This window comes from Pseudomonas sp. F01002 (assembly GCF_004402115.1).
Taxonomy (GTDB): Bacteria; Pseudomonadota; Gammaproteobacteria; order Pseudomonadales; family Pseudomonadaceae; genus Aquipseudomonas; species Aquipseudomonas frigoris.
The window spans coordinates 719,074-770,206 of sequence record NZ_SOPU01000018.1 but is presented as its reverse complement, the minus strand read 5'-3'; the positions used below and the strand labels follow the sequence as shown (position 1 = coordinate 770,206).

Annotated in this window: 52 protein-coding genes; 36 read left to right on the top strand and 16 right to left on the bottom strand. The window is 58.6% G+C overall.

Annotated features, from left to right (window positions below; all coding sequences use genetic code 11):
- Positions 1 to 374: 374 nt before the first annotated feature.
- Both E3W21_RS17465 and E3W21_RS17460 read right to left on the bottom strand, forming a co-directional pair.
- A complete protein-coding gene (locus E3W21_RS17465; RefSeq protein ID WP_134421226.1) occupies positions 375 to 1,595 on the bottom strand; it encodes a CaiB/BaiF CoA-transferase family protein in 1,221 nt (406 codons plus the stop codon).
- A 13-nt stretch (positions 1,596 to 1,608) separates the two neighbouring features.
- Positions 1,609 to 2,790, bottom strand: coding sequence for an acyl-CoA dehydrogenase (locus tag E3W21_RS17460; protein WP_123369330.1), 1,182 nt, complete (start codon positions 2,788 to 2,790; stop codon positions 1,609 to 1,611).
- Positions 2,791 to 2,947: 157 nt separating this feature from the next.
- Here E3W21_RS17460 and E3W21_RS17455 point away from each other — a divergent pair, with 157 nt between their 5' ends.
- The 11 genes from E3W21_RS17455 to E3W21_RS17405 all read left to right on the top strand — a co-directional run bounded on the left by E3W21_RS17455 (position 2,948) and on the right by E3W21_RS17405 (position 13,051).
- Positions 2,948 to 3,847 carry a LysR family transcriptional regulator gene (locus tag E3W21_RS17455; protein WP_129439576.1) on the top strand — a complete coding sequence of 300 codons (900 nt, stop codon included), beginning with the start codon at positions 2,948 to 2,950 and terminating at the stop codon, positions 3,845 to 3,847.
- Positions 3,848 to 4,283: 436 nt separating this feature from the next.
- Entirely contained in the window at positions 4,284 to 5,405 is a 1,122-nt protein-coding gene (locus E3W21_RS17450) for a Re/Si-specific NAD(P)(+) transhydrogenase subunit alpha (RefSeq protein ID WP_134421219.1), read from the top strand.
- A gap of 15 nt (positions 5,406 to 5,420) precedes the next feature.
- The gene (locus E3W21_RS17445; protein ID WP_017335806.1) at positions 5,421 to 5,744 is read left to right on the top strand and encodes an NAD(P) transhydrogenase subunit alpha; all 324 of its coding nucleotides are present in this window, start codon (positions 5,421 to 5,423) and stop codon (positions 5,742 to 5,744) included.
- On the top strand, positions 5,744 to 7,180 hold the full coding sequence (locus tag E3W21_RS17440) for an NAD(P)(+) transhydrogenase (Re/Si-specific) subunit beta (protein ID WP_134421217.1): 1,437 nt from the start codon (positions 5,744 to 5,746) through the stop codon (positions 7,178 to 7,180). Before E3W21_RS17445 ends, E3W21_RS17440 begins: the two co-directional genes overlap by 1 nt.
- Before the next feature lie 180 nt (positions 7,181 to 7,360).
- Positions 7,361 to 8,854, top strand: a complete 1,494-nt coding sequence (locus E3W21_RS17435; protein ID WP_134421215.1) for an acetyl-CoA hydrolase/transferase family protein — start codon at positions 7,361 to 7,363, stop codon at positions 8,852 to 8,854.
- Between the two features lie 319 nt (positions 8,855 to 9,173).
- The gene (locus E3W21_RS17430) at positions 9,174 to 9,389 is read left to right on the top strand and encodes a DUF1127 domain-containing protein (protein WP_008154465.1); all 216 of its coding nucleotides are present in this window, start codon (positions 9,174 to 9,176) and stop codon (positions 9,387 to 9,389) included.
- Between the two features lie 258 nt (positions 9,390 to 9,647).
- A complete protein-coding gene (locus E3W21_RS17425) occupies positions 9,648 to 9,857 on the top strand; it encodes a DUF1127 domain-containing protein (protein WP_134421213.1) in 210 nt (69 codons plus the stop codon).
- 145 nt (positions 9,858 to 10,002) lie between these two features.
- The gene (locus E3W21_RS17420) at positions 10,003 to 10,320 is read left to right on the top strand and encodes a DUF2388 domain-containing protein (RefSeq protein ID WP_134421211.1); all 318 of its coding nucleotides are present in this window, start codon (positions 10,003 to 10,005) and stop codon (positions 10,318 to 10,320) included.
- Positions 10,321 to 10,427: 107 nt separating this feature from the next.
- Positions 10,428 to 10,745, top strand: a complete 318-nt coding sequence (locus E3W21_RS17415) for a DUF2388 domain-containing protein (RefSeq protein ID WP_134421209.1) — start codon at positions 10,428 to 10,430, stop codon at positions 10,743 to 10,745.
- 27 nt (positions 10,746 to 10,772) lie between these two features.
- Positions 10,773 to 11,093, top strand: a complete 321-nt coding sequence (locus tag E3W21_RS17410; protein ID WP_046044839.1) for a DUF2388 domain-containing protein — start codon at positions 10,773 to 10,775, stop codon at positions 11,091 to 11,093.
- Positions 11,090 to 13,051, top strand: coding sequence for a DUF4105 domain-containing protein (locus E3W21_RS17405; protein WP_134421207.1), 1,962 nt, complete (start codon positions 11,090 to 11,092; stop codon positions 13,049 to 13,051). Before E3W21_RS17410 ends, E3W21_RS17405 begins: the two co-directional genes overlap by 4 nt.
- Positions 13,052 to 13,353: 302 nt before the next feature.
- Here the strand turns inward: E3W21_RS17405 and trpA are convergent, their stop codons facing one another.
- Positions 13,354 to 14,166, bottom strand: a complete 813-nt coding sequence (gene trpA, locus E3W21_RS17400) for a tryptophan synthase subunit alpha (protein ID WP_008152530.1) — start codon at positions 14,164 to 14,166, stop codon at positions 13,354 to 13,356.
- A complete protein-coding gene (gene trpB, locus E3W21_RS17395) occupies positions 14,166 to 15,401 on the bottom strand; it encodes a tryptophan synthase subunit beta (protein WP_134421205.1) in 1,236 nt (411 codons plus the stop codon). Before trpB ends, trpA begins: the two co-directional genes overlap by 1 nt.
- Before the next feature lie 126 nt (positions 15,402 to 15,527).
- Between trpB and E3W21_RS17390 the strand changes: the two genes are divergently transcribed.
- Entirely contained in the window at positions 15,528 to 16,421 is an 894-nt protein-coding gene (locus tag E3W21_RS17390) for a LysR family transcriptional regulator (protein WP_134421203.1), read from the top strand.
- Here the strand turns inward: E3W21_RS17390 and E3W21_RS17385 are convergent.
- Positions 16,418 to 16,744 (bottom strand): YqjD family protein, encoded by a 327-nt coding sequence (locus E3W21_RS17385; protein ID WP_008152522.1) that lies wholly within the window; start codon positions 16,742 to 16,744, stop codon positions 16,418 to 16,420. The genes E3W21_RS17390 and E3W21_RS17385 overlap by 4 nt on opposite strands.
- A gap of 155 nt (positions 16,745 to 16,899) precedes the next feature.
- Between E3W21_RS17385 and E3W21_RS17380 the strand changes: the two genes are divergently transcribed.
- Positions 16,900 to 17,115 carry a dodecin gene (locus E3W21_RS17380; RefSeq protein WP_008027736.1) on the top strand — a complete coding sequence of 72 codons (216 nt, stop codon included), beginning with the start codon at positions 16,900 to 16,902 and terminating at the stop codon, positions 17,113 to 17,115.
- A 121-nt stretch (positions 17,116 to 17,236) separates the two neighbouring features.
- The gene (locus tag E3W21_RS17375; RefSeq protein ID WP_129439601.1) at positions 17,237 to 17,461 is read left to right on the top strand and encodes a DUF1161 domain-containing protein; all 225 of its coding nucleotides are present in this window, start codon (positions 17,237 to 17,239) and stop codon (positions 17,459 to 17,461) included.
- 64 nt (positions 17,462 to 17,525) lie between these two features.
- Here the strand turns inward: E3W21_RS17375 and E3W21_RS17370 are convergent, their stop codons facing one another.
- On the bottom strand, positions 17,526 to 18,527 hold the full coding sequence (locus tag E3W21_RS17370; protein WP_134421201.1) for an LLM class flavin-dependent oxidoreductase: 1,002 nt from the start codon (positions 18,525 to 18,527) through the stop codon (positions 17,526 to 17,528).
- A 241-nt stretch (positions 18,528 to 18,768) separates the two neighbouring features.
- Between E3W21_RS17370 and E3W21_RS17365 the strand changes: the two genes are divergently transcribed.
- On the top strand, positions 18,769 to 19,200 hold the full coding sequence (locus E3W21_RS17365; protein ID WP_008152515.1) for an OsmC family protein: 432 nt from the start codon (positions 18,769 to 18,771) through the stop codon (positions 19,198 to 19,200).
- A gap of 156 nt (positions 19,201 to 19,356) precedes the next feature.
- The gene (locus E3W21_RS17360) at positions 19,357 to 19,590 is read left to right on the top strand and encodes a DUF1161 domain-containing protein (RefSeq protein WP_046044848.1); all 234 of its coding nucleotides are present in this window, start codon (positions 19,357 to 19,359) and stop codon (positions 19,588 to 19,590) included.
- A 6-nt stretch (positions 19,591 to 19,596) separates the two neighbouring features.
- On the opposite strand, the gene E3W21_RS17355 is transcribed toward E3W21_RS17360, so the two are convergent.
- Both E3W21_RS17355 and E3W21_RS17350 read right to left on the bottom strand, forming a co-directional pair.
- Positions 19,597 to 20,019, bottom strand: coding sequence for a hypothetical protein (locus E3W21_RS17355; protein WP_134421199.1), 423 nt, complete (start codon positions 20,017 to 20,019; stop codon positions 19,597 to 19,599).
- A gap of 40 nt (positions 20,020 to 20,059) precedes the next feature.
- Positions 20,060 to 20,482, bottom strand: a complete 423-nt coding sequence (locus E3W21_RS17350; RefSeq protein ID WP_134421197.1) for a hypothetical protein — start codon at positions 20,480 to 20,482, stop codon at positions 20,060 to 20,062.
- A gap of 59 nt (positions 20,483 to 20,541) precedes the next feature.
- Between E3W21_RS17350 and E3W21_RS17345 the strand changes: the two genes are divergently transcribed.
- On the top strand, positions 20,542 to 21,633 hold the full coding sequence (locus E3W21_RS17345; protein ID WP_134421195.1) for an aminopeptidase: 1,092 nt from the start codon (positions 20,542 to 20,544) through the stop codon (positions 21,631 to 21,633).
- A 115-nt stretch (positions 21,634 to 21,748) separates the two neighbouring features.
- On the opposite strand, the gene E3W21_RS17340 is transcribed toward E3W21_RS17345, so the two are convergent.
- Positions 21,749 to 22,399 carry an HAD family hydrolase gene (locus tag E3W21_RS17340; RefSeq protein ID WP_129439610.1) on the bottom strand — a complete coding sequence of 217 codons (651 nt, stop codon included), beginning with the start codon at positions 22,397 to 22,399 and terminating at the stop codon, positions 21,749 to 21,751.
- Positions 22,400 to 22,425: 26 nt separating this feature from the next.
- Positions 22,426 to 22,971, bottom strand: a complete 546-nt coding sequence (locus tag E3W21_RS17335; protein WP_129439611.1) for a gamma carbonic anhydrase family protein — start codon at positions 22,969 to 22,971, stop codon at positions 22,426 to 22,428.
- A gap of 89 nt (positions 22,972 to 23,060) precedes the next feature.
- Here E3W21_RS17335 and prlC point away from each other — a divergent pair, with 89 nt between their 5' ends.
- From prlC to E3W21_RS17320, 3 genes are all read left to right on the top strand, one after another.
- The gene (gene prlC, locus E3W21_RS17330) at positions 23,061 to 25,112 is read left to right on the top strand and encodes an oligopeptidase A (protein ID WP_134421193.1); all 2,052 of its coding nucleotides are present in this window, start codon (positions 23,061 to 23,063) and stop codon (positions 25,110 to 25,112) included.
- On the top strand, positions 25,109 to 25,396 hold the full coding sequence (locus E3W21_RS17325) for a YheV family putative zinc ribbon protein (protein WP_059403677.1): 288 nt from the start codon (positions 25,109 to 25,111) through the stop codon (positions 25,394 to 25,396). Before prlC ends, E3W21_RS17325 begins: the two co-directional genes overlap by 4 nt.
- Before the next feature lie 111 nt (positions 25,397 to 25,507).
- A complete protein-coding gene (locus E3W21_RS17320; RefSeq protein WP_134421191.1) occupies positions 25,508 to 27,550 on the top strand; it encodes a M3 family metallopeptidase in 2,043 nt (680 codons plus the stop codon).
- A 9-nt stretch (positions 27,551 to 27,559) separates the two neighbouring features.
- On the opposite strand, the gene E3W21_RS17315 is transcribed toward E3W21_RS17320, so the two are convergent.
- Positions 27,560 to 28,204, bottom strand: coding sequence for a tyrosine-protein phosphatase (locus tag E3W21_RS17315; protein WP_129439616.1), 645 nt, complete (start codon positions 28,202 to 28,204; stop codon positions 27,560 to 27,562).
- Positions 28,205 to 28,502: 298 nt separating this feature from the next.
- Between E3W21_RS17315 and E3W21_RS17310 the strand changes: the two genes are divergently transcribed.
- From E3W21_RS17310 to E3W21_RS17285, 6 genes are all read left to right on the top strand, one after another.
- Entirely contained in the window at positions 28,503 to 29,243 is a 741-nt protein-coding gene (locus E3W21_RS17310) for a gluconate 2-dehydrogenase subunit 3 family protein (RefSeq protein ID WP_134421189.1), read from the top strand.
- Between the two features lie 2 nt (positions 29,244 to 29,245).
- Positions 29,246 to 31,030, top strand: coding sequence for a GMC family oxidoreductase (locus tag E3W21_RS17305; protein WP_134421187.1), 1,785 nt, complete (start codon positions 29,246 to 29,248; stop codon positions 31,028 to 31,030).
- A gap of 12 nt (positions 31,031 to 31,042) precedes the next feature.
- Positions 31,043 to 32,347, top strand: a complete 1,305-nt coding sequence (locus E3W21_RS17300) for a cytochrome c (RefSeq protein ID WP_134421185.1) — start codon at positions 31,043 to 31,045, stop codon at positions 32,345 to 32,347.
- Between the two features lie 70 nt (positions 32,348 to 32,417).
- Positions 32,418 to 33,476 (top strand): PA0069 family radical SAM protein, encoded by a 1,059-nt coding sequence (locus E3W21_RS17295; RefSeq protein ID WP_134421183.1) that lies wholly within the window; start codon positions 32,418 to 32,420, stop codon positions 33,474 to 33,476.
- Positions 33,477 to 33,719: 243 nt separating this feature from the next.
- Positions 33,720 to 34,451, top strand: coding sequence for a carbonic anhydrase (locus E3W21_RS17290; RefSeq protein WP_129439625.1), 732 nt, complete (start codon positions 33,720 to 33,722; stop codon positions 34,449 to 34,451).
- Positions 34,452 to 34,697: 246 nt separating this feature from the next.
- The gene (locus E3W21_RS17285; protein ID WP_134421181.1) at positions 34,698 to 36,224 is read left to right on the top strand and encodes a SulP family inorganic anion transporter; all 1,527 of its coding nucleotides are present in this window, start codon (positions 34,698 to 34,700) and stop codon (positions 36,222 to 36,224) included.
- A gap of 153 nt (positions 36,225 to 36,377) precedes the next feature.
- On the opposite strand, the gene E3W21_RS17280 is transcribed toward E3W21_RS17285, so the two are convergent.
- Positions 36,378 to 37,028 (bottom strand): hypothetical protein, encoded by a 651-nt coding sequence (locus tag E3W21_RS17280; protein ID WP_134421179.1) that lies wholly within the window; start codon positions 37,026 to 37,028, stop codon positions 36,378 to 36,380.
- Positions 37,029 to 37,399: 371 nt separating this feature from the next.
- Here E3W21_RS17280 and coxB point away from each other — a divergent pair, with 371 nt between their 5' ends.
- The 4 genes from coxB (at position 37,400) to E3W21_RS17260 (ending at position 41,793) form a co-directional block, all read left to right on the top strand.
- The gene (gene coxB, locus E3W21_RS17275; protein ID WP_129439629.1) at positions 37,400 to 38,527 is read left to right on the top strand and encodes a cytochrome c oxidase subunit II; all 1,128 of its coding nucleotides are present in this window, start codon (positions 37,400 to 37,402) and stop codon (positions 38,525 to 38,527) included.
- A gap of 82 nt (positions 38,528 to 38,609) precedes the next feature.
- Positions 38,610 to 40,202: a cytochrome c oxidase subunit I gene (ctaD, locus tag E3W21_RS17270; protein ID WP_008152477.1), complete on the top strand. Its 1,593-nt coding sequence runs from the start codon at positions 38,610 to 38,612 to the stop codon at positions 40,200 to 40,202.
- Positions 40,203 to 40,328: 126 nt separating this feature from the next.
- Entirely contained in the window at positions 40,329 to 40,880 is a 552-nt protein-coding gene (locus E3W21_RS17265) for a cytochrome c oxidase assembly protein (protein WP_129439633.1), read from the top strand.
- Positions 40,881 to 40,905: 25 nt separating this feature from the next.
- On the top strand, positions 40,906 to 41,793 hold the full coding sequence (locus E3W21_RS17260) for a cytochrome c oxidase subunit 3 (RefSeq protein WP_129439635.1): 888 nt from the start codon (positions 40,906 to 40,908) through the stop codon (positions 41,791 to 41,793).
- Positions 41,794 to 41,797: 4 nt separating this feature from the next.
- Here E3W21_RS17260 and E3W21_RS17255 read toward each other — a convergent pair whose 3' ends face one another.
- Entirely contained in the window at positions 41,798 to 42,001 is a 204-nt protein-coding gene (locus E3W21_RS17255; RefSeq protein WP_094469789.1) for a twin transmembrane helix small protein, read from the bottom strand.
- A 70-nt stretch (positions 42,002 to 42,071) separates the two neighbouring features.
- On the opposite strand from E3W21_RS17255, the gene E3W21_RS17250 reads away from it, so the two are divergent.
- The 5 genes from E3W21_RS17250 to E3W21_RS17230 are packed head-to-tail and all read left to right on the top strand — an operon-like array spanning position 42,072 to position 45,995.
- On the top strand, positions 42,072 to 42,812 hold the full coding sequence (locus tag E3W21_RS17250; RefSeq protein WP_129439637.1) for an SURF1 family protein: 741 nt from the start codon (positions 42,072 to 42,074) through the stop codon (positions 42,810 to 42,812).
- Entirely contained in the window at positions 42,778 to 43,386 is a 609-nt protein-coding gene (locus E3W21_RS17245; RefSeq protein ID WP_134421177.1) for a hypothetical protein, read from the top strand. The genes E3W21_RS17250 and E3W21_RS17245 overlap by 35 nt, the downstream gene beginning before the upstream one ends.
- 10 nt (positions 43,387 to 43,396) lie before the next feature.
- Positions 43,397 to 44,476 carry a heme A synthase gene (locus E3W21_RS17240; protein WP_134421175.1) on the top strand — a complete coding sequence of 360 codons (1,080 nt, stop codon included), beginning with the start codon at positions 43,397 to 43,399 and terminating at the stop codon, positions 44,474 to 44,476.
- Positions 44,464 to 45,363 (top strand): heme o synthase, encoded by a 900-nt coding sequence (cyoE, locus tag E3W21_RS17235; RefSeq protein WP_134421173.1) that lies wholly within the window; start codon positions 44,464 to 44,466, stop codon positions 45,361 to 45,363. Before E3W21_RS17240 ends, cyoE begins: the two co-directional genes overlap by 13 nt.
- The gene (locus E3W21_RS17230) at positions 45,360 to 45,995 is read left to right on the top strand and encodes an SCO family protein (protein WP_134421171.1); all 636 of its coding nucleotides are present in this window, start codon (positions 45,360 to 45,362) and stop codon (positions 45,993 to 45,995) included. The genes cyoE and E3W21_RS17230 overlap by 4 nt, the downstream gene beginning before the upstream one ends.
- 210 nt (positions 45,996 to 46,205) lie before the next feature.
- Here the strand turns inward: E3W21_RS17230 and E3W21_RS17225 are convergent, their stop codons facing one another.
- From E3W21_RS17225 to E3W21_RS17215, 3 genes are all read right to left on the bottom strand, one after another.
- A complete protein-coding gene (locus tag E3W21_RS17225) occupies positions 46,206 to 46,979 on the bottom strand; it encodes a MetQ/NlpA family ABC transporter substrate-binding protein (protein ID WP_129439647.1) in 774 nt (257 codons plus the stop codon).
- Between the two features lie 90 nt (positions 46,980 to 47,069).
- The gene (locus E3W21_RS17220; protein ID WP_134421169.1) at positions 47,070 to 47,744 is read right to left on the bottom strand and encodes a methionine ABC transporter permease; all 675 of its coding nucleotides are present in this window, start codon (positions 47,742 to 47,744) and stop codon (positions 47,070 to 47,072) included.
- Complete coding sequence (locus tag E3W21_RS17215; protein WP_129439651.1) at positions 47,744 to 48,751, bottom strand: methionine ABC transporter ATP-binding protein; 1,008 nt, start codon at positions 48,749 to 48,751, stop codon at positions 47,744 to 47,746. Before E3W21_RS17215 ends, E3W21_RS17220 begins: the two co-directional genes overlap by 1 nt.
- Before the next feature lie 263 nt (positions 48,752 to 49,014).
- Between E3W21_RS17215 and katE the strand changes: the two genes are divergently transcribed.
- Positions 49,015 to 51,133 (top strand): catalase HPII (katE, locus tag E3W21_RS17210; protein ID WP_134421253.1); only part of this gene is annotated, 2,119 nt, incomplete at its 3' end.

Below are 51,133 nucleotides of genomic sequence, written 5' to 3'. Positions count from 1 at the left end.
ACCACTTGCGCTTCCGATCTCTCGTTAGCGGGAGGCGAATTCTACAGCGTTACTCGCTGCTGTCAACACCTCTTTTACACCGCTGTCGACCGAGAAGATCGAACCGTTAAAAGAGCCAAACCACCCTGCTCTTTCAACTCCTTCTGGGCTTCGATGACCTGAAGCAACTCGCTGTCGAAAACTGCGTAACTCATTGTTTACCAAGGAGTTTCCCGTTTCGACTGCGCCGGAAGTGGGGCGAATTATAGACTTCCAGAATCTGCCGTCAACCCTTAATTGAGCTTTTCTATCAAACACTTGAAGAACGCCGGAAGACAGCCAGTTTCCTCTCTATATAGGAGAGTAAAAACACTCCCCCTATATAGAAGAAATCCTCAGAGCACCCCGGCTTCTTTGAATGCCGACACAGCACCAGCATCCAGACCCAACACCCGCTGCAGAACCTCCAGCGTATGCTCCCCTAATAGAGGAGGCGCATTGCGATACTCCACAGGCGTTTCGGACAGACGAATCGGACTCGCCACTTGCGGCACCATCCCGGCCAGTACATGGGGCAGCTCGATCGCCAACCCGCGCGCCTTAACCTGAGGATCCGCAAACATCTCAGCCAGATCATTGATCGGCCCGCACGGCACACCTGCTTGCTCCAGCTGCAGCACCCACTCAGCAGTCGTCTTGAACACAGTCGCCTGGCGAATAAGCGGAATCAACACCGCACGATTCGCCACCCGCAACTTGTTGGTCGCAAAGCGTGGATCATCTGCCCACTGCGGCTGACCAGCCACTTCAGCAAACTTGCGAAACTGCCCGTCATTACCCACGGTGAGGATGAAGTCTCCATCTGCCGTAGGAAAGTCCTGATAGGGCACGATATTCGGATGAGCATTACCCAGGCGCTTCGGTGCATTGCCCGTGGTCAGGTAATTCATTGCCTGGTTAGCCAGACAAGCCACCTGAACATCCAACAGCGCCATATCAATATGCTGACCGCCGCCGTCATGATCCCGATGAGCCAGTGCCGCCAGAATCGCCACCGTCGAGTAGAGCCCGGTCAAGATGTCCGTCAGCGCCACGCCGACTTTCACCGGCCCGGCACCCTCATCCCCTTCGGGTCGCCCCGTCAGACTCATCAGACCGCCCAGTCCCTGGATCATGAAGTCATAACCCGCGCGCTTGGCATAAGGGCCTGTCTGGCCAAACCCGGTAATCGAGCAATAGATCAGATTAGGATTGATCGCCTTTAGAGACTCATAGTCCAAACCATATGCCGCCAGCCCACCGACCTTGAAATTCTCGATCAGGATGTCCGACTTCGCCGCCAGATCACGCACCAGCTTCTGCCCTTCAGGCCGAGTGAAGTCGATGGTCACCGATTGCTTGTTACGATTGGCCGACAAGTAATAGGCGGCCTCGCTGGTGTTCTCGCCATAAGCATCTTTAAGAAAAGGAGGCCCCCAGGCGCGCGTGTCATCGCCATTGCCCGGACGCTCAACCTTGATCACCTCAGCGCCGAGGTCAGCAAGGATCTGTCCGGCCCACGGCCCGGCCAGAACCCGCGATAAATCCAGTACCCGTAGATGCGAAAGCGCGCCCATGGCCGTTCTCCTATTAATAGAACGCCTGGATGCCAGTCTGAGCACGACCGAGGATCAGCGCGTGGACGTCATGCGTACCTTCGTAGGTATTCACCACTTCCAGGTTGACCAGATGGCGAGCAACACCGAACTCATCGGAAATACCGTTACCACCCAGCATGTCGCGCGCCATGCGAGCAATGTCCAGGGACTTGCCGCAGGAGTTGCGCTTCATCATCGAAGTGATCTCGACCGCCGCAGTACCTTCATCTTTCATACGACCCAGACGCAGACAGCCTTGCAGCGCCAGAGTGATTTCGGTCTGCATGTCGGCCAGCTTCTTCTGGATCAACTGAGTTGCAGCCAAAGGACGACCAAACTGCTGACGATCCAGGGTGTATTGGCGAGCGGTGTGCCAGCAGAACTCGGCAGCGCCCAGTGCGCCCCAGGAAATACCGTAACGTGCCGAGTTAAGGCAAGTAAAAGGGCCTTTCAAGCCACGGACATCCGGGAAGATGTTCTCTTCAGGGACAAACACGTTGTCCATGACGATTTCGCCGGTGATGGATGCACGCAGGCCAACCTTGCCGTGAATCGCAGGAGCACTCAGGCCTTTCCAGCCCTTCTCCAGAACGAAGCCACGGATGTCGCCGGCATCGTCCTTGCCCCAGACCACGAACACATCGGCGATCGGGCTGTTGGTGATCCACATTTTGTTGCCGGTCAGGCTGTAGCCGCCTTCCACTTTGCGCGCACGAGTAATCATCGCGCCTGGGTCGGAACCGTGGTTAGGTTCGGTCAGACCGAAGCAACCAATCCATTCACCTGAAGCCAGTTTCGGCAGGTACTTCTGTTTCTGGGCTTCGGTACCAAATTCATTGATCGGCACCATGACCAGCGAGGACTGCACACTCATCATCGAGCGGTAGCCGGAGTCGACGCGCTCGACTTCACGGGCAATCAGACCGTAGCTGACGTAGTTCAGGCCGCTGCCACCATACTGCTCAGGGATAGTCGCGCCCAACAGACCTATTTCGCCCATCTCGCGGAAGATTGCCGGGTCGGTCTTTTCATGGCGGAAAGCTTCGAGAACACGCGGCGCGAGCTTCTGCTGAGCGAATTGCTCAGCGGTGTCGCGAATCATGCGTTCTTCTTCGGTGAGCTGTTGATCCAGCAGCAGGGGATCGATCCAGTTGAAGCTAGCTTTACCGCCCATGAGTGTGTCCTCTCGAATCGGGTCAAATAACGTGGGCTGATCCTAGGCCGGGTTCGGCGTTACGGCAAACGAGGATTTTGCATACTGTTGTGCTACTTTCTCACTCCGAAACATCGCAAAGTAGCTTTTATGCAATGTATTAGTGAGGTTGACGTACATGCGCAGGAAAATCCCCAGCACAACGGCCCTGATCAGCTTTGAAGCCGCGGCTCGCCACGAAAGTTTTACCAAGGCGGCTCAGGAGCTTTCGCTCACTCAGGGCGCCATTTGCCGACAGATCGCCAGCCTTGAGGAGTTCCTCAGCGTAGAACTGTTCCGACGCTCGCGACGCGGGGTCAAGCTGACAGAGGCCGGTCTTTCCTACAGCCGCCGGGTGGCCACCCAACTCGATGCCGTTGAACGGGACACCTTGTCAGTAATGGGCCAGCAAGGTGCCAACGTGATCGAGCTGGCGGTGGTTCCAACCTTCGGCACTCAATGGCTGCTGCCACGACTCAAGGATTTCCAGCAAAAACACCCGGAAGTGACGGTCAACCTCACCAACCGAACGCGCCCCTTCCTGTTTGCCGACACCGACTTCGATGCCGCGATCTATTTTGGCGACGCGGACTGGTCGGGTACCGAATCCCACAGACTGATGGGCGAAAATCCGATGCCGGTGTGCAGCCCCAACCTCCTGGGAAAAAAGACAAACCTGTCTCCCGGCGACATCGCTGAATTGCCCCTGCTGCAGCAGACCACTCGCCCTTATGCCTGGCGTCAATGGTTCAACTCCCAAAACCTAAATGTCCCTCGAGACATGACAGGGCCGCGCTACGAGCTATTCTCCATGCTTGCTCAAGCCGCCATGCACGATATGGGAATAGCGCTGATTCCACCGTTCCTGATTCAACGCGAACTGGCCGAGAAGCGCCTGGTCATTGCCAACGCCCAAGCGCTATCAAGCATCAAGGCGTATTACTTGATGATTCCCGAGCGAAAGGTCGAATCGGCCTCTTTAAGGGCATTTCGCGATTGGCTGGTCAATCAGGCACAGAGCTACAGCCTAGAAGGATAAAGGCTTTGCGCCATTAGTTGACCTCGTAGTCAGCAAAATCAAAGCACTACAGATGTAAGTATTTGTCGCATATTCGAAGACTGTACCGACAAGCAGTACAAACGTCCCACAAGGGCCTTAAAACGTGGCCTTGAGCCTCTATTGCGGAGCAATAACGACTCATTCACCTGACCGATGTGAAAATTCTTCAATTTTTACAAGAATCCTTACAAGTCACGGCCTGCAAGGGATTGAACCGGTCAGTTGCGACATTCGGTCACGGGGTGACTTGTAGTTAATTTTCCGTCACCCGTCATAAACCCTTGAAGGGCATTAAGTTCGCCTGCAAAATGCCGCGCCCCGCCCTGATTTGGCGGGATCGTGCTGATCGGCCGCCCCCAGCCGCACCATCCGAAGTGCCTGGGTTTACTCAATAAGATCACGCAGGAGATTTGACGTGCACATTGGTGTTCCTCTCGAAACCCAGACCGGTGAAACACGGGTTGCTGCAACCCCGGAAACCATCAAGAAGCTGATCGGCCAGGGTCATAAGGTCACTGTGCAAAGCGGCGCCGGCAATAATGCCAGCGTTGTCGACAGTGCCTATGAAGCGGCAGGCGCAATTATTGGCAGCGCCAACGATGCGTTTGGTGCCGAGCTGATTCTCAAGGTGGTCGCCCCCAGCGACAGCGAACTGACGCTGATTAAAAGCGGCACCGTTGTGGTGGGCATGCTCAACCCGTTCAGCAATGAAATCATTGCCAAGCTGGCTGAGTGCGGCATTACCGCTTTCGCACTGGAGGCCGCGCCGCGCACCTCCCGCGCTCAGAGCCTGGATGTGCTGTCCTCCCAAGCCAATATCGCCGGCTATAAATCCGTGTTGCTGGCCGCTCACCACTACCCTCGCTTCATGCCGATGCTGATGACTGCTGCCGGTACCGTGAAAGCGGCGCGCGTGCTGATTCTCGGCGCTGGCGTGGCTGGTTTGCAGGCGATCGCTACGGCGAAACGTCTGGGTGCAGTGATCGAAGCGTCTGACGTACGTCCTGCGGTAAAAGAGCAGATCGAATCCCTCGGCGCCAAGTTCGTCGACGTGCCTTATGAGACCGATGAAGAGCGCGAATGCGCCGTCGGTGTCGGCGGTTACGCACGACCAATGCCCGCCAGCTGGATGCAACGTCAGGCCCTGGCCGTGCACGAACGCGCCAAACAGGCTGACATTGTCATCACCACCGCACTGATCCCGGGCCGCAAGGCACCAACACTGTTGAGCGCGGAAACCGTGGCGCAGATGAAGCCAGGCTCGGTGGTCATCGACCTCGCTGCAGCCCAGGGCGGTAACTGCCCTCTGACCGTGGCCGATCAGGTCGTCGTCGAGAATGGCGTGATCATTTGCGGCCCGACCAACCTGGCCGGCGCAGTTGCGGCAGACGCTTCGGCACTGTACGCGCGCAACCTGCTGGACTTCCTGAAGCTGGTCTTCAACAAAGAAGGCCAGTTCGAGATCAACCTCGAAGACGACATCGTCGCCGCGTGCCTGATGTGCCGCGACGGCCAAGTCATCCGCAAAAACGCCTAAGCAGGGATTCAGACGATGGAAGAGCTTATCTCCCCCGGTATCTACAACCTGATCATCTTCGTGCTAGCGATTTATGTCGGTTATCACGTGGTCTGGAACGTTACACCTGCACTTCACACGCCTTTGATGGCGGTAACCAACGCGATCTCGGCGATCGTGATCGTCGGCGCCATGCTGGCCGCGGCGTTGACCGTGACGCCACTGGGCAAAACCATGGGCACCCTGGCGGTGGCTCTGGCGGCGGTGAACGTGTTTGGTGGCTTCCTGGTTACCCGCAGGATGCTTGAGATGTTCAAGAAAAAAGCCCCGAAAGCAGTAAAAGAAGAGGCGTCCAAGTAATGAGCATGAATCTCGTCACGACGCTCTACTTGATCGCGTCGATCTGCTTCATCCAGGCCCTGAAAGGCCTGTCGCACCCGACCACGTCGCGGCGCGGCAATGTGTACGGTATGCTCGGCATGGCGCTGGCGATCATCACCACCGTCGGCCTCATCTATAAGTTGGGTGCTGAGCTCGCGACTGCCGGCATCGGATACGTCATCGTAGGTCTGTTGGTCGGCGGTACCGCCGGGTCGATCATGGCCAAGCGCGTTGAAATGACAAAAATGCCGGAACTGGTCGCCTTCATGCACAGCATGATCGGTATGGCCGCGGTGTTCATTGCCATCGCTGCTGTCGTTGAACCGCAATCGCTGGGCATCGTCAAGCAACTGGGTGACTCCATTCCTGCCGGTAACCGCCTGGAGCTGTTCCTCGGCGCGGCCATCGGTGCAATCACCTTCTCCGGCTCGGTAATCGCGTTCGGCAAGCTGTCGGGCAAGTACAAGTTCCGCCTGTTCCAGGGCGCACCCGTACAGTTCGGCGGCCAGCACAAGCTGAACCTGCTGCTGGGTCTGGCGACGCTGGCACTGGGTATCACCTTCATGCTGACCGGCAACCTCGGTGCTTTCGCCCTCATGCTGGCCCTGGCCTTCGTGATGGGTGTGCTGATCATCATCCCGATCGGCGGCGCCGATATGCCGGTGGTGGTGTCGATGCTCAACAGCTACTCCGGCTGGGCAGCGGCAGGTATCGGCTTCTCGCTGAACAACTCGATGCTGATCATTGCCGGCTCCCTGGTGGGTTCATCCGGTGCGATCCTCTCGTACATCATGTGCAAGGCGATGAACCGTTCGTTCTTCAACGTATTGCTCGGCGGTTTCGGCAACACGGCAGATGCAGCTGGCCCGGCAGGTTCGAAAGAGGCCCGTCCGGTGAAATCCGGTTCGGCTGACGATGCGACCTTCCTGCTGACCAACGCCGACACTGTGATCATCGTTCCGGGTTATGGCCTGGCGGTGGCACGCGCCCAACACTCACTGATGGAACTGGCGGAGAAGCTGACTCACCGGGGAGTCACCGTGAAGTTTGCGATCCACCCGGTGGCTGGTCGGATGCCAGGGCACATGAACGTCCTGCTGGCCGAGGCCGAAGTGCCTTACGAGCAAGTGTTCGAGATGGATGACATTAACTCCGAGTTCGGTCAGACCGACGTGGTGCTGGTGCTCGGCGCCAACGACGTGGTCAACCCAGCCGCGAAGAACGACCCGAAATCGCCAATTGCCGGCATGCCGATACTCGAGGCCTATAAAGCCAAGACCGTGATCGTCAACAAGCGCTCGATGGCCAGCGGCTATGCCGGTCTGGACAACGAACTGTTCTACCTCGACAAAACCATGATGGTCTTCGGCGACGCCAAGAAAGTCATCGAAGACATGGTTAAAGCCGTCGAGTAAAACCTGCGGAAGCAGCAATACCCAAAACCTCAGCCTTTAGTAGGCTGGGGTTTTTTATTGCCCGCTAAAAACCGACCAAAGCTCTAAATCAGGACTCTGCATTCGACCATGGTAGCGGGAGGAATTTTTTTGAAATCACTAAACTGCACACCTTGCTTTCGTTGCCCGAGATAACAATCCATGTACCGTGATCGTATTCGCTTGCCTTCGTTGTTGGATAAGGTGATGAGCGCCGCTGACGCTGCCGCTCTGATTCAGGACGGCATGACCGTCGGCATGAGTGGTTTCACTCGCGCCGGTGAAGCCAAGGCCGTGCCCCACGCATTGGCCGAACGCGCCAAAATCACCCCGCTGAAAATCACGCTGATGACCGGCGCCAGCCTGGGCAACGACCTCGATAAACAACTCACCGAAGCTGGCGTATTGTCACGACGCATGCCCTTCCAGGTCGACAGCACCCTGCGCAAGGCCATTAACGCCGGCGAAGTGATGTTCATTGACCAGCATCTTTCGGAAACCGTTGAGCAGTTGCGCAATCAGCAGCTCAAACTGCCGGACATCGCCGTGATTGAGGCCGTAGCGATCACCGAGCAGGGCCATATCGTGCCGACCACTTCGGTGGGCAACTCGGCCAGCTTCGCGATTTTCGCCAAACAGGTGATCGTCGAGATCAACCTGGCGCACAACCCGAATCTCGAAGGACTGCACGACATCTATATCCCGACCTATCGGCCGACCCGCACGCCGATCCCGCTGGTGAAGGTCGACGATCGCATTGGCAGCACTGCCATCCCGATTCCGCCGGAAAAGATCGTCGCTATCGTGATCACCAATCAGTCTGACTCGCCGTCCACCGTGCTGCCGCCGGACGTTGATACCCAGGCCATTGCCGACCACCTGATCGACTTCTTCAAGCAGGAAGTGGCTGCCGGGCGCATGACCAACAAGCTCGGCCCGCTGCAAGCCGGGATTGGCAACATCGCCAACTCGGTGATGTGCGGGTTGATCGACTCGCCGTTCGAAGACCTGACGATGTACTCCGAAGTGCTTCAGGACTCGACCTTCGACCTGATCGACGCCGGCAAGCTGAGCTTTGCTTCGGGCAGTTCGATCACCTTGTCGAGTCGTCGCAATACCGATGTTTTCGGCAATCTTGAGCGCTACAAGGACAAACTGGTCCTGCGCCCGCAAGAAATTTCCAACCACCCGGAAGTGGTGCGCCGGCTCGGCATCATCGGCATCAACACAGCGCTTGAGTTCGACTTGTACGGCAACGTCAACTCCACCCACATCTGCGGCACGCGAATGATGAACGGCATCGGCGGCTCGGGCGACTTTGCGCGCAATGCGCATTTGGCGATCTTCGTGACCAAGTCGATCGCCAAGGGCGGCGCGATCTCCAGCGTGGTGCCGATGGTCAGCCACGTCGACCACACTGAGCATGACGTCGACATCCTTGTCACCGAGATCGGTCTGGCGGACTTGCGTGGCCTGGCGCCGCGAGAGCGCGCTCGGGTCATCATCGACAACTGCGTGCACACGGACTATCGCCAAGCCCTGGATGACTACTTCACATCCGCGTGTGCACTCGGCGGACATACGCCGCATATCCTGCGTGATGCTCTGAGCTGGCACATAAACCTGGAAGAAAACGGGCGGATGCTCGCGGTGTAATTGGTACAGATAGCAGCTGACGCAAACACAGTTTCGTCAGCTTGCTGTTGCCAGATCAAATCCTGAATAAAACTGTACTTCTGTACCGGTCTTTTTCTACCGTAATTGCCTACCTTTTCGAGCCAATCAACCAAAAACGCACGATATTAGTGCAGACAAGTACAGTTGCCTCAATTTCGACCAGTACACCACCCTTTAACAGTTAACTGGTCCCTCACAATACAGGTGAACTGTATCTAGAGAGACTGGCCAAACGAGAGGATCATTGGCATCAGTTAAACCACTACCTAATCCCGCCATAAGCGGAAGGATGTCAACCATGGAACGTACACTCAGTTCCGAGCTGTTTTTCGAAGACAACGCTGTAAAAACCCAGGCTTCCACGCCTCTTCGCGTTCTCGCCAACCTGATGCTGTGGCAGCGCCGCATCTCCAGCCGCCACCAACTGGCTCGTCTGGATTCGCGTCTGCTGGCTGACGCAGGGATTAGCGAAGCACAACGCTACGAAGAGCTGAGCAAGCCGTTCTGGCGCTAAGTTAGCGTCGCTGGCTCTGACCCACCGGGTCCACCGCCAGCACTCCAAATTGAAAAAACAAAGCCCGTCGTGGGAAACCACGACGGGCTTTGTCGTTTTCGGCCCTCAACATGGGTCACACAGAATAGATATCGCCCAATAGGTACAGTTTTACTATTTCTACAACTGAACAAGTACAATTTCAGTGCAGTGTGTCTGTTGCGGACGAGAGGACGGGATCACCATGAAATCCCGAACTGCCAGCAAAAGGACCGCGCCATGAATCACTTACTGGATGTTTCCGTTTCCACGCCTCACTCAACGCCTCGCTCCCACTGGGTTCGTAGATTGCTGAGGGGCCTCGCCAATAGCCTTGAAAGGGCCAGAACCCGGCGTTTGTTGGGCCAACTTGATGACCGGCAACTCTCAGACCTGAACATCAGCCAGGCGGATCGTCTCAACGAATTGGGTAAACCATTCTGGCGTTAGCTTCCTGCTTGAACAGACGGGACTGTGCGAACCGATACTCATAGGCCTAATATCTAGATTGAACGTGGCGAACGCTGCATGATTGGCGTTTGATTCAACAGACACTGCGCCACCTCTCAATCGGTTTTCCCAAAGGAGTTTCACCATGTCCCGTCTTCGTCTGCTCAGCGCTGCAGCCCTGCTTGCCGTGGCTGCCAATTCCCACGCCTCCAGCTTTATCGTGACCACCGATACCGTCGTCGACGCGCTCAAGGCCACGTCCGATGCGACCTCTGATGTCACTTCTTCCTTTCGCGATGACAAAATCGTGCGCGCCGCCCGTGACGACGCCGCCAGCTTCGTGGCCAGCGAAGGCGCCATTCGTGGCGTGAAACTGGAAAGCGCACTCGACCATATTCGCCACCAGGCACCTCAGCTGAACGCGACTGATGCACAACTGGCACAAGCCATACTGACTATCTAAGCGACATCACTGACGTGGGACACGCCCGCCGTGTCCCAATGTTTCAGCGCTGGCTCTAGACCGGGCGTTGCGCTAGCCTTGCGACTCGCCTTCAACTATCGAGTCTCATGCGTTTTCTTTCAAATCTGTTGATCTCTCCGCTTTTCGTGGCAGCCTGCTGGGTGGGCTCGGTCCATGCCTATGATGCCTTCAATCTGTCTACGCAAGGCATCGTGGCTACCGGCTACGCCACAAGCATGGTGACCTCCGCCCCCTTCGACCGTAAGCTGCTACTCGCGGCACACGATGACGCTGCGGCGTTCATCGCCAGTGACGGCCAACTGCGAGGAGCACAACTGGAATCCGCCCTGATTTATCTGCGCCGGACCCAGCCAAAACTTCATGTCAGCGACCTTGAACTGGCGCAGGCAATTCTCGTCCAATAGTTATCCTTGTTCTTGCGGAGTCGTTCCATGCGTAGCCCCCTGATTGTTGCCGCCCTTGGCCTGCTGTTATTGGCCGATGTGACTCAGGCGCACACCCTGGTTGCCACCAGTAACATCCTCATCAACGCCACCCGGCGCACCCTTGATTTCACTTCCGATACCACGACGTCCATCCGTGACTCGAAGATCGTTCGTGAAGCCCACGACGATGCGGCCAGTTTCGTCGCCAGCGATGGCGAGATTCGTGGCGCGCACCTGGAAGCGGCCTTCAACACGTTGCGCACCCGCGTACCGGAAGCCCGCGACGCCAGTGATCAGGTTCTCGCCGAAGCCATCCTCGCACTGTGAGGTCGCCAGGCGCCTGGCTGTTGGCCGGGGTCATGTTGCTGCTCGGCAACACGGCCCAGGCTGACTTGCAATTAAGGCTTAAAACCGAAGGCCTCAGCCCCGCTCAACGACAGGCCAGTCAGGCATTGCTCGATGAAGCCATGCAGGCGCTGCCGCCGCGGTTCATCGAGCAACTCGACCGACGCATCGACGTCGGCTGGACCGATGACATGCCGAGCAACGCTTACGGCCAGGCGTCGCTGCTGTCCGAGCTCGACCTGAACCGCAACCTGCTTGCCAGCCTCACTGATGGCAGCGCCGCGACCAAAAAGACTTATCGTCCCCATGGCACCGTGCGCCGCGAAATGCTTGCCACGGTGTTGCATGAACTCACCCACATCTATGACCGCTCGCGCCTGTGGCCAGATGCGGAACGCACGCTGATTCAGCGCTGCACCCGGCGCAACAGCAGCTCGGGGCTGATTGGCATTCCCGATCAATGCCGCGGCCAGTCCGACCGACGCTTTACGCTCAGCGACGACCCGCACCTGCTCGACCTCGCCGGCTGGCCACAGTATGTCGGCCGTCGTGGCGAACGCGAACAGTACAACCGGCAAATCGCCCGCAGCCCGGACATTTACGAGACGAGCAGCCCCAAGGAGTTCGTCGCGGTCAACATGGAATATTTCCTTCTCGACCCAGCCTACGCCTGTCGCCGTCCTGCGCTGTACCGCTACTACAAAGAACATTTCGGCTGGGCGCCCGCCGCTAAAGACACCTGCGGCAAATCCTTCTCCTTCCTCAATGCCGGCAATGATTTCGCCAAAACACCACTGGGCCAGGTCGATCCGGAACGGGTCTACGCTGTCGACTATCTGCTGGCAGAAGCCAACCAGAACTGGGTCAGCCGCTGGGGTCACAGCATGTTGCGGCTGGTGATCTGCGCACCCGGCCGCCCCCGTGGGCCGGATTGTCGCCTGGATCTGGATCAGCATCTGGTGTTGTCCTACCGCGCCTTCGTCGGTGACGTACAGCTGTCGAGTTGGGACGGACTGGTGGGCAAATACCCATCGCGCCTGTTTGTCCTGCCACTGGCCCAGGTGATCGACGAATACACCAAGACCGAACTGCGCAGCCTGGCCTCGGTGCCGTTGACCCTGTCGCGCAGCGAGATCGAAGACGTGGTGGAACACGCCGCCGAAATGCACTGGAGTTACGACGGCAACTACTTCTTCCTGTCCAACAACTGCGCTGTAGAGGGCCTGAAGTTACTGCGTAGCAGCACCAACAATACAAAACTGGTCGGGTTGGACAGCATCATGCCCAACGGTTTGCTGGAAGTGCTCAAGGGCCGCGGACTGGCGGACACCAGCGTGCTGGATAATCCCCGCGAAGCGCTGCGTCTGGGCTATCGATTCGACTCCTTCCGCGATCGCTATCAAGCGATGTTCGAAGTGCTGAAGAAGCACTTGCCGATCAAGCAGGAAAAGGTCGAAGACTGGCTCGCCCTGAAAGCTGAAGAGCGCCGGCAATGGATCGACCAAGCCGATTTGCGCACCAGCGCAGCATTACTGTTACTGGAGCAGGCAGCCTTCCGCCAACAATTGGTGCTGGCCCAGGACGAAGTAAAGCAGCGCTATCTGGGCGCTCGGGAATTGAAGAACGGCGGCATGGACAAGGCCAACGCAACTTTGCAGCAAATTCTTGCCAACAGCGGCTTCCTCAGCCGTCCGGCGGAGCTGCTCGGCACTGGGGGTTATGGATTGCCGCAGCCGAGTGAGTGGCAGCGTCTGGAGTCGGAAAGCAGCCTGCGGCAGAAGCAGCTTCAGGCGCTGACAGGCGATCTGGACAAAGAAGTGAGAGCGCTGCTCGAACCGAGCCGTGCGGCCGAAATGGCCGCCAATGAAGCCAACCTGAAGCAGGTTGGCGAGCATCTGAGGAAGTTGCACAAGGCGGCGGGCGGGTTGGAGTTGCCGTAAACAACAGGCTTCGCGGCTAATCCGCGAAGCCTTCAACGCCTACCTGCTATTCAAAGCACCCCTTCGAGAATTTCATAAACGATCCCGGTTTCTACGGCTGATCAGCACTCGCATTCAGCAACGGGGCGGCACTGAGCATCAGCACACCCAGGCTGGCAATCAGACGTTTCGGCATTTTCATCGGGTCTTTCCTCACTGCACATACAGCAAAAAGGGCTTCAGAACGTAGTCCTGAAGCCCTCGGTCTTGCTGTTTAGTCTGTACCGCGAGGCTCTAATTCCTCTGTATCAGGAACTTTACCTTCAGCTGACGCGGGCTTTACGCACGCCGTCTGCCAGAGCCGAGCAAAGGCTCAACACGCCATCGACTGCCTGATCCGGCGTCGAGGCATTGGCGATGTGATCGATCAACGCTGAACCCACCACCACGCCATCAGCCAGACGCGCGATGGACGCCGCTTGTTCCGGTGTACGAATACCGAAACCGATGCTGATCGGCAGATCGGTATGGCGACGCAGACGCGCAACGGCTTCTTCAACATGCTCCAGCGTCGCCGCGCCCGCACCGGTCACACCGGCAACAGACACGTAGTAGACGAAGCCTGAGCTGCCGTTCAAAACGGTTGGCAGGCGCACATCATCAGTCGTCGGGGTGGTCAGACGGATGAAGTCCAGACCGGCAGCCTGGGCCGGGTCGCACAGCTCGCCGTTATGCTCGGGTGGCAGGTCGACCACGATCAGACCGTCAACGCCGGCCTCTTTTGCGTCGGCGATGAAACGCGGCACGCCATACATGTGAATCGGGTTGAAGTAACCCATCAGCACCAGCGGCGTCTCGGTATTGCCTTCACGGAACTCGCGAACCATTTGCAGGGTTTTCGCCAGGTTCTGCTTGGCGCCGAGGGCGCGGATGTTGGCCAACTGGATTGCCGGGCCATCGGCCATTGGATCGGTGAAGGGCATGCCCAACTCGATCACGTCGGCACCCGCGCCGGGCAAGCCTTTGAGGATCGCCAGCGAGGTGTCATAGCTCGGGTCGCCAGCGGTCACGAAGGTCACCAGGGCGGCACGATTCTGTTCCTTGAGTTCGGCAAAACGCGTTTGCAGGCGGCTCATCAGTGTTTCTCCTGCTTGGATTGCTCTTGCTGAGAGTGTTCCATGTGGTGCATCACGGTTTGCATGTCTTTGTCGCCACGGCCGGACAGGTTGACCACCATCAGGTGATCTTTCGGCAGCGTCGGTGCGCGTTTGAACACTTCGGCCAGGGCATGGGCGCTTTCCAGTGCAGGAATAATCCCTTCCAGGCGGCAGCATTTGTGAAACGCGTCGAGGGCTTCGTCGTCGGTTACCGAGGTGTACTGGACGCGGCCGATGTCATGCAACCAGGCGTGTTCCGGGCCGATGCCTGGATAGTCGAGGCCGGCAGAGATCGAGTGAGCGTCGATGATCTGGCCATCGTCGTCCTGCAGCAGGAAGGTACGGTTGCCGTGCAGTACGCCCGGTACGCCGCCGTTCAGGCTGGCCGCGTGCTTGCCGGTTTCAATACCGTAGCCGGCCGCTTCAACGCCGATGATCTCGACGCTTTTGTCGTCGAGGAACGGGTGGAACAGGCCCATGGCGTTGGAACCGCCACCGATGCATGCCACCAGGCTGTCCGGCAGACGACCTTCCTGGTCTTGCAGTTGAGTGCGGGTTTCTTTGCCGATAACCGCCTGGAAGTCGCGAACCATGGCTGGATAGGGGTGCGGACCGGCCACAGTGCCGATCAGGTAGAAGGTGCTGTCGACGTTGGTCACCCAGTCACGCAGGGCTTCGTTCATCGCGTCCTTCAGGGTGCCGGTACCGGCCACGACCGGGATCACTTCGGCGCCCAGCAGCTTCATGCGGAATACGTTGGCCTGCTGACGTTCGATGTCAGTGGTGCCCATGTAGATTACGCAATCGAGGCCAAAACGCGCAGCCACGGTGGCGGTCGCCACGCCGTGCATGCCAGCGCCGGTCTCGGCGATGATGCGTTTCTTGCCCATGCGCCGCGCCAGCAGAATCTGGCCGATGCAGTTGTTGATCTTGTGCGCGCCGGTGTGGTTCAGCTCTTCGCGCTTGAGATAAATCTTCGCGCCGCCGCAGAACTCTGTCAGACGTTCGGCAAAGTACAGTGGGCTTGGACGACCCACGTAGTCGCGCTGGAAGTAGGCCAATTCTTCTTTGAATGCAGGATCATCCTTGGCCAATTCATATTCACGGGCCAGATCGAGGATCAATGGCATCAGGGTTTCGGCGACGTAACGGCCACCGAACGCGCCAAACAGGCCGTTGGCGTCGGGGCCGTTGCGCAGATTAGTCTGGGTCATGGGTCGCTCCAGTTGAATGCGTGGGATGATGCTTTTGAAGAGAGAGTGGGCTTAACTCTACCCCTGACGCCCCAGGCTGAAAACCGATAAGATCGCTGCAACCCGTCAGGAAAACTCACAGACACCATGAGCCATGACCTTCCTCCGCTGAATGCCCTTCGGGCCTTCGAAGCGACTGCCCGCCTGAACAGCGTCAGCAAGGCGGCCGAACAGCTGCACGTAACCCATGGTGCGGTCAGCCGGCAGCTCAAAGCACTGGAAGAGCACTTGGGCGTGAGCCTGTTCATCAAGGATGGCCGCGGCCTTAAACTCACAGATGCCGGCATTCGTTTGCGCGATGCCAGCGGCGAGGCGTTCGAGCGTTTACGGACTGTGTGTGCAGAGCTGACCCAAAGCACCGCCGATGCACCGTTCGTACTGGGTTGCTCGGGCAGCTTGCTGGCACGCTGGTTTATTCCCAGATTGGGACGGTTGAATACCGACCTGCCCGACCTGCGCCTGCACCTGTCGGCTGGCGAGGGTGATCTCGATCCACGTCGCCCGGGGCTGGACGCCTTGCTGGTGTTTGCCGAGCCACCGTGGCCGGCAGACATGCAGGTCTATGAGTTGGCGAGCGAACGGATCGGCCCGGTCATGAGCCCGCGATTTGCGGGCTACGAACGACTGCAAAACGCACCGCCCACAGCGCTGTTGAACGAACCATTGCTGCACACCACCTCACGCCCGCAGGCCTGGCCAAGCTGGGCACAGCAAAGCGACCTCGACGCCAAAGCGTTGAAGTACGGACAGGGTTTCGAGCATTTGTATTATCTGCTGGAGGCCGCGGTGGCAGGCCTGGGTGTGGCGATTGCGCCCGAGCCGCTGGTGGCTGAGGACTTGAAGGCCGGGCGCCTGGTTGCGCCATGGGGCTTCAGTGAAACCCCGGCGCAACTGGCGTTGTGGCTACCCAAGCGCGCAGCGGACGGGCGCGCTCAGCAACTGGCGCAGTGGCTCAAAAACGAGCTGCGCCAGACGGATTAGTCACCGCGTTTGAACAGCAGATAAGCCGCGAGCAGCCCCAATGCACCGACGGCGACACCCGCTGTCGTCCAAGGGTGTTCCTGGGCGTAGTCCCGCGTGGCAATCCCGGTTTCACGGGTTTTGACTTTGACTTCTTCGTACGCATCGCTGAGCAGATGGCGCGAATGCTTCAGCGCGTTCTCGGCGTTGCTTTTCAAGGCTTTAAGGGTTTTACGCGACTCGTCCGAGGCGTCGTCCTTCAGGTTTTCCAAAGACTTCAGCAGACTCTCGATCTCGGCTTCCATGCTTTGCAATGAGGCTTTACGTAAAGAGGTGTTGGCCATGGTGGCTCTCCTGCATTGATTGAGTTGCGTGTGTTGGTTGGGACTTCAGGGGTTCGAGAAAGTGCAGTAAATCTGAACTTCCACTTCGGATTGGCCGACAGAAGTAATACGAAAAATCACTGCTAGGCTGTATTTCACACCCTGAGGAGAACGCCATGACTGACCATCACACCTACAAGAAAGTCGAACTCGTCGGCTCGTCCACCAGCAGCATTGAAGACGCCATCAACAACGCCCTGGCCGAGGCCAGCAAAAGCCTCAAGTACATGGAATGGTTCGAAGTGACCGAAACCCGCGGGCACATCAAGGACGGCAAGGCCGCACACTTCCAGGTGACGCTCAAAGTCGGTTTCCGGATTGCCAGTAGCTGAGTTTGAGCTAATCTTCGGAAATTGCGCGCTGGCCGAGCGCCATAGGGAATGGAAAGCGCTACATCAGTACATCCGGCTGATCGCTGGGTGCCCCTATTGATCCGACCAGGGAATGCGACCGATGAAGAATTTTATTTTGGCAGTAGGCTTGTTGAGTCTCGCGGGAACAGCCCTGGCTCAGGGCAAGTCGTGTGAAGAGCTGAAAGCCGAAATCACAGCGAAACTTGATGCCAAGGGCATTTCTAATTATTCACTGGAAATCGTCGATAAAGGCGCTGCTGCTGGCGGGAAAATTGTCGGCACCTGTGAAAAAGGCTCCAAGCAAATCGTCTACAAGCAGGGCTGACCTCCCTCGAAAATGAAAAAGCCGACGCAATGACGTCGGCTTTTTTGTGCCTGCTATTTGAGCGTCAGCCCTTCATGACCTGGGCCAGCAGCTCATAGGAGCGCACGCGATCGGCATGTTCGTACAGGTCGCAGGTAAAAATCAGCTCGTCCGCCTGCGTCTGCTCGATCAGCACTTCCAGTTTTGCGCGGATTTTCTGCGGACTGCCAACCATCGCCAGACCAAGGAAATCGCCGACCGCCTCTTTCTCATGAGGCAGCCACAGGCCATCCATGGTTTTTACCGGCGGACGTTGCACCAGGCTCTGGCCACGCATCAACGCCAGGATGCGCTGATAGACCGAGGTCGCCAGATAATCGGCCTGCTCGTCGGTGTCGGCAGCCACCAAGGGCACACCGAGCATTACGTAGGGCTTATCCAATATTGCTGAAGGCTTGAAGTGGTTGCGGTAGACGCGAATGGCCTCATGCATGAAGCGCGGTGCGAAATGTGAAGCGAAGGCGTAGGGCAAACCGCGTTCACCGGCCAGTTGTGCACTGAACAGGCTGGAGCCCAGCAGCCAGACTGGGACATTGGTGCCGGTGCCTGGCATTGCGATGACCCGTTGGTCCGGGGTGCGCCGGCCGAGGTAGCGCATCAGTTCCGCCACGTCTTCCGGGAAATCGTCGGCGCTGCCGGAGCGTTCACGACGCAAGGCGCGGGCGGTCATCTGATCGGAGCCGGGAGCACGGCCCAGGCCCAGGTCGATCCGGCCCGGGTACAGACTTTCGAGCGTGCCGAACTGCTCGGCGATCACCAGCGGCGCGTGGTTGGGCAACATCACACCGCCCGAGCCGACACGAATGGTCGAGGTGCCGCCAGCCAGGTAGCCAAGCAGTACCGAAGTCGCCGAACTGGCAATGCCGTCCATGTTGTGGTGTTCGGCAACCCAGAAACGGTTGTAGCCAAATTTTTCGACGTGCTGAGCCAGGTCCAGGGAATTGCGCAGCGACTGGGCCGCGCTGCCGTTCTCCCGCACGGGCACCAGATCGAGGGTCGAGAACTTGATATCGGACAGTCGTTTCATAAGCCTGCTTCTCCAATTGAGGGCGCAGGTTTTTTCTTACAAACGAAAACCTGCCGAATCTATAAGCGTGTTTTATGCAATGAGGGCATATACCCGAGTTTCAATAGCAGAGCCAAAATTCCTAAGAAATAAGAGGACCGATCAGATGAGGTGAACTTTGCACCACGGTCTATCCTCAGAACCCTAGCAACCGAAAACCACAAAGGCGCGACGCTTCGCGCCGGATCTTGAGGAGGCAGACATGGCTATTACAAAGAAAGCATCGGCTCACTGGGAAGGTGACCTGAAAACCGGCATCGGCTCGATTTCCACGGAAACCGGTGTCCTCAGAGAAGCGCCCTACGGCTTCAAGGCACGTTTCGAAGGCGGCAAGGGCACCAATCCGGAAGAGCTAATCGGCGCAGCGCACGCGGGCTGCTTCTCCATGGCGTTTTCGATGATTCTCGGCGATGCCGGTCTAAAGGCTGACAGCATCGATACCAATGCCGAAGTCACCCTGGACCAGGTAGACGGCGGTTTTGCGATCACGGCGGTGAAATTGATCCTCAAAGCGAAGATTCCTGGGGCGACTCAGGCTCAATTTGAGGAACTGAGCAATAAAGCCAAAGAAGGCTGCCCGGTTTCCAAAGTGTTGAATGCGAAAATCAGCCTGGATGCAACATTGGTCAGCTGATAGGGGTTGTCGCGCTCCCCGATAAAAGATCGCAGTCTCGGCGGGCTGCGTTCTTTTTTTGCGCTGAAACAAAACCTGGCTGGCGAGATTGTGGTCGAATAAATGACAGCAGCTAAAGCGCATTACCCTGCGCGCTGCCTCAAAGGAGCTTCAACCATGAAACGTTTTGCCTTGGCGGTTATCTGTTGCGCGCTGGCCACATCGGCCCTAGCGGCAGCGAAATCCTGTGAAGAACTCAAGGCCGAGATTGAAGCCAAGATCCAGGCCAATAACGTCTCGTCCTACACGCTGGAAATCGTCACCAACGACGAAGTACACGATCAGAATATGGTCGTTGGCTCGTGCGAAGGCGGCACGAAGAAAATCATCTACCAGAAGAACGACCGCTGATTCCCCTCACATGAGGCAATAGGACTCTCGATCTTCCGCGACAATCTCCCGCTTGGCGTTGTACAGCCGGGCACCAGGAGAAAATGCTATCGACTGGCCTACCAGCACATAACGCTGGCCGGCTTCGAAATGATCGTAGTTGATGGTCAGGTAGCACAAGCGTTCCGTGGGGCCATTCATCACACCTAAGCCCCCACCACCGGGCACTTCGAAGTCGAATCGAACGATCAGCTCATGGCTACCGGGGGTGACCTGGAAAAAACGCCCGTCGCGCAACCGCTGCTTGTCCAGGCGTTCGGCCATCAGCAATTTATCGTTGGGGAATGGCGTAGAAAACTCGACCCAGGCCATCTGCGGATTAGCCGCTGGCAACGGGCTCTGACAGCCAGCAACGATGCTTGCCGCAAGTAACAGCGTTAACCTGCGCATGATGATTTTCTCAAGGACTAGTCCTTTAGAATAACGCCGATCAGGTGCGTTGGCAGCCAGCCGGTACACCCTGGCCAATCACTTTTCGCTGTTGATCGTAGAGTTTTGCCCACGGCCGAAAGCCGATATTTCCTGCTTTGAGCTGATACCGCTCACCAGCGTTGAAGTCGTTGAATTTCACGTTTAGATGGCAGTCACGCCATAGTGGCTCGGCATCGGGTCCGATGTTGCTTGGCGCGACCGGGAATTGGTAACGAACGGTGAGCTCATGGCTACCCGGCTGAACCTGGAAATAGCGCTTGTCGGTGGCGGCCTTGTCATCGACTTCCAGCGCCTGCAACGCGGTGTCTTCCTGCTTCGAATCCAGGTCGATCCACGCTTGAGCCGGATCATGGGGGGGTAATCCGAATCCAGCACAACCTGCCAGCATCAGCAGGCTTCCTGTCAGCATCAACGTGCGCATAGCGGAGCTCCAGTCAGGCGGGATAGTCTTGCGGGCAGACTCTCCAGGGATGATTCATTTTGATCAGGCCGCTTCCAAGCCTTGGGTTACTTGATCGCGTTTTACGCATTTTGTTTCCTGGCGTGTTGTTTTTGTTTCTCAATGGTTGCGCCGGCATCAGCTATTACGGCCAATTGGCCAGTGGTCAGCTGCAATTGCTGCGGGCACGGGAGCCGGTTTCCACAGTGATTGCCGATCCCGGTCGCGATCAACTATTGCGTGCGCACCTGACTCAATCGCAAAAGGCCCGCACGTTCGCCAGCCAACAGCTGCAGCTGCCAGATAACCAGAGTTACCGTTTGTACGCCGACATTGGCCGACCGTTCGTAGTCTGGAACGTGTTTGCCACGCCGGAATTTTCCCTGACACCAAAGAACCATTGCTTCCCGATCGCCGGCTGCGTCGCCTATCGCGGTTATTACAGTCAGAGCGCGGCCCGCGGTGAAGCTGCGTTGCAACGGTTGCAAGGTATGGACGTGTCGATCGGCGGCGTCGAGGCTTATTCGACGCTCGGCTGGTTCAACGATCCGATTATCAGTTCGATGATGGCCTGGGGTGACGAACGATTGGCCACGCTGATCTTCCATGAACTGGCGCATCAACGTTTTTATGTGAAGGACAACACCGAATTCAATGAGTCTTTCGCCACCTTCGTCGAACAGGAAGGCACCCGCCAATGGCGTGCATTCCGCGGCCTGACGCCGGACAGCGGCGCGCAGGTGCAGCAACGGGACCAGTTCATTCAATTGGTTCTGGATACCCGCACGCGACTCGAGCGGCTGTATACCCTGCCCCTGCCCGCCGACCAGATGCGCCAGCGCAAAGCCGACGAGTTCGAACGATTGCGGAGTGAATACCGGCAGTTGCGCGAGAGCCAATGGGCCGGGGACAAACGCTATGACGCATGGATCAATGCGCCGATGAACAATGCCCGGCTGTTGCCATTTGGGCTGTACGACCAATGGGTGCCGGCATTTGCGGCGTTGTTCAGACAGGTGGGCGGGGATTGGGTGAAGTTTTATGCGGCGGTCGAGAAGCTCGGCGCGTTGCCGGTGGGGGAGCGCAAGGCGGCATTGAATGCTTTGGCTCAATTGCAAAGTCGCGGTGGCTGATCGGGCCTCATCGTCGGAACGCCGCCCGGAGCAAGCTCCCACATTAGTTTTGTAAACACTGGTCCACTGTGGGAGCGAGCTTGCTCCGGGCGGCGCTCCGACGATGGCGGTTTAATTAACGCTGCAAAAACGCCTGATGCATCTCTTCCAGCGTCTCGAAGTGCCAGGTCGGGGCTTCGGCGCTCAACTCTTCCCGGCTGCCAAAACCATAACCAACTGCCGCTGCATCCAGCCCATTGCTGCGCGCACCGATCAGATCGTGTTTACGGTCGCCGATCATCAAGGTGTTGGCCGGGTCCAGCCCTTCTTCGGCCATCAGGTGGGCGATCAGCTCGACTTTGTTGGTCCGGGTTCCATCCAGTTCGCTGCCATAGATCACTTTGAAGTGCTTGGCGAAGTCGAAGTGCCGGGCAATTTCCCGGGCAAAAATCCACGGTTTGGACGTCGCGATGTACAGCTGTCGCCCTTGTCCGCCGAGGGTTTCCAACAATGGTGTGACGCCGTCGAATACGCGGTTCTCATACAGACCGGTGACCTTGAAGCGTTCGCGATAGAAGTTCACCGCTTCCCAGGCCTTGGGCTCCTCGAAGTCGTAGAACTGCATGAACGCCTGCAACAACGGCGGACCGATGAAGTGTTCAAGTTTGGTCAGGTCGGGCTCATCGATGCCCAGTTTGCTCAAGGCGAACTGGATCGAACGGGTGATGCCCTCGCGTGGATCGGTCAGGGTGCCATCGAGGTCGAACAATACGGTTTGGTAATGCATGTTGAATCCTGAATAAGGGCGCAGGGTCAGAGCTGGTCGTAGCCTTCGGCCAGATGCAAATTCTTGAGCTTCACGTAATTCGCCGCGCTGTAGGTGAAAAAGGCTTTTTCCTTGTCAGTCAGCGGCCGGATCTGTTTCACCGGGCTGCCCACATAAAGGAAGCCGCTTTCCAGGCGTTTGCCCGGGGGCACCAGACTGCCGGCACCGATGATCACATCGTCCTCGACCACTGCGCCGTCCATGACGATGCTGCCCATGCCGATCAGAATCCGACTGCCCACGGTGCAGCCGTGGAGCATGACTTTATGCGCGATGGTCACATCGTCGCCAATCAGCAACGCAAAGCCATCGGGATTGAACGGCCCGGCATGGGTGATGTGCAGCACACAGCCGTCCTGCACGCTGGTGCGCGCGCCGATACGAATGCGGTGCATGTCGCCACGAATCACCGTCAGCGGCCAGACCGAGCTGTCTTCGCCCATTTCAACGTCGCCGATCACCACCGCCGAACCGTCGACAAAGGCGCCTTTGCCGAGTAGCGGCGTGTGGTTCTGATACTTGCGAAGGGTCACGATAGGCTCTCTCTCTTTTGCTGATAGCTGCGGTGAGCGTCGATTGTAATTAAGATGGCGCAATGTTTCTTCCAGCCAAGGTGCCAACCGTGAGCGTGAACAACCCTCTTTTGCAGTCCTACGACCTGCCGCCGTTCTCGGCGATCCGTGCCGAACACGTGCAACCTGCCATCGAACAGATCCTGGCTGACAACCGCGCCGCCATTATCGAGATCCTCAAAACCCAGGGCAAACAACCGACCTGGACCGGCCTGGTGCTGGCGATGGACGAACTGAATGATCGACTGGGCGCCGCCTGGAGCCCGGTCAGCCACCTGAATGCCGTGTGCAACAGCGCCGAATTGCGCGAAGCCTACGAGTCCTGCTTGCCGGCCTTGAGCGCCTACTCCACCGAATTGGGCCAGAACCGCGAGTTGTTCGAGGCGTTCGAAGCGTTGGCTAACAGTCCCGAAGCTGTCGGTTTCGAGGTGGCGCAGAAAACTATCCTGGAACACTCCCTGCGTGACTTCCGTTTGTCGGGTATCGACTTGCCTGCGCCTGAACAAAAGCGTTACGCCGAAGTGCAGAGCAAATTGTCGGAGCTGGGCAGCCGCTTCTCCAACCAGTTGCTCGACGCCACTCAGGCCTGGACCAAGCACGTCACCGATGAAGCTGCCCTCGCCGGCCTGACCGATTCGGCCAAGGCGCAAATGGCCGCGGCTGCACAGGCCAAAGGTCTGGAAGGCTTCCTGATCACCCTCGAATTCCCGAGCTACTACGCGGTGATGACCTACGCCCACGACCGCGCCCTGCGCGAAGAAGTCTACGCCGCCTACTGCACCCGTGCGTCGGACCAAGGCCCGAATGCCGGTCAGAACGATAACGGCCCGGTCATGGAAGAAATCCTCGACCTGCGTCAGGAGCTTGCAAAACTTTTGGGCTTCACCAGCTTCTCGGAGCTGAGCCTGGCCACCAAAATGGCTGAATCGAGCGATCAAGTGCTGAGTTTCCTGCGCGATCTGGCCAAGCGCAGCAAGCCGTTCGCCGCCCTGGATCTGGAACAGCTCAAGGCGTACGCCGCCGAACAAGGCTGCCCGGACCTGCAAAGCTGGGACAGCGGTTTCTATGGTGAAAAACTTCGCGAACAGCGCTACAGCGTTGCCCAGGAAGCCCTTCGCGCTTACTTCCCGATCGACAAAGTGCTGGGCGGTCTGTTTGCTATCGTCCAGCGTCTGTATGGCATCGAAATCGCCGAACTGAAAGGCTTCGACACCTGGCACCCGGATGTTCGCCTGTTTGAAATCAAGGAAAACGGCCAGCACGTCGGCCGCTTCTTCTTCGACCTCTACGCCCGCGCCAACAAGCGTGGCGGGGCCTGGATGGACGGCGCCCGCGACCGTCGCCGCACGATCAGCGGCGTATTGCAGAGCCCGGTGGCGAACCTGGTGTGCAACTTCACCCCGGCCGACAGCGGCAAACCAGCGCTGCTGACCCACGATGAAGTGACCACCCTGTTCCACGAGTTCGGTCACGGCCTGCATCACCTGTTGACCCGCGTTGAACACGCCGGCGTATCCGGCATCAACGGCGTGGCCTGGGATGCGGTCGAGCTGCCAAGCCAGTTCATGGAGAACTGGTGCTGGGAGCCGGAAGGTCTGGCGCTGATCTCCGGTCACTACGAAACCGGCGAACCGCTGCCTCAGGACCTGCTGGAAAAAATGCTCGCCGCGAAGAACTTCCAGTCCGGCCTGATGATGGTTCGTCAGCTGGAGTTCTCGCTGTTCGACTTCGACCTGCACGCCACCCACGGTGACGGCCGTAGCGTGGCGCAGGTACTTGAAGGTGTGCGTGACGAGGTCTCGGTCATGCGTCCACCGGCCTACAACCGTTTCCCTAACAGCTTCGCCCACATCTTCGCCGGCGGTTACGCGGCGGGTTACTACAGCTACAAATGGGCTGAAGTGCTGTCGGCCGATGCCTTCTCGAAGTTCGAAGAAGACGGCGTGCTCAACGCCGACACCGGTCGCGCCTTCCGCGAAGCGATCCTGGCGCGCGGTGGTTCCCAGGAACCGATGGTGCTGTTCGTCGACTTCCGCGGACGCCCGCCGTCGATTGACGCACTCTTGCGCCACAGCGGCCTGAGTGAGGTCGCGGCAGCATGAGTGAGGGCCCTGTGATTACCAAAAGACGCTTTATCGCCGGGGCGGTCTGCCCGGCGTGCAGCGAGCCGGACAAGTTGATGATGTGGAACGAAGACGAAGTCCCACATCGTGAGTGCGTGGCCTGCGGTTATTCGGACACGTTGAATGAACAAGGCCTGTCGGTGCCCAAGGAATTGGGCACGCGGGTCAATACCTCGGCACTGAAGGTGCCGGACGCCAAGGTTCAGGCCGTGCAGTTTTTCCCAAACCCGAAGCTGAAGAAAAAGCCTGACGAGCAACACTGAGTCACCGCCACCTCCACACCTTGCGGTGTGGGGGTGGTAACTATCTACCACCTTTCCCCTGCGCTTCCTTTATAGGCTGACCGAAATCAGTCGCCATCCAAGGAAGCCGCCATGCCCGACACCAATCCGCTTTTGCAGGCCTGGGACCTGCCGCCCTGGTCGGAGGTCCGCACCGAGCACCTCGTGCCGGCAATCACAGCCATCATTACCGACAACCGGCAGGTCATTGCCGAAACCATCACCAGCCAATCCGTATTCCCCAATTGGGATGACCTGGTTCTGGCCATCGATGAGATCGATGCGCGCCTGGGTGAAGCTTTGAGCATCATCCAGATCCTGTCGATGGCGAAACACAACGATACCGCCTGGAGCACGGCAGCTGCTGCGTGCAGCGACGCTGGGGCGCAGTACCGATCCGAAAGAATGAGCAATCGGCCGTTGTTTGATGCATACCAGCGGTTGGCGAACAGTTCGATCGCCCTCAACTTCGATGAACCGCGCAAGGCCGCGCTGGCCAAGATTCTGCGCAAATTTCAATTGTCGGGAATCGACTTGCCCCTGATGCAACGGGAAAAGCTGGCCCGGTTGAACCTCGACATCAATCGGCTCGAAGAGCTGTTTCTCATCCATCTGAAAAGCGCCAACGCAGCATGGACCAAACACGTCGATGACGTTGCGGTACTGGAAGGTTTATACCCCACCGTAAAAAATCGTCTGAGACACCTGGCCAAAGAAGCAGGACATGAAGGCTGGCTGATTCCTCTGGATGAAAACACCTACCAGCAAATCATGAGGTACGCCGAAAATCGGGCATTGCGAGAAGAATATTTCGTGGCGTACTCCACGCGCGCGTCCGATCAAGGCCCGCATGCCGACGAGTTCGATAATGATCCTGTACTGACGTTGCTGCTTTCGCTGCGCCACCAGAAAGCCGAACTACTAGGTTTCGATAATTTCGCGCAACTGCGTCTGGCCACCGCAGCGGCCGAGTCCACCGATCAAGTCCGTAGTTTCCTGCGGCGGCAAGTGACATTGAACACACCGCGCCTTGCACGGGATTCAAAGGAGCTGCAAGAGTTTGCGCTCGAACGGGACATCTCTGAAGTACACGCCTGGGACCACGAATTTCTCGCTGAACAACTGCGCCACCATCGTTTCCCTGAAGCCCTGAAGAATCTGCGCGACTATTTCCCCCTGGACGGCACCTTGCGACGACTCTGCCTGTTCTGCGAACGGCTGTTCGGCATCCGGATCCTCGAGCAGGCTGAATTCAGTCGCTGGCATAACGACGTGCGCCTGTTTGAGATCAGCGAGCATGGTCAGACCATCGGGCATATTTATCTTGACCCGTTCCACCGCAAAGAAGCTCCTGATTACGCCTGGACCGGCACGCTGCGAAACCGACGAATAAACGCCGAAGGCCGCTTAGCGCTACCGATTGCCGATCTTCACTGCAACTTCACGCCTGGGGTCGACGGCCATCCGTGCCTGCTTGAGCACAAGGATCTGCGGATGCTTTTTCATGAACTCGGTCATTGTCTGCAACACGTGCTGACGAGTTCGCCGCATCACAACCTTTCCGGCATTTCCCAACTGGGGCGCGATACGGTGGAGTTCGCAGGGCAAGTATTCGAGCAGTGGTGCCTGTCACGGGAGTTTCTATTATGGCTGGGTGCCCACCACCAAAGCGGTGAACGCTTGACCGAGGCGCGGGTAGACGCGGCACTGGCAGCCCTCGAAACCCAGGTCAGCCGACAAGCCGCACTCATGCTGACCGGTGCAATGTTCGATTTCGAAGTGCACCTCAGCCAAGGCGATGGTCGTAGCACCCAGCAAGTATTCGAAGACATTCAGCGGGAGGTTCCCCACGTGCAACTGCCGTCTTATTGTCGGTTCGCAAACAGCTTTGACTACATGGTGACCGGTTACGCAGCCTCCGTTTACGCCTACACGTGGTCAGGCGTACTGGCCATCGAAGCCTTCAAGCGATTCCGTCAGGATTGGGTCTTCAATGCGCAAACAGGGCGAGCCTTTCGCGAGGCGTTTTTTTCTCCGGGCGATTCGCGCTCCTTGCTGACCGCCCTGGAAGCGTTTCTTGAACGGCCGATCGCCGAAGATCTGCTCGTGCTTTCGTCAGAGACCGTTGCCGGCTGACGCAACGCTTTACTCGACGTGGGCCGATTTGAACCAGCTCTTCATCGAACAACTGGCGAACGGGCTCGTGCTGCAATCGCCGTTGGCCAGCGCGGTGCGAAGCTTGTCGACATCGGCCTGCATCATGTAACGGACGCCGTCTTTGAAATGAGTGCTGTCACCGAAGCCGCCCTGGGTCATTTCGTTCAGGGCGTCTTCCTTGCTCCAGCCCTGCACCACGACCCGGTACATGGCCGCCATCAGGCCCGTGCGGTCCGAACCATGCTTGCAGTGCATCAGCACCGGTCCCTTGGCTTCGGCAGTCTGGATCGCGCGAAGGGCTTTGAGTACATCCGCATCATCCACATGGTTGGTGCGATAGGGCAGCTGTACCTGTGCGATACCTGGCGTCGACAACCAGCTTGAATCCGACTCGGGCAGGAAATTGATAACGGTCCCGACCTTGAGTTTTTCCAGTAACGGCACGGCGCCTCTGTCGGGCAATGCACTGCGATAGAGCGTCGGGGACATTTTGAAGAGGTTGTATTGCACCTCGACCGATTGAGCCCACTCCGCAGGTCGGGGCAACGCACTGTCGTCGGCAAGGGCCAGCGTCAGGTTCAAAAGTGCGGCCAGCGACAGGCAGATCGCTGGGATACAACGCGATAGAGACATGCTCGGATGACCGTTCAGGAGAGTCGGGAAGATGACGCCCAGCTTCACCCCCGAGCGGTCAAAGGACTGTGAGCCATCTGTCAAAGAATCGTGAATCAGCCAATCGCTTTCGTCGCAAAACCGAGGTTTTTTAGCTGAATCGGTTCATCTTGATGCTTAGCCTGCTACCATTTGTTACCCCATATTACCGATGCGCCCTATTGCTCCCCGTTTGCTGGCGTTCTGCATCGGTGTCAAAACGAAAAGTCGTCCTGCGAGACGGCTGAAAAACCGCTAATGCCTGATGAGGTGCCCTCCTATGTCCGATCAAGATCGAGACAACCCGCGGCGTGAGTTTTTGCGCAAATCCCTGACCTTGATCCCGGTGGTCACCGTTGCCAGCACCGGTCTGGGCAGCACGGTCCTGATGGCCTCGCCCGAAGCAGCCCCGGCCAGTTCCGGCAAAGCGTCGGTCAGCACCAGCACCTATGAACCAAGCTACTTCACCGCCGAAGAATGGACGTTCATCAAGGCCGCTGTCGCCCAGCTGATTCCGAGCGATGCCCAAGGGCCAGGCGCCCTGGAAGCCGGTGTGCCCGAATACATCGACCGCCAGATGAACACGCCTTACGCGGCCGGCGCGCTGTGGTTCATGCAGGGACCATTCAACGCAGACGCTGCGCCGGAAATGGGCTGGCAGAGCAAACTGGTGCCCAAAGAGATTTATCGCCTGGGCATCGCCGCGACGGATGCTTGGTCGAAAACGTTCAACGGTAAAGTATTTGCTGAGCAAGACAGCGCTACCCGAGACGATTTGCTCAAGCAACTCGAGGCCGGAAAACCTCAGTTCGACAGTGTTCCAGCGAAGATTTTCTTCAACCTGCTGCTGCAAAACACCAAAGAAGGGTTCTTCTGCGACCCGATTCACGGCGGCAATAAAGGCATGGTCGGCTGGACCATGATCGGCTTCCCCGGCGCCCGCGCCGATTTCATGGATTGGGTGGCACGCAACGAGCAATACCCCTTCCCGGCAGTTTCGATTCGCGGCGAGAGGGCGTAAGCATGGCAACGGTAATGAAGAAGGTCGACGCAGTGATCGTCGGTTTTGGCTGGACGGGCGCGATCATGGCCAAGGAGCTGACAGAAGCCGGCCTGAATGTGCTTGCGCTGGAGCGCGGGCCGATGCAGGACACTTACCCCGATGGCAACTATCCACAGGTGATCGACGAACTCACCTACAGCGTGCGTAAAAAACTCTTCCAGGACATTTCCAAAGAGACCGTGACCATTCGCCATAGCGTGAATGACATCGCGCTGCCGAACCGCCAATTGGGCGCCTTCCTGCCCGGTAATGGTGTCGGCGGCGCCGGTTTGCACTGGTCCGGCGTGCACTTTCGGGTCGACCCGATCGAGTTGCGCATGCGCAGCCACTACGAAGAACGCTACGGCAAAAGCTTCATCCCCAAGGACATGACCATCCAGGACTTCGGCGTCAGCTATGAAGAGCTGGAACCGTTTTTCGATTACGCCGAGAAGATCTTCGGTACGTCGGGCCAGGCATGGACGGTGAAGGGTCAGTTGGTCGGCGAAGGCAAAGGCGGCAACCCGTACGCGCCGGATCGTTCGAATCATTTCCCGTTGGAATCGCAGAAGAACACTGTTTCCGCACAGCTGTTTCAGAAAGCGGCCACCGCAGTGGGTTACAAACCCTACAACCTGCCCTCTGCCAATACGTCAGGCCCCTACACCAACCCCTACGGCGCACAGATCGGCCCGTGCAACTTCTGCGGTTTTTGCAGCGGCTATGTCTGCTACATGTATTCCAAGGCATCGCCGAACGTAAACATTCTGCCGGCGCTCAAACCGCTGCCCAATTTCGAGCTGCGGCCCAACTCCCACGTACTGCGGGTCAATCTCGACAGCACCAAGAGCAAGGCGACAGGTGTGACCTACATAGACGGCCAGGGCCGGGAAATCGAGCAGCCGGCAGACCTGGTGATCCTCGGTGCCTTCCAGTTCCACAATGTGCGGCTGATGTTGCTTTCGGGTATCGGCAAGCCGTACGACCCAATCAGCGGCGAAGGCGTTGTCGGCAAGAACTTCGCCTACCAGAACATGGCCACCATCAAGGCCTACTTCGACAAAGACACCCACACCAATAACTTTATTGGTGCCGGCGGTAACGGCGTGGCGGTGGACGACTTCAACGCCGACAACTTCGATCACGGGCCCCATGGTTTCGTCGGCGGCTCGCCGATGTGGGTCAACCAGGCAGGCAGCCGACCGATCGCTGGCACATCCAACCCGCCGGGCACCCCGGCCTGGGGCAGTGCCTGGAAACGTGCCACCGCCGATTACTACACCCATCAAGTGTCGATGGATGCCCACGGCGCGCATCAATCCTACCGCGGCAACTACCTCGATCTGGACCCGGTGTACCGCGATGCCTACGGCTTGCCGCTGTTGCGGATGACCTTCGACTGGCAGGAAAACGACATCAAGATGAACCGCTTCATGGTCGAGAAAATGGGCAAGATCGCCGAAGCGATGAGCCCCAAGGCCATCGCTGTACTGGGCAAGAAAGTTGGTGATCACTTCAACACCGCGTCTTACCAGACCACCCACCTCAACGGTGGCGCGATCATGGGTACCAATCCGAAAACCAGCGCCTTGAACCGTTACTTGCAGAGCTGGGACGTGCACAACGTTTTCGTCCCCGGAGCGTCAGCTTTCCCACAAGGCCTGGGCTACAACCCTACCGGCCTGTTGGCAGCGTTGACCTACTGGTCGGCCCGGGCAATCCGCGAGCAGTACCTGAAAAACCCCGGCCCGCTGGTTCAGGCTTAAGGAGCGATGACCATGAAAGCACTTGTTATCGCGACCCTGACGTTGCTCGGCTGTGGCTCGGTCAACGCCGCAGAAATTGATCAAAACCTGATCAAACAAGGCGAGTACCTTGCCCGCGCGGGTGACTGCGTGGCTTGCCATACCGCCAAGGACGGCAAGCCGTTCGCCGGTGGTCTGCCGATGGAAACACCGATCGGGACGATCTACTCCACCAATATCACGCCGGATAAAACCGGCTTGGGTGACTACAGCTTTGAGGATTTCGACAAAGCCGTCCGCCATGGTGTCGCCAAAAACGGTAGTACCTTGTACCCGGCGATGCCCTATCCGTCCTACTCCAGCGTCAACGAACCCGACATGAAAGCCTTGCACGCCTACTTCATGCACGGCGTGGCGCCTGTCGCTCAGGAGAACAAGGCCAGCGACATCCCTTGGCCTTTGAGCATGCGCTGGCCGCTTGCGGGCTGGCGCTGGATGTTTGCCCCGGCCGTGGCGGACGACAAAGCGGCACCCGGCGAAGAAGCGGTGGTCAGTCGTGGGGCTTATCTGGTGGAGGGCCTCGGACATTGCGGCGCATGCCATACGCCACGTGCCCTGACCATGCAGGAAAAAGCTCTGAATGCAGGTGAAGGCAGCGCATTTCTGTCAGGCAGTGCGCCATTGGAAGGCTGGATTGCGAAAAGTCTGCGCAGCGATCACAAAGACGGCCTCGGCAGCTGGAGCGAAGAACAACTGGTGCAGTTCCTCAAGACCGGTCGCAGCGATCGCAGCGCGGTGTTTGGTGGCATGAGTGATGTGGTGACGCACAGCATGCAATACATGACCGACAACGATCTGACCGCGATTGCCCGTTACCTCAAGTCCTTGCCGGCGAATGATCCCAATGATCAGCCGCACCAGTACGACAAACAGGTCGCACAGGCGCTGTGGAACGGGGACGACAGCAAGCCTGGCGCTTCGGTGTACATCGACAACTGCGCGGCCTGTCACCGTACCGATGGCCATGGCTACACCAAAGTGTTCCCGGCGCTGGCAGGCAACCCGGTGTTGCAGTCGCAGGATCCGACGTCGCTGATTCACATCGTGCTCAAGGGCGGTACGCTGCCGGCGACTCACACGGCGCCTTCGACCTTTACCATGCCCGGGTTCGCCTGGCGGTTGTCGGATCAGGAAGTGGCGGATGTGGTCAGTTTCATCCGCAGCAGCTGGGGCAACAAGGGTGAGCCGGTCAAGGCGAGCGACGTAGCAGACCTGCGCACGAATGATATGAAGACCACGTCGGCCGACGATCTGGGGCAAGTTACCCAGAAAAACTGACTGCCCGGCGGCACTAGCCAGATGAATAACGCCTCTATACTGTATATAAAAACAGTACAGAGGCGTTCTCATGTCCACCCCTCTTCCCCCGCGCGGCCGCGGCACCGCGACCAACCCGCACAACCGCTTCGCGCCGAATCGCTCGGTGGCCGAGGATGACGGCTGGTATCAGGAAGCGCCGATCACCCAAGGCACCGAGGTGCGTATCGAAACGGCAAAAACCATCATCACTCGCAACAACTCGCCGGACTTGCCCTTCGATCGTTCGATCAATCCCTATCGCGGCTGCGAGCACGGTTGCATCTATTGCTACGCGCGGCCCAGCCACGCTTATTGGGACATGTCACCAGGGCTGGACTTCGAAACCAAACTGATCGCCAAGACCAACGCCGCCGATGTGCTGGAAGAACAACTGTCCAAGCGCGGCTATCAATGTGCGCCGATCAATCTGGGCTCCAATACGGACCCTTATCAGCCGATTGAACGCGAACACAAAATCACCCGCAAAACCCTCGAAGTGCTGCTGCGCTATCGCCATCCAGTGACCATCATTACCAAGGGCTCGCTGATTCTGCGGGATCTGGACCTGCTGGGCGAACTCGCCGAGCAAAGGCTGGTGGCGGTGATGATCAGCCTCACTACCCTGGACGACGAGCTCAAACGCATCCTCGAACCGCGCGCCGCTGCACCCAAGGCTCGGTTGCGGGCGATCCGCGTGATGCATGAAGCGGGAATTCCGGTGGGCGTTCTGTGCTCGCCGATGATTCCGATGATCAACGACAGTGAACTCGAAAGCCTGCTCACCGAAGCTCATGCCGCAGGGGCGCAAAGTGCGGCCTACATGATGCTGCGCCTGCCGCTGGAAGTTGCGCCGCTGTTCGAAGAATGGCTGGCGGCCCACTATCCTCTGCGTGCCGCTCATGTGTTGAGCCTGATTCGTCAGAGCCGTGGTGGCGAGCTCTACGACAGTCGCTTCGGTGCCAGGATGCGTGGCGAAGGACCGATTGCCGATCTGCTGGCGCAACGCTTTGCCAAAACCATCAAACGTCTGGGGCTCAATCGTCGGGAAGGTTTCAATCTGGACTGCGAAGCCTTCTGTCCGCCGGGTCGCCAGATGTCGTTGATTTGAGGACAATTGGCCTATGATTGAGTAGTGTGAAATTCACTTTGCCACTACGCCGGTCACGTTTTTTGTGACCTGGAACACACGTTCTAGAGCATTTTATTCAGTTTGAGTTAAGTTTCGGCCGCTACCTTGTTCATCGAGTGACTGACGGGGCGAGATTCTCGACCTGGATGTTTTTTAAACAGCCACTGGCTTCACACCGGACAAAACGGGAAAATTCCCTGACTCCGCCAAAGAGGATGAATCATGAGTGACAAGGATAAACAGCCGTTGGCTGCGTCGGCTTCAGCCCAACCGGAGGCGGAAACCGCCGATGCAGCGCTGCAGCATATCGTTGATGGCTTTTTGCATTTTCATCACGAAGTTTTTCCACAGCAGGAAGAACTCTTCAAAAAACTCGCCACGGCCCAGAGCCCCAGAGCGATGTTCATCGCCTGCGCCGATTCGCGCATCGTTCCTGAGCTGATCACCCAAAGCTCCCCTGGCGACCTGTTCGTGACCCGTAACGTCGGCAACGTTGTGCCGCCTTATGGGCAAATGAACGGCGGTGTTTCCACGGCAATCGAATACGCGGTACTGGCCCTCGGCGTGCAACACATCATCATCTGCGGGCACTCCGACTGTGGCGCGATGCGCGCAGTGCTCAACCCGCAAAGCCTGGAAAAAATGCCGACGGTCAAAGCCTGGTTGCGTCATGCCGAAGTGGCAAAAACCATGGTCCAGGACAACTGCCATTGCGCTGACGAAAACGAAAGCATGCACGTCCTCACCGAGGAGAATGTGATCGCCCAGCTGCAACATTTGCGCACGCACCCGTCGGTCGCTTCGCGCATGGCTAATGGTCAGCTGTTTATCCATGGTTGGATCTACAACATCGAAACCAGCGAAATCAGGGCTTACGACGCGGACAAGGGTTGTTTCCTGCCGCTCGACGGCAGCCATCCGATTCCGGTGGCGACGCCTAAAGCGCGCTTCTAAATCCTAGTGTCCTGTCTCACAAATACGTTCTTTTTTGACGAGTGACTGTTGTCGTCAGGCAAGGCGCCGTGACGAGTCATAGCCCGCTATGGCGAGGAGCGGCAACGCAGCATGACGGCAACAGGCGCCGTCAAAAATGAACAGTATTTGCGAGACAGGACACCCGATCATTGTGTGGTTTAGCCGAGGCTGCCGATCAGGCAGCCTGGCTTTGCCACGCCTGAAGAAAACTTCGGGAGAGTCACCATGCGTGCTGCTCAACTTAAAGCTGTACTGCCACGGGAGCTGCTGGCGTCCGTGGTTGTGTTTCTCGTCGCCCTGCCCTTGTGCATGGGTATCGCCATTGCCTCGGGGCTGCCGCCGTCCAAAGGCTTGATCACCGGGATCATCGGTGGCCTGGTGGTGGGCTGGATTGCCGGTTCACCACTGCAAGTCAGCGGCCCGGCGGCCGGTTTGGCGGTTCTGGTGTTCGAACTGGTGCGCCAGCACGGTATCGCCATGCTCGGGCCAATCCTGCTGCTGGCCGGTTTTCTGCAACTGGTGGCCGGACGCTTGAAACTGGGCTGCTGGTTTCGGGTCACGGCGCCGGCGGTGGTCTACGGCATGCTCGCCGGGATTGGTGTACTGATCGTGTTGTCACAGGTGCATGTGATGCTCGACGCCGTGCCCAAGCCTTCCGGGCTAGATAACCTGGCCGCCTTCCCGGCCGCGGTCGTCCAGGCCTTGCCCTCCTTCGGTTGGCAAGCCGGGTTGCTCGGGCTGTCGACGATTGCGGTGATGTGGTTGTGGGAGAAATTCCGCCCTCATTCCCTGCGCTTCATTCCCGGCGCACTGCTTGGTGTAGGCCTGGCGACTGTCGCCAGTCTGGTGCTCGCCTTGCAGGTCAAACGAGTGGAAGTCCCGGCCAACCTGGCAGAAGCCATCGACTGGTTGAAACCTGCGGATCTGCTCAATCTGGCTGACCCGACCTTGCTGATCGCCGCGTTTGCCTTGGCCTTCATCGCCAGCGCCGAAACCCTGCTCTCCGCCGCCGCGGTGGACCGTATGCACAACGGCCAGCGTTCCGACTTCGACCGGGAATTGTCGGCTCAAGGCGTAGGCAACATGCTTTGCGGTTTACTCGGCGCGCTACCGATGACCGGCGTGATCGTGCGCAGTTCGGCCAACGTCCAGGCCGGCGCCACCACGCGACTGTCGGCGATCTTCCATGGCCTGTGGCTGCTGGCTTTCGTGTTGCTGCTGTCCAGCGTGCTGCAAAGCATTCCGGTGGCGAGCCTGGCGGGCGTTCTGGTTTACACCGGTTTCAAACTGGTCGACCTCAAGGCCTTCCGCGGTCTGGGTCGTTATGGGCGGATGCCGATGTTCACCTACGCGGCGACCGCTCTGGCAATCATCTTCACCGACCTGCTGACTGGCGTGCTGATCGGCTTCGGCCTGACCCTGGCCAAGCTGGCCTGGAAGGCTTCGCGGCTGAAAATCAGCCTGATCGATCTGCCCAAGGACGGCGAAATGGAACTGCGATTGATAGGTGCAGCGACCTTTCTCAAAGTGCCGGCGCTGACCCAAGTGCTGGGGACCATTCCGGCAGGCGCGACGGTGCATGTGCCGCTCAATAACCTGAGCTACATCGATCACTCGTGTCTGGAATTGCTGGAGGAATGGGGCCGGGCCAATGCGGCCAAGGGATCAAAACTGTTGATTGAAGCGCGGGGGTTGAAGCGCAGGCTGGAAGGGCGCTTACGAACCACCTCCGGAGTGGGCTCTACGACATAAACATAAACAATGTGGGAGCGGCGGTGCGACGATTCGACTTGCTCGCGAAAGCGGTGCGTCAGTCAACATCAATGTTGAATGATCGACCGCCTTCGCGAGCAAGTCGAATCGTCGCACCGCCGCTCCCACAGGGATTCGGTTCCTACCGTAAAATCAAGCCGCCGGCTGATCCAACTCCAGCCCTACGCCCAGCTGGCGCGACAGACACGGCCAGCGCTTCCATGCAGCGCCGGTGTCCGGGCTGTTGAGCTTCTCGCGGTAGGCCTCGACGGACTCCAGCGCGAAACTGTCTTCATTGAGCATCTCGTCCACAGCGTGATGCACCGCCTCATCCAGTTGATTGGCAAACTCCTCGCCGATCAGTTGGTGGGCAATCAGGTTGGCAACAGTCATGTCCAAGGGGATCAGTGGCTGGCCAAAATGCTTGATGTACAGGTCATTGACCTCTTCGACCAGGCGATGCGCCAGATAGGCTTCGTCCAGCAGGCTGTCCAGACCAACATGACCGGCCATGATCGCTGGCGGCTGGAGGAAGAACTGCTCGGCGATTTTCAGCACCGGTTTGATCTGTGATTCGATACCCGCTTCCCTGGCGACTTCATTGGCTGCGTCCAGCAGGTCCGGCACTTGCTCTATATACGCGGCCACAAAACGCGTCATCACGCCGTTGGCGTCGACATCCGGCAATTGGATGGCGGAGTGAAGGTGTGGCAGTTGGGTTTCCAGCTGACGAGTCAGCTGGCCGGTTTCGGCTTCGTGTTGTTGGGCTTTTTGGATCTGCTCGCGCAATGCGGCGGTGTTCATGAAAACTCCAGGAAACAAAGGCAATGAAATAGGGAAGACATAACTTAGCTGGCATACGAAAAATGCTAAGACGCATTTGTCATAATTATTTCATCCTTGAGACATCAAAGTTATATCGGTTTGCCACCACTCGTCTGCATCCTTCTCCATTCGTGCCCTGGAACGCAAGTCCCAGCTGTTTCAGATGATTTACGCCCTCACATTGCGAGGTGGCAGTCGCTGTCTATACTCGGGTGGGAATGGAGTTAGCTGATGACGCCCGACTGCACACGCAGCAAGGCTCGGCGATTCAAGTTCGTAGTCTGAAAAAGCCGCTCCCTTGCCGCAGGTGAAAGCCGGCGGGATAACAAGAACGATAAGGGGAACCCGCAATGATGCGACATCCACATGTCTGGATGGGCCTCCTGTTGTGGTCGATTTTCAGTCAGGCACAAGCGGCCTGGACTGTGAATATGGCGCCTGGAGCGACTGAAATCAGTCACGCAGTATTTGACCTGCACATGACCATTTTCTGGATCTGTGTAGTGATCGGCATCATCGTCTTCGGCGCCATGTTCTGGTCGATGATTCTCCACCGCCGCTCGACCGGGCAGGTGGCCGCGAAATTTCATGAAAGCACCACCGTCGAAATTCTCTGGACCATCGTGCCCTTCCTGATCCTGGTGGCCATGGCGGTTCCCGCGACCGCAACCCTGATCAAGATGTACGACGCCAGTGAGCCGGATATCGATATCCAGGTCACCGGCTATCAGTGGAAGTGGCACTACAAATACCTGGGCCAGGACGTTGAGTTCTTCAGCAACCTGACCACGCCCGCCGATCAGATCCACAACAAGGAAGCCAAGAGCGAACACTACTTGCTTGAGGTCGATAAGCCTTTGGTGCTGCCGATCGGCGCCAAGGTGCGCTTCCTGGTGACTTCCGCCGACGTCATCCATTCCTGGTGGGTGCCGGCCTTTGCGGTCAAGCGTGATGCGATTCCGGGATTCGTCAACGAAGCCTGGACCCGCGTCGACAAGCCCGGCATCTACCGCGGTCAATGCGCCGAATTGTGCGGCAAGGACCACGGCTTCATGCCCATCGTGGTCGAGGTCAAGGAAAAGGCCGATTACGAAAAATGGCTGGGCGAGCGCAAGGCTGAAGCCATGCAGCTCAAAGAGCTGACCAGCAAGGAATGGACCCTCGACGAGCTTAAAGAGCGCGGCGACAAGATCTACCACACCACCTGCGTCGCCTGTCACCAGGCCGAAGGTCAGGGCCTGCCGCCGATGTTCCCGGCGCTCAAGGGCTCGAAAATCGCTACCGGACCGAAAGAAGGACACCTGAGCATTGTCTTCCACGGCAAGCCCGGCACCGCCATGGCGGCGTTCGGCAAGCAGCTCTCGGAAGTCGATATCGCAGCGGTCGTGACCTACGAACGTAACGCCTGGGGCAACAACAAGGGCGACATGGTCACCCCTAAAGAAGTGCTGGAGCTGAAACAGGCGGAAAGCAAATGACCCGGTCTATTGCGCACGTAAGGAACCAGTCGGGGCATCGCGCCCCGGCCTGCCCAGCCCATCTGTTTGCAGGAGACAGGACATGACTGCTGTCGTCGATGACCATGTTCATACCGGCACCGCCCACGCCCACGGCCCCGCCAAAGGCCTGATGCGCTGGGTGCTGACCACCAACCACAAGGATATCGGCACGCTGTACCTGTGGTTCGCGTTCTCCATGTTCTTGCTCGGCGGCTCGTTCGCGATGGTGATTCGTGCCGAGTTGTTCCAGCCAGGACTGCAAATCGTCCAACCGGAATTCTTCAACCAGATGACCACCATGCACGGTCTGGTGATGGTCTTCGGTGCGGTGATGCCAGCCTTCGTCGGCCTCGCCAACTGGATGATCCCGTTGATGATCGGCGCGCCGGACATGGCCCTGCCACGGATGAACAACTTCAGCTTCTGGCTATTGCCGGCGGCGTTCATCCTGCTGGTATCGACCCTGTTCACCCCCGGCGGTGGACCGAACTTCGGCTGGACGTTCTACGCCCCGCTGTCGACGACCTACGCACCAGAAAGCGTGACCTTCTTCATCTTCGCCATCCACTTGATGGGGATCAGTTCGATCATGGGCGCGATCAACGTGATCGCCACCATCCTCAACCTGCGCGCCCCCGGCATGACGCTGATGAAAATGCCGCTGTTCGTCTGGACCTGGCTGATTACCGCGTTCCTGCTGATCGCGGTGATGCCGGTACTGGCCGGCTGCGTGACGATGATGCTGATGGACATCCACTTCGGCACCAGCTTCTTCAGTGCCGCCGGTGGCGGTGACCCGGTGTTGTTCCAGCACGTGTTCTGGTTCTTCGGTCACCCCGAGGTGTACATCATGATCCTGCCGGCCTTCGGTGCCGTCAGCTCGATCATTCCGGCCTTCTCACGCAAGCCGTTGTTCGGCTACACCTCGATGGTCTATGCGACGGCGAGTATCGCGTTCCTGTCGTTCATCGTCTGGGCGCACCACATGTTCGTGGTCGGCATTCCGTTGGTGGGCGAGTTGTTCTTCATGTACGCCACGCTGCTGATCGCGGTGCCGACCGGAGTGAAGGTGTTCAACTGGGCCAGCACCATGTGGCAAGGCTCGCTGACCTTCGAGACACCGATGCTGTTTGCGGTGGCGTTCGTGATCCTGTTTTCCATCGGCGGGTTCTCCGGGTTGATGCTGGCCATCGCCCCGGCGGACTTCCAGTACCAGGACACCTACTTTGTGGTCGCGCACTTCCACTACGTACTGGTGCCGGGGGCGATCTTCGGGATCTTCGCCTCGGCCTACTACTGGATGCCGAAATGGACCGGCCACATGTACGACGAAACCCTCGGCAAGCTGCACTTCTGGCTCTCGTTCATCGGCATGAACATGGCGTTCTTCCCGATGCACTTCGTGGGGCTGGCGGGCATGCCGCGGCGGATTCCCGACTACAACCTGCAATTCGCCGACTTCAACATGGTGTCGTCGATCGGTGCGTTCATGTTCGGCGCCACGCAGATCTTCTTCCTGTTCATCGTGATCAAGACCATCCGCGGCGGCCCGCCAGCACCGGCCAAACCGTGGGATGGGGCCGAAGGCCTGGAATGGAGCATCCCGTCGCCGGCGCCGTATCACACCTTCACCACGCCGCCGGAAGTGAAATGAACGCGCAACCCTATGTGGGAGCGGGCTTGCTCGCGAAGAACGATAACGCAGTTTGTCTGACGGACCGCAGCGTCTGCTTCGCGAGCAAGCCCGCTCCCACAGGGTTATGCGTAGAGGTTGGAAATCATGGCTGACTCTATTTCGTTGAAGAAACTGGTCACGCGCCTGCTGCTGGTGGTGGTGGCGATGTTTGTCTTCGGGTTTGCCCTGGTGCCGATCTACGACGTGATGTGCAAGGCGTTCGGCATCAACGGCAAAACCGGCGGGCAGTACGAGGGCGAGCAAACGGTCGACACCTCGCGGCAGGTTCGCGTGCAGTTTCTGTCGACCAATGCCGCCGACATGTCCTGGGACTTCTACCCCAAGGGCGATGAGCTGACGGCCAACCCGGGCGCGGTGAACGAGATGATCTTCATCGCCCACAACCCAACCGATCGCCCGATGAGCGCCCAGGCGGTTCCGAGCATCGCGCCCAGTGCCGCGGCGGCGTACTTCCACAAGACCGAATGTTTCTGCTTTACCCAGCAAGTGCTGCAGCCCGGTCAACGGATCGAGATGCCGGTACGTTTCATCGTTGACCGTGACATGCCCAAGGATGTGAAGCACCTGACGCTGTCTTACACGCTGTTCGATATCACCGCCCGACATCCACCGGTGGCTGTAAATACTGGCGGCTGAGCGTGCCCGATAAGGAGAACAATAAATGGCAACTCATGAACACTATTACGTACCGGCCCAGAGCAAATGGCCGATCATTGCCACCGCCGGCATGCTCACCACCGTGTTCGGCCTGGCCACCTGGTTCAACGACCTGAAAGCGGCGCGGCCGGAGTCCCACGGCCCGCTGATCTTTTTCGTCGGCGGCCTGATGGTGGCCTACATGCTGTTCGGCTGGTTCGGTACGGTGATCAAGGAAAGCCGCCAAGGGTTGTACAGCGCACAGATGGATCGCTCGTTCCGCTGGGGCATGAGCTGGTTCATCTTTTCGGAGGTGATGTTCTTCATCGCCTTCTTCGGCGCACTGTTTTATGTGCGTAACATTTCCGGCCCGGCGCTCGGGGGTGAAGGGGTCAAAGGCATCGCTCATATGCTTTGGCCGAATTTCCAGTTTGCGTGGCCATTGCTGCACACCCCTGACCCGCAACTCTTCCCGCCGCCCAAGGAAGTCATCAGTCCCTGGGGCCTGCCGCTGCTCAATACCGTTTTGCTGGTGAGTTCCAGCATCACCGTGACCATCGCCCACCACGCCTTGAAAAAGGGCCATCGCGGCGCGCTGAAAATCTGGCTGGCGCTCACCGTGCTGCTGGGCTGCGCGTTCCTTGGTTTTCAGGCCGAAGAATACATGCATGCCTACCACGAACTGGGCCTGACGCTCGGTTCGGGCATCTACGGCGCGACCTTCTTCATGCTCACCGGTTTCCACGGCGCCCACGTGACCATCGGCACCATCATCCTGTTTGTGATGTTGATGCGGATCATGCGCGGGCACTTCGACGCCGATCACCAGTTCGCGTTTGAAGCGGCGAGCTGGTACTGGCACTTCGTGGACGTGGTGTGGATCGGTCTGTTCGTTTTCGTCTACGTGCTCTGAGGCTTTACCAAGGCGCAGTAGAGACCAACTGGCCGCTGAAAAAACCCCAGGCAATCAAGCCGACGGTAATGGCGGCCAGCGCAACACGAACACTCAAGGCAATGACGAGGCGGTTCGAGCTGCTGTCGTCCTTGACCAGAAAAAACAGGCCGCTGAACAGGCTGACAACCGTGGCAATCAGCATCAGGACGATGGCTGCTTTGAGCATGGTGAGACTCCGGGGGGAAGGCGATGCACTTGAGTATAGCTATCGCGACTAGCGACTTTCTGGCGACGCCATGAAGCGTTTTCGGCCGGGCATCGTACCGACCCTGGTGGTCGCGTTGTTGCTGCCCATGCTGGTGTCACTCGGGTTCTGGCAATTGAGCCGGGGCGCAGAGAAAAGCGCGCTGCTGCAAAGCTACACCGAGCGCCGTGCCGCCGAACCGATGGCCAGCACCGAGCTGCAACACATCGCAGATCCGGCCTTCCGCCGGGTTCACCTGCACGGCCAGTTCGATGCCGCCCACAGCCTGTTGCTGGATAACCGTCAGCGCGACGGCAAGGTTGGCGTCGAACTGCTGCAGCCGTTTCAGGATCAGGCGACCGGGCTCTGGTTGTTGATCAATCGCGGCTGGCTGCCGTGGCCGGATCGCCGCACCCCACCGCAATTCACCACACCGACTCAGGCCTTGAGTCTCGTTGCCTGGGTCTACGTCTCCCCCGGCGCCACTTTCCAGTTGCACGCCGACCCGAACACCACGACCTGGCCACAGCTGGTAACAGCCGTTGAACCGGCGAAGCTGTGGAAGGCGCTGGATCGTGAAGGTTTTACCTACGAATTACGCGCAGAAAGCGGTCCCGCGACTTACCAGGCTGACTGGCCGGTAGTCGCCATGGGACCGGAAAAACACCTGGCTTATGCCGTGCAGTGGTTCGCCATGTCGATCGCCCTGTTTGGCCTTTATCTCTATCTCGGCTGGCACAACGCAAAGGAGAAACACCATGGGAGCGGCCATGAATCCACCCAACATGTCTGAGGCGAAAACGCCGGCGAGTCGGCGTAAAGGTCGCTTGCAGTTACTGCTGATCCTGCTTGGGGTGATCGGTCCGATGATCCTCGCCACCGGCATGTACAAATTGCAGTTCTGGGTGCCGGACGGTCGCAGCTATCACGGCGAACTGATCGGCAACGGCCAGACCCGCGCCGACCTCGGCGTGCAGGCGCAGGAGGATCGTTGGCAGATACTGGTGACTGCGCCCAAGGATTGCTCGGTGGACTGCCAACAACTGGCGTACCTGGCGCGGCAGATCCAGATCGGGCTTGGCCGTGATGCCGGGCGCGCCAGTCATGCCTTGGCCACGGCACAACCGCTGAGCAGTGAATACGACGCCAAGCTGACGCGCGAGTATCCTCAATTGCAACGGTATCCCCTGGACCTCGCCACCTTCAGTACCTTCAACAAAACCGCCGGCACCGGGGACAAGCCCGCGCCACAGCTGTGGATCATCGACCCTCACGGCAATCTGGTGCTGCGCTACGACCCGACGGTGAAGGGTAAGGATCTGCTCAACGACCTGCGTCATCTGCTGAAACTGTCGAACATCGGATAAGGGCATCGTCATGGCCAAACCTGGATTTCGCCTCGCGCTGTTTGCCACCATGCTGGCACTGATTGTGGTGTTGCTCGGCGCCTACACCCGCCTGACCCACGCCGGGCTCGGTTGCCCGGACTGGCCGGGTTGCTATGGCTTTATCAGTGTGCCGAAAAGCGAAGTTCAATTGGCCCATGCCGAACTGCATTTTCCCGACGCTCCCGTCGAAGCCCATAAGGGCTGGAACGAGATGGTTCACCGCTACTTCGCCGGCACGCTGGGGCTGCTGATCTCGGTGCTGGCCGGTCGCGCCTGGGTTCATCGTCGTCATCCGGGGCAACCGGTGAAGTTGCCGTTGTTCCTACTGGCGGTGGTGATCGCCCAAGCGGCATTCGGCATGTGGACGGTAACGCTCAAGCTCTGGCCACAAGTGGTCACCGGGCATTTACTCGGTGGTTTTGCGACGTTGAGCCTGCTGTTTTTGCTGACGTTGCGATTGTCCGGCGTGTTGCCAGCGCTGACCGTGCCGCGGCGTTTGCAGTACTGGGCGACGGCCGGGCTGCTGCTGGTGATCGGGCAAATCGCCCTCGGTGGCTGGGTCAGTTCCAACTACGCGGCGGTGGCCTGTATCGACTTCCCGACCTGTCATGGGCAATGGCTGCCACCCGCGGACTTCGCCAACGGTTTTCACCTGACCCAACACATCGGCCCCAATTACCTCGGCGGGCAACTGGACAGCGATGCCCGCACCGCGATTCATCTGACTCACCGCATCGGCGCATTGCTGGTGACCCTGGTGTTGCTGGGGCTGGCCTGGCAACTGAAGGTGGTCGGCATGACGCGCCTGGCGGGGCTGGTGCTGATTGCACTCGCCGCACAAATCACCCTCGGCATCAGCAATGTGCTGTTTCACCTGCCACTGCCAGTGGCCGTCGCGCACAACGCGGGCGGCGCGGCACTGTTGCTGACGATGGTGCTGGTCAATTATCACGCGCGAACCAGTCTGGTTCGGGTCAAGCAGCAACCCCCTGCGCGCTGGCGGTTCAGCCCGCGCAAACACTCAGCCGGGCCCATAACAATAAAAGGAGAGATGCCATGGCGACTCTGATCGGCGCACGTCACAGTCAGGCGATCTGGCGTGACTACCTGGAGCTGACCAAGCCGAAAGTGGTGGTGCTGATGCTCATCACCTCGCTGGTCGGCATGTTCCTCGCGACCCGCGCCGGAGTACCGTGGACGGTGCTGGTGTTCGGCAATCTGGGGATCGCCTTGTGTGCCGGCGGTGCGGCGGCGGTCAACCATGTCGTGGACCGGCGCATCGATGCGGTCATGGCCCGCACGCACAAACGTCCCCTGGCCGAAGGCCGGGTGTCGCCGGCGGCCGCGCTGACGTTTGCCTTGGTATTGGCGGTGCTTGGGCAAGCCATACTGCTGGCTTTCACCAATCCACTGACGGCGTGGCTGACCCTGGCCTCGCTGCTCGGCTACGCGGTGGTCTACACCGGTTTCCTGAAACGCGCGACGCCGCAAAACATCGTCATCGGAGGCCTGGCCGGCGCCGCCCCGCCACTGCTCGGCTGGACCGCCGCTACCGGCCACGTCAGCGCCGAACCACTGTTGCTGGTGCTGATCATCTTCGCCTGGACCCCGCCGCACTTCTGGGCACTGGCCATTCACCGCAAAGAGGAATACGCCAAGGCTGACATCCCGATGCTGCCGGTGACCCATGGCGAGCACTACACCAAGGTCCACATCCTGCTTTATACCTTCGCGCTGCTGGCCGTCAGCCTGATGCCGTACGTGATCCACATGAGCGGCATGCTCTACCTGATTTGCGCGCTGGGACTGGGCGCGAGGTTTCTGCAATGGGCCGTGGTGCTGTACCGTGGCACTCGGCCGCACGCGGCGATCAACACCTTCAAGTACTCTATTTACTACTTGTTCCTACTGTTTATCGCGCTGCTCGTAGACCACTACTTACTGTTGAACCTATGACTCGAACCCAGAAAACCGTCTTCATCCTCGTTGCCCTGATCGCGCTGGTCCTGGGCCTGACCATCAACAAAGTGCTGTCCGGCAAAGGCCAGGGCGACCCGACCGCTCTGATTGATGCCGGGATCATTCTGCTGCCGCAAAGCCGCAACCTGCCGGCCGTCACAATGACCGATCAGGACGGCAAGCCAGTGGCGGTTAACGAGCTGAAAGACAAATGGTCGCTGCTGTTCTTCGGCTACACCTTCTGCCCGGACATCTGCCCGACCACCCTCGCCCAGCTGCGCCAAATCAAGAGCGAACTGCCGCCAGAGGCTGTGGCCAAGTTGCAGATCATTCTGGTCAGCATCGACCCGAACCGCGACACGCCCCAGCAGCTCAAGCAGTACCTGGGCTACTTCGATCCGCAGTTCAAAGGCCTGACGGCTTCGTCGGTTGAAGACATTCAGAAACTGGCCAACGCGGTGAGCATTCCGTTCATTCCGGCGGACACCAGCAAGCCGAATTACACCGTCGATCACAGCGGCAACCTGGCGGTGATCGGGCCGGACGGGACGCAGCGTGGGTTCATTCGGGCGCCGTTGAACAACGTGAAATTGGTGGCGCAGTTGCCGGTGATGCTTACCCGCAAATAGTGTGAACTACACAAAACTATTGTGGGAGCGGCGGTGCGACGATTCGACTTGCTCGCGAAAGCGGTGGATCAGCCGCCATAAATGCTGAATGACACACCGCATTCGCGAGCAAGTCGAATCGTCGCACCGCCGCTCCCACAGGGTCCGTATTCCAGGCATAAAAAAACGGGGACGCAATCAATGCGTCCCCGTTTTTTTATTGCTGTCAGATCAGAACGCCGGCAATACCGCGCCTTTGTACTTCTCGAGGATGAAGGCTTTCACTTCCGGGCTGTGCAGGGCAGCAATCAGCTTCTTCATCGCTTCGCTGTCCTTGTCGTCTGGACGGGCAACGAGGATGTTCACGTAAGGCGAGTCGTTGCCTTCGATGACGAGCGCGTCCTTGGACGGGTCAAGCTTGGCTTCCAGCGCGTAGTTGGTGTTGATCAGCGCCAGGTCAACCTGGGTCAGCACGCGCGGGATGGTCGCGGCTTCCAGTTCACGGAATTTCAGGTCCTTGGAATTCTCGGTGATGTCCTTGACGGTCGCGAGGATGTTGTTCGAATCCTTCAACTTGATCAGGCCAGCCTTCGCCAGCAGCAACAGCGCACGGCCGCCGTTGGTGGCGTCGTTCGGGATCACCACGTTGGCGCCGCCTGGCAGCTCGGTCAGTGCTTTGTACTTGCTGGAGTAAGCGCCCAGCGGTTCCAGGTGCACGCCGGCAACGGCCACCAGATTGGTGCCCTTGGCCTTGTTGAATTCATCGAGGTACGGCTGGTGCTGGAAGAAGTTGGCGTCCAGACGTTTTTCGGCCACCTGCACGTTCGGCTGGATGTAGTCGGTGAAGACTTTGACCTTCAAGTCCACGCCTTCTTTGGCCAGGGCAGGTTTCACGAATTCGAGGATTTCTGCGTGCGGGACCGGGGTGGCCGCGACGGTCAGGGTTTCATTGGCCTGAGCAGAGAACGCTGCAACTGCTGCGAGCGCTACGAGTAATTTTTTCATTCAGCTAACTCCTTGTGGGTACTCGCTTGCGACGCCTGAATTCGGCGCCTGCCAGCGAATGGCCGGCTCATTTGTCATTTACGGGACTCTTTACTTCCTGGAGAAGTGCACAACCAACTTGTCGCCAACGGTTTGCAGCACTTGGACCAGCACCAGCAGCAACATCACTGTCACGACCATCACATCAGGCTGGAAACGCTGGTAACCGAAACGGATTGCCAGGTCGCCCAAACCACCCGCGCCGACCACACCCGCCATCGCCGTGTAGGACACCAGTGTAATGGCTGTCACCGTAATCGCCGCGAAGATGCCCGGGCGGGCTTCCGGCAGCAAGGCATTGGTGATGATCTGCCGGGTCGTCGCGCCCATGGCCTGGGTTGCCTCGATGATGCCGCGATCCACTTCACGCAGGGCGGTTTCCACCAGTCGCGCGAAGAATGGCGTAGCGCCCACCACCAGCGGTGGAATCGCACCGGCGACACCGAGGGACGTACCGGTGATCAACACCGTGAACGGAATCATCACGATCAGCAGAATGATGAACGGCAGCGAACGCAGGATGTTCACCATCAGCGACAGCATTGCGTAAACGCCTTTGGCTTCCAGCAACTGACGCGGGCTGCAGAGGAACAACAGCACGCCCAGGGGCAGGCCGAGCAAAACAGTGAACAACAGCGAACCGAAGAGCATCAGAAAGGTATCGCCGGTGGCCAGCCAGATTTCGAACCAGTCGATATTGACGAAGAAACTTGTCAGGACTTCCATCAGCGCAGCACCTCCATGTGGACGTCAGCCGCAGTGAAACGGGCGAACGCCGCTTCCATGTCGCCACCGGTCACGGCCAGGGTCAACTGCCCGTAGGGCACGTCTTTAATGCGGTCGATACGACCGGCCAGGATGCTGTAGTCCACACCCGTTTCCCGGGCGACGGTACCCAGCAATGGCGCGTAGGTCGCTTCGCCCTGGAAGGTCAGACGCACGATGCGGCCTGGAACGTGAGCGAAGTCGTCGCGCTGTTCGCTTTCGTCGATCTGCTCGTCCTCTTGCACGAAGCGCTTGGTGGTCGGGTGCTTCGGATGCAGGAACACCTCGGCCACCGAACCTTGCTCGACGATCACGCCAGCGTCCATCACCGCGACCTGGTCGCAGACCCGGCGGATCACGTCCATCTCGTGGGTAATCAACACGATGGTGAGCTTCAGCTCGCGATTGATCTCGGCCAGCAATTGCAGGACCGACGCAGTGGTCTGCGGGTCCAGTGCGCTGGTGGCTTCGTCGCACAGCAGGATTTTCGGCTTGGTCGCCAGGGCGCGGGCGATGCCGACGCGCTGCTTCTGGCCACCGGACAATTGCGCCGGGTACTTCTTGGCGTGGTCGGACAGGCCGACCCGCTTCAGCAATTCGGCCACACGCCGGTCGATGTCGCTGCGCGACAGTTCACCGGCCAGGGTCAGTGGCAGCGCGACGTTGTCGGCCACGGTCTTGGACGCCAGCAAGTTGAAGTGCTGGAAAATCATCCCGACTTGCTGACGGAAACGTCGCAGGCTGTTGGCGTCGAGCGCGGTGACTTCTTCGCCGTCGACGAATATCTTGCCGCCACTGGACTCTTCCAGGCGATTGATCAGACGCAGCAGGGTACTTTTTCCCGCACCGGAATGGCCGATCAGACCGAAGACCTGACCGTTCTCAATCGTCAGACTGGTCGGATGCAGGGCGGGAATATCCTTACCGGCGACGCGGTAAGTTTTGTGGACGTTTTGAAACTCGATCACGTAGCGAACCTTGTGGGGCGCGTTGGAAAAGGGTCAGCGGTTAGCCGGGCGCGCATTTTAGCCTGTCCGTATAGAGGTTATTAGCATTTATTCCGCATTCAACCTTCCATTTGGCAATAACGCGATCAAAGGTTAGAAAAAAGGAACGGCGCAAAACGTCATCAGTCACTAATTAGGCAACTCGAAAACGCCCCCGGTCCGTGCCTGGGGTATTGCTCAAGAGTCCTGGCTACGGCGGGAATCGCAACGAGGAGTTTTGTCTGATGAGTACTAAAAAACCTGCCGCAACCAAAAGCGCACTGGCCGGGACCGATACCCCGGACCGCGGTAACACCAATGCCAAGCTCGACAGCCTGGAACAATTTCGCTCCGACGCCACTGAACAGGCCCTGCGCACCAACCAGGGCGTGAAAGTCTCGGACAACCAGAACACGTTGAAAGCCGGCGCCCGCGGGCCATCGTTGCTGGAAGATTTCATCATGCGTGAAAAGATCACGCACTTTGACCATGAGCGCATTCCCGAGCGCATCGTCCACGCCCGCGGCACCGGTGCTCACGGCTACTTCCAGAGCTATGAAACCCATTCCGTGCTGACCAAGGCCGGGTTCCTACAAGACCCAAGCCAAAAAACCCCGGTCTTCGTCCGCTTCTCCACGGTGCAGGGCCCTCGTGGGTCGGGCGATACCGTGCGGGACGTACGAGGTTTCGCGGTGAAGTTTTTCACCGACGAAGGCAACTTCGACCTGGTGGGCAATAATATGCCGGTGTTTTTCATTCAGGATGCGATCAAGTTTCCTGACTTCGTGCACGCGGTGAAACCCGAGCCGCACAATGAGATGCCCACCGGCGGTTCAGCTCACGATACCTTTTGGGATTTTGTCTCTCTGGTACCAGAGTCGGCGCACATGGTGATCTGGACCATGTCCGACCGGGCGATCCCGAAAAGCCTGCGCAGCATGCAAGGCTTCGGCGTGCACACCTTCCGCCTGATCAATGCCGAAGGTAAATCGCGCTTCGTCAAATTCCACTGGCGCCCCACGGCCGGGACCTGTTCGCTGGTGTGGGATGAAGCGCAGAAACTCGCCGGTAAAGACACGGATTACCACCGTCGCGATCTCTGGGAGTCGATCGAGATGGGCGACTACCCGCAATGGGAACTGGGCGTACAGATCATCGAGGAGGAGAACGAACATAAATTCGACTTCGACATCCTCGACCCGACCAAGCTGATTCCGGAAGAACTGGTGCCGATCACCCCGTTGGGCAAAATGACCCTCAACCGTAATCCCGACAACTTCTTCGCCGAAACCGAACAGGTCGCCTTCTGCCCAGGGCATATCGTGCCGGGGATCGACTTTTCCAACGATCCATTGCTACAAGGTCGGCTGTTTTCCTACACCGATACGCAAATCAGCCGACTTGGCGGGCCGAACTTTCACGAGATCCCGATCAACCGCCCGGTCGCACCGTTCCACAATGGTCAACGGGACGCATTGCATCGCACCACCATCGACAAGGGCCGCGCGTCCTACGAGCCGAACTCCATTGATAGCGGTTGGCCGAAAGAAACACCGCCGGCAGCCCAGGATGGTGGCTTCGAAAGTTATCCAGAGCGCATCGACGCCAACAAGATCCGTCAGCGCAGCGAATCATTCAGCGACCACTTCTCCCAGGCGCGACTGTTTTTCCACAGCATGAGCAAGCATGAGCAGGAGCACATCATCTCGGCTTACAGCTTCGAGTTGGGCAAGGTTGAGCGGGAGCTCATCCGCGCGCGCCAGGTAAATGAGATTCTGGCCAACATCGATCTGGAACTGGCCAAGCGAGTGGCGCAGAACCTGGGGTTGCCAGCGCCCAAAGCCGGGACGGTCGAAGTACGCAAAACCTCACTGGATCGCTCGCCGGCCCTGAGCCAGGCCAACTTGCTGCCGGCGGATATCAAAACCCGCAAAGTGGCAATCCTGGCAGCCAATGGCGTCGATGGTGCAGCGATTGATGCCATGAAGAAAGCGCTGAAGGCAGAAGGTGCGCACGCCAAACTGCTCGGCCCGACTTCTGCGCCTGTGACCACCGCCGATGGCAAAGCATTGCCGGTCGATGCGTCAATGGAAGGCTTGCCTTCGGTGGCGTTCGATGCGGTGTTTGTGCCCGGTGGCGCGGCGTCGATCAAGGCGCTAAGCACCGACGGGGTGGCGCTGCATTACCTGCTGGAGGCGTACAAGCACTTGAAGGCGATTGCACTGCAAGGCGAGGCCAAACAGTTGCTGGATGTGTTGAAGCTGGAGGCTGATGCGGGGTTGATCGTGGGCACGGATGCGAAGTTGATCAAACCGTTTTTTGCCGCGATCGGGCAGCATCGGGTGTGGGACAGGGAGCCGAAAG

Bases quoted from the DNA above. Each gene is read 5' to 3' on its own strand.
- E3W21_RS17260 (WP_129439635.1), top strand. From the start codon at position 40,906: ATGGCAACTCATGAACACTATTACGTACCGGCCCAGAGCAAATGGCCG.
- E3W21_RS17375 (WP_129439601.1), top strand. From the start codon at position 17,237: ATGAAGAATTTTATTTTGGCAGTAGGCTTGTTGAGTCTCGCGGGAACA.
- E3W21_RS17415 (WP_134421209.1), top strand. From the start codon at position 10,428: ATGCGTTTTCTTTCAAATCTGTTGATCTCTCCGCTTTTCGTGGCAGCC.
- E3W21_RS17315 (WP_129439616.1), bottom strand. From the start codon at position 28,204: ATGTCTCTATCGCGTTGTATCCCAGCGATCTGCCTGTCGCTGGCCGCA.
- E3W21_RS17220 (WP_134421169.1), bottom strand. From the start codon at position 47,744: ATGGAAGTCCTGACAAGTTTCTTCGTCAATATCGACTGGTTCGAAATC.
- E3W21_RS17355 (WP_134421199.1), bottom strand. From the start codon at position 20,019: ATGCGCAGGTTAACGCTGTTACTTGCGGCAAGCATCGTTGCTGGCTGT.
- E3W21_RS17250 (WP_129439637.1), top strand. From the start codon at position 42,072: ATGAAGCGTTTTCGGCCGGGCATCGTACCGACCCTGGTGGTCGCGTTG.
- E3W21_RS17230 (WP_134421171.1), top strand. From the start codon at position 45,360: ATGACTCGAACCCAGAAAACCGTCTTCATCCTCGTTGCCCTGATCGCG.
- E3W21_RS17305 (WP_134421187.1), top strand. From the start codon at position 29,246: ATGGCAACGGTAATGAAGAAGGTCGACGCAGTGATCGTCGGTTTTGGC.
- E3W21_RS17280 (WP_134421179.1), bottom strand. From the start codon at position 37,028: ATGAACACCGCCGCATTGCGCGAGCAGATCCAAAAAGCCCAACAACAC.
- E3W21_RS17265 (WP_129439633.1), top strand. From the start codon at position 40,329: ATGGCTGACTCTATTTCGTTGAAGAAACTGGTCACGCGCCTGCTGCTG.
- E3W21_RS17430 (WP_008154465.1), top strand. From the start codon at position 9,174: ATGGAACGTACACTCAGTTCCGAGCTGTTTTTCGAAGACAACGCTGTA.
- cyoE (WP_134421173.1), top strand. From the start codon at position 44,464: ATGGCGACTCTGATCGGCGCACGTCACAGTCAGGCGATCTGGCGTGAC.
- E3W21_RS17360 (WP_046044848.1), top strand. From the start codon at position 19,357: ATGAAACGTTTTGCCTTGGCGGTTATCTGTTGCGCGCTGGCCACATCG.
- E3W21_RS17255 (WP_094469789.1), bottom strand. From the start codon at position 42,001: ATGCTCAAAGCAGCCATCGTCCTGATGCTGATTGCCACGGTTGTCAGC.
- E3W21_RS17350 (WP_134421197.1), bottom strand. From the start codon at position 20,482: ATGCGCACGTTGATGCTGACAGGAAGCCTGCTGATGCTGGCAGGTTGT.
- E3W21_RS17340 (WP_129439610.1), bottom strand. From the start codon at position 22,399: ATGCATTACCAAACCGTATTGTTCGACCTCGATGGCACCCTGACCGAT.
- E3W21_RS17240 (WP_134421175.1), top strand. From the start codon at position 43,397: ATGGCCAAACCTGGATTTCGCCTCGCGCTGTTTGCCACCATGCTGGCA.
- E3W21_RS17460 (WP_123369330.1), bottom strand. From the start codon at position 2,790: ATGGGCGGTAAAGCTAGCTTCAACTGGATCGATCCCCTGCTGCTGGAT.
- E3W21_RS17435 (WP_134421215.1), top strand. From the start codon at position 7,361: ATGTACCGTGATCGTATTCGCTTGCCTTCGTTGTTGGATAAGGTGATG.
- E3W21_RS17380 (WP_008027736.1), top strand. From the start codon at position 16,900: ATGACTGACCATCACACCTACAAGAAAGTCGAACTCGTCGGCTCGTCC.
- trpA (WP_008152530.1), bottom strand. From the start codon at position 14,166: ATGAGCCGCCTGCAAACGCGTTTTGCCGAACTCAAGGAACAGAATCGT.
- E3W21_RS17425 (WP_134421213.1), top strand. From the start codon at position 9,648: ATGAATCACTTACTGGATGTTTCCGTTTCCACGCCTCACTCAACGCCT.
- E3W21_RS17325 (WP_059403677.1), top strand. From the start codon at position 25,109: ATGAGTGAGGGCCCTGTGATTACCAAAAGACGCTTTATCGCCGGGGCG.
- E3W21_RS17440 (WP_134421217.1), top strand. From the start codon at position 5,744: ATGAGCATGAATCTCGTCACGACGCTCTACTTGATCGCGTCGATCTGC.
- E3W21_RS17390 (WP_134421203.1), top strand. From the start codon at position 15,528: ATGAGCCATGACCTTCCTCCGCTGAATGCCCTTCGGGCCTTCGAAGCG.
- E3W21_RS17320 (WP_134421191.1), top strand. From the start codon at position 25,508: ATGCCCGACACCAATCCGCTTTTGCAGGCCTGGGACCTGCCGCCCTGG.
- coxB (WP_129439629.1), top strand. From the start codon at position 37,400: ATGATGCGACATCCACATGTCTGGATGGGCCTCCTGTTGTGGTCGATT.
- E3W21_RS17410 (WP_046044839.1), top strand. From the start codon at position 10,773: ATGCGTAGCCCCCTGATTGTTGCCGCCCTTGGCCTGCTGTTATTGGCC.
- E3W21_RS17455 (WP_129439576.1), top strand. From the start codon at position 2,948: ATGCGCAGGAAAATCCCCAGCACAACGGCCCTGATCAGCTTTGAAGCC.
- E3W21_RS17370 (WP_134421201.1), bottom strand. From the start codon at position 18,527: ATGAAACGACTGTCCGATATCAAGTTCTCGACCCTCGATCTGGTGCCC.
- E3W21_RS17310 (WP_134421189.1), top strand. From the start codon at position 28,503: ATGTCCGATCAAGATCGAGACAACCCGCGGCGTGAGTTTTTGCGCAAA.
- E3W21_RS17295 (WP_134421183.1), top strand. From the start codon at position 32,418: ATGTCCACCCCTCTTCCCCCGCGCGGCCGCGGCACCGCGACCAACCCG.
- E3W21_RS17290 (WP_129439625.1), top strand. From the start codon at position 33,720: ATGAGTGACAAGGATAAACAGCCGTTGGCTGCGTCGGCTTCAGCCCAA.
- trpB (WP_134421205.1), bottom strand. From the start codon at position 15,401: ATGACCCAGACTAATCTGCGCAACGGCCCCGACGCCAACGGCCTGTTT.
- E3W21_RS17225 (WP_129439647.1), bottom strand. From the start codon at position 46,979: ATGAAAAAATTACTCGTAGCGCTCGCAGCAGTTGCAGCGTTCTCTGCT.
- E3W21_RS17465 (WP_134421226.1), bottom strand. From the start codon at position 1,595: ATGGGCGCGCTTTCGCATCTACGGGTACTGGATTTATCGCGGGTTCTG.
- E3W21_RS17300 (WP_134421185.1), top strand. From the start codon at position 31,043: ATGAAAGCACTTGTTATCGCGACCCTGACGTTGCTCGGCTGTGGCTCG.
- E3W21_RS17285 (WP_134421181.1), top strand. From the start codon at position 34,698: ATGCGTGCTGCTCAACTTAAAGCTGTACTGCCACGGGAGCTGCTGGCG.
- E3W21_RS17420 (WP_134421211.1), top strand. From the start codon at position 10,003: ATGTCCCGTCTTCGTCTGCTCAGCGCTGCAGCCCTGCTTGCCGTGGCT.
- E3W21_RS17445 (WP_017335806.1), top strand. From the start codon at position 5,421: ATGGAAGAGCTTATCTCCCCCGGTATCTACAACCTGATCATCTTCGTG.
- ctaD (WP_008152477.1), top strand. From the start codon at position 38,610: ATGACTGCTGTCGTCGATGACCATGTTCATACCGGCACCGCCCACGCC.
- E3W21_RS17365 (WP_008152515.1), top strand. From the start codon at position 18,769: ATGGCTATTACAAAGAAAGCATCGGCTCACTGGGAAGGTGACCTGAAA.
- E3W21_RS17385 (WP_008152522.1), bottom strand. From the start codon at position 16,744: ATGGCCAACACCTCTTTACGTAAAGCCTCATTGCAAAGCATGGAAGCC.
- E3W21_RS17245 (WP_134421177.1), top strand. From the start codon at position 42,778: ATGGGAGCGGCCATGAATCCACCCAACATGTCTGAGGCGAAAACGCCG.